This window comes from Shewanella sp. 8A (genome assembly GCF_023475945.1).
In the GTDB taxonomy this organism is placed as follows: domain Bacteria; phylum Pseudomonadota; class Gammaproteobacteria; order Enterobacterales; family Shewanellaceae; genus Shewanella; species Shewanella xiamenensis.
This window is the reverse complement of record NZ_JAMDJP010000024.1, coordinates 1-57671: the sequence shown is the minus strand read 5'-3', so window position 1 is coordinate 57671 and position 57671 is coordinate 1. Positions and strand designations below refer to the sequence as shown.

General features: G+C 46.6%; 49 protein-coding genes, 10 tRNA genes and 1 pseudogene (1 of these 60 running past the window's edge). 33 read left to right on the top strand and 27 right to left on the bottom strand.

The features are described 5' to 3' along the window. From M0413_RS16845 to M0413_RS16825, 5 genes are all read right to left on the bottom strand, one after another. Positions 1-280 carry the 5' portion of a serine protease external chaperone gene (locus tag M0413_RS16845; protein ID WP_203431872.1) on the bottom strand. It extends 185 nt beyond the left edge of the window, so 280 of the gene's 465 nt are visible here — the first part of the coding sequence; the start codon lies at positions 278-280; its stop codon lies off the left edge, out of view. Positions 281-290: 10 nt separating this feature from the next. Continuing rightward, positions 291-2414, bottom strand: coding sequence for a S8 family serine peptidase (locus tag M0413_RS16840; RefSeq protein WP_037425653.1), 2124 nt, complete (start codon positions 2412-2414; stop codon positions 291-293). Positions 2415-2955: 541 nt separating this feature from the next. Continuing rightward, on the bottom strand, positions 2956-4482 hold the full coding sequence (gene gnd, locus M0413_RS16835; RefSeq protein ID WP_249554982.1) for an NADP-dependent phosphogluconate dehydrogenase: 1527 nt from the start codon (positions 4480-4482) through the stop codon (positions 2956-2958). A gap of 227 nt (positions 4483-4709) precedes the next feature. Beyond that, on the bottom strand, positions 4710-5024 hold the full coding sequence (sugE, locus tag M0413_RS16830) for a quaternary ammonium compound efflux SMR transporter SugE (RefSeq protein WP_037425659.1): 315 nt from the start codon (positions 5022-5024) through the stop codon (positions 4710-4712). A 326-nt stretch (positions 5025-5350) separates the two neighbouring features. After that, positions 5351-7258, bottom strand: a complete 1908-nt coding sequence (locus M0413_RS16825; RefSeq protein ID WP_218678503.1) for a propionyl-CoA synthetase — start codon at positions 7256-7258, stop codon at positions 5351-5353. Between the two features lie 195 nt (positions 7259-7453). Here M0413_RS16825 and M0413_RS16820 point away from each other — a divergent pair, with 195 nt between their 5' ends. The 15 genes and pseudogenes from M0413_RS16820 to M0413_RS16750 all read left to right on the top strand — a co-directional run. Further along, a complete protein-coding gene (locus tag M0413_RS16820) occupies positions 7454-9166 on the top strand; it encodes a L,D-transpeptidase family protein (RefSeq protein WP_249554980.1) in 1713 nt (570 codons plus the stop codon). Positions 9167-9426: 260 nt separating this feature from the next. Further along, a complete protein-coding gene (locus M0413_RS16815; protein ID WP_011072005.1) occupies positions 9427-9831 on the top strand; it encodes a MerR family transcriptional regulator in 405 nt (134 codons plus the stop codon). A 144-nt stretch (positions 9832-9975) separates the two neighbouring features. Then, positions 9976-11145 (top strand): isovaleryl-CoA dehydrogenase, encoded by a 1170-nt coding sequence (locus M0413_RS16810; protein WP_240292157.1) that lies wholly within the window; start codon positions 9976-9978, stop codon positions 11143-11145. A 100-nt stretch (positions 11146-11245) separates the two neighbouring features. Next, complete coding sequence (locus M0413_RS16805) at positions 11246-12853, top strand: carboxyl transferase domain-containing protein (RefSeq protein ID WP_144375995.1); 1608 nt, start codon at positions 11246-11248, stop codon at positions 12851-12853. A gap of 59 nt (positions 12854-12912) precedes the next feature. Beyond that, positions 12913-13758 carry an enoyl-CoA hydratase-related protein gene (locus M0413_RS16800; RefSeq protein WP_249554978.1) on the top strand — a complete coding sequence of 282 codons (846 nt, stop codon included), beginning with the start codon at positions 12913-12915 and terminating at the stop codon, positions 13756-13758. Then, the gene (locus M0413_RS16795; RefSeq protein ID WP_249554976.1) at positions 13758-15797 is read left to right on the top strand and encodes an acetyl/propionyl/methylcrotonyl-CoA carboxylase subunit alpha; all 2040 of its coding nucleotides are present in this window, start codon (positions 13758-13760) and stop codon (positions 15795-15797) included. The genes M0413_RS16800 and M0413_RS16795 overlap by 1 nt, the downstream gene beginning before the upstream one ends. Then, positions 15798-16745 (top strand): hydroxymethylglutaryl-CoA lyase, encoded by a 948-nt coding sequence (locus tag M0413_RS16790; protein ID WP_249554974.1) that lies wholly within the window; start codon positions 15798-15800, stop codon positions 16743-16745. A 68-nt stretch (positions 16746-16813) separates the two neighbouring features. Next, a complete protein-coding gene (locus M0413_RS16785; RefSeq protein WP_011623088.1) occupies positions 16814-17518 on the top strand; it encodes a CoA transferase subunit A in 705 nt (234 codons plus the stop codon). A gap of 110 nt (positions 17519-17628) precedes the next feature. Next, positions 17629-18285: a 3-oxoacid CoA-transferase subunit B gene (locus tag M0413_RS16780; RefSeq protein WP_011623089.1), complete on the top strand. Its 657-nt coding sequence runs from the start codon at positions 17629-17631 to the stop codon at positions 18283-18285. Positions 18286-18477: 192 nt separating this feature from the next. After that, a complete protein-coding gene (locus tag M0413_RS16775; RefSeq protein ID WP_037425681.1) occupies positions 18478-18795 on the top strand; it encodes a hypothetical protein in 318 nt (105 codons plus the stop codon). A 408-nt stretch (positions 18796-19203) separates the two neighbouring features. After that, entirely contained in the window at positions 19204-19806 is a 603-nt protein-coding gene (locus M0413_RS16770) for a DJ-1/PfpI family protein (protein WP_249554972.1), read from the top strand. A gap of 35 nt (positions 19807-19841) precedes the next feature. Continuing rightward, positions 19842-20153, top strand: coding sequence for a cytoplasmic protein (locus M0413_RS16765; RefSeq protein WP_088586957.1), 312 nt, complete (start codon positions 19842-19844; stop codon positions 20151-20153). Between the two features lie 224 nt (positions 20154-20377). Continuing rightward, positions 20378-21133, top strand: coding sequence for a sulfite exporter TauE/SafE family protein (locus M0413_RS16760; protein WP_249554970.1), 756 nt, complete (start codon positions 20378-20380; stop codon positions 21131-21133). A 101-nt stretch (positions 21134-21234) separates the two neighbouring features. Continuing rightward, the gene (locus M0413_RS16755; RefSeq protein ID WP_249554968.1) at positions 21235-21462 is read left to right on the top strand and encodes a hypothetical protein; all 228 of its coding nucleotides are present in this window, start codon (positions 21235-21237) and stop codon (positions 21460-21462) included. A gap of 226 nt (positions 21463-21688) precedes the next feature. After that, positions 21689-21940: pseudogene (locus M0413_RS16750) on the top strand (GNAT family N-acetyltransferase); the annotation flags it as partial. 83 nt (positions 21941-22023) lie between these two features. Here the strand turns inward: M0413_RS16750 and M0413_RS16745 are convergent. The 4 genes from M0413_RS16745 to dapA form a co-directional block, all read right to left on the bottom strand. After that, positions 22024-25119, bottom strand: coding sequence for an efflux RND transporter permease subunit (locus tag M0413_RS16745; protein WP_249554966.1), 3096 nt, complete (start codon positions 25117-25119; stop codon positions 22024-22026). Further along, positions 25116-26198 (bottom strand): efflux RND transporter periplasmic adaptor subunit, encoded by a 1083-nt coding sequence (locus M0413_RS16740; protein ID WP_037417563.1) that lies wholly within the window; start codon positions 26196-26198, stop codon positions 25116-25118. The genes M0413_RS16745 and M0413_RS16740 overlap by 4 nt, the downstream gene beginning before the upstream one ends. Before the next feature lie 353 nt (positions 26199-26551). Further along, positions 26552-27649 (bottom strand): NlpB/DapX family lipoprotein, encoded by a 1098-nt coding sequence (bamC, locus tag M0413_RS16735; RefSeq protein WP_037417567.1) that lies wholly within the window; start codon positions 27647-27649, stop codon positions 26552-26554. Positions 27650-27652: 3 nt separating this feature from the next. After that, complete coding sequence (gene dapA, locus M0413_RS16730) at positions 27653-28537, bottom strand: 4-hydroxy-tetrahydrodipicolinate synthase (protein ID WP_249554964.1); 885 nt, start codon at positions 28535-28537, stop codon at positions 27653-27655. Between the two features lie 172 nt (positions 28538-28709). On the opposite strand from dapA, the gene M0413_RS16725 reads away from it, so the two are divergent. Further along, complete coding sequence (locus M0413_RS16725; RefSeq protein WP_037417572.1) at positions 28710-29261, top strand: glycine cleavage system transcriptional repressor; 552 nt, start codon at positions 28710-28712, stop codon at positions 29259-29261. A 3-nt stretch (positions 29262-29264) separates the two neighbouring features. Continuing rightward, positions 29265-29735 carry a thioredoxin-dependent thiol peroxidase gene (bcp, locus tag M0413_RS16720; protein ID WP_047536092.1) on the top strand — a complete coding sequence of 157 codons (471 nt, stop codon included), beginning with the start codon at positions 29265-29267 and terminating at the stop codon, positions 29733-29735. A 230-nt stretch (positions 29736-29965) separates the two neighbouring features. Here bcp and M0413_RS16715 read toward each other — a convergent pair whose 3' ends face one another. Together M0413_RS16715 and speA are read right to left on the bottom strand one after the other, a co-directional pair. Next, complete coding sequence (locus tag M0413_RS16715) at positions 29966-30922, bottom strand: adenosylmethionine decarboxylase (RefSeq protein ID WP_055648216.1); 957 nt, start codon at positions 30920-30922, stop codon at positions 29966-29968. A gap of 337 nt (positions 30923-31259) precedes the next feature. Further along, complete coding sequence (gene speA, locus M0413_RS16710; RefSeq protein ID WP_037417405.1) at positions 31260-33173, bottom strand: biosynthetic arginine decarboxylase; 1914 nt, start codon at positions 33171-33173, stop codon at positions 31260-31262. 129 nt (positions 33174-33302) lie between these two features. On the opposite strand from speA, the gene M0413_RS16705 reads away from it, so the two are divergent. Continuing rightward, complete coding sequence (locus tag M0413_RS16705) at positions 33303-33467, top strand: hypothetical protein (protein ID WP_156143174.1); 165 nt, start codon at positions 33303-33305, stop codon at positions 33465-33467. A 168-nt stretch (positions 33468-33635) separates the two neighbouring features. On the opposite strand, the gene M0413_RS16700 is transcribed toward M0413_RS16705, so the two are convergent. Then, a complete protein-coding gene (locus M0413_RS16700) occupies positions 33636-33788 on the bottom strand; it encodes a hypothetical protein (RefSeq protein ID WP_011071981.1) in 153 nt (50 codons plus the stop codon). Positions 33789-34264: 476 nt separating this feature from the next. Between M0413_RS16700 and M0413_RS16695 the strand changes: the two genes are divergently transcribed. From M0413_RS16695 to M0413_RS16675, 5 genes are all read left to right on the top strand, one after another. Beyond that, positions 34265-35104 (top strand): CvfB family protein, encoded by an 840-nt coding sequence (locus tag M0413_RS16695; protein WP_099458061.1) that lies wholly within the window; start codon positions 34265-34267, stop codon positions 35102-35104. Positions 35105-35270: 166 nt separating this feature from the next. Next, positions 35271-35936: a YceH family protein gene (locus M0413_RS16690; protein ID WP_088585748.1), complete on the top strand. Its 666-nt coding sequence runs from the start codon at positions 35271-35273 to the stop codon at positions 35934-35936. 87 nt (positions 35937-36023) lie between these two features. Then, positions 36024-36854: an ABC transporter permease subunit gene (locus M0413_RS16685; protein ID WP_088585749.1), complete on the top strand. Its 831-nt coding sequence runs from the start codon at positions 36024-36026 to the stop codon at positions 36852-36854. Further along, on the top strand, positions 36851-37759 hold the full coding sequence (locus M0413_RS16680; protein WP_088585750.1) for an ABC transporter ATP-binding protein: 909 nt from the start codon (positions 36851-36853) through the stop codon (positions 37757-37759). Before M0413_RS16685 ends, M0413_RS16680 begins: the two co-directional genes overlap by 4 nt. Positions 37760-38155: 396 nt before the next feature. Continuing rightward, positions 38156-38431, top strand: coding sequence for an HU family DNA-binding protein (locus M0413_RS16675; RefSeq protein ID WP_037425710.1), 276 nt, complete (start codon positions 38156-38158; stop codon positions 38429-38431). Between the two features lie 318 nt (positions 38432-38749). On the opposite strand, the gene M0413_RS16670 is transcribed toward M0413_RS16675, so the two are convergent. The 9 genes from M0413_RS16670 to M0413_RS16630 all read right to left on the bottom strand — a co-directional run bounded on the left by M0413_RS16670 (position 38750) and on the right by M0413_RS16630 (position 43671). Then, positions 38750-38836: transfer RNA gene (locus M0413_RS16670), tRNA-Leu, on the bottom strand. Positions 38837-38965: 129 nt separating this feature from the next. After that, a tRNA-Leu gene (locus tag M0413_RS16665) sits at positions 38966-39052 on the bottom strand. Between the two features lie 48 nt (positions 39053-39100). After that, positions 39101-39174, bottom strand: a tRNA-Cys gene (locus M0413_RS16660). A 20-nt stretch (positions 39175-39194) separates the two neighbouring features. Further along, positions 39195-39270: transfer RNA gene (locus tag M0413_RS16655), tRNA-Gly, on the bottom strand. A gap of 143 nt (positions 39271-39413) precedes the next feature. Then, positions 39414-39962: a CDP-diacylglycerol--glycerol-3-phosphate 3-phosphatidyltransferase gene (pgsA, locus tag M0413_RS16650; protein WP_037417386.1), complete on the bottom strand. Its 549-nt coding sequence runs from the start codon at positions 39960-39962 to the stop codon at positions 39414-39416. A gap of 47 nt (positions 39963-40009) precedes the next feature. Continuing rightward, complete coding sequence (gene uvrC / locus M0413_RS16645) at positions 40010-41839, bottom strand: excinuclease ABC subunit UvrC (protein WP_249554962.1); 1830 nt, start codon at positions 41837-41839, stop codon at positions 40010-40012. A gap of 109 nt (positions 41840-41948) precedes the next feature. Beyond that, positions 41949-42593, bottom strand: a complete 645-nt coding sequence (gene uvrY / locus M0413_RS16640) for a UvrY/SirA/GacA family response regulator transcription factor (RefSeq protein WP_011622328.1) — start codon at positions 42591-42593, stop codon at positions 41949-41951. A 422-nt stretch (positions 42594-43015) separates the two neighbouring features. After that, positions 43016-43106: transfer RNA gene (locus M0413_RS16635), tRNA-Ser, on the bottom strand. Between the two features lie 474 nt (positions 43107-43580). Further along, positions 43581-43671 (bottom strand) — tRNA-Ser (locus M0413_RS16630). Positions 43672-43892: 221 nt separating this feature from the next. On the opposite strand from M0413_RS16630, the gene M0413_RS16625 reads away from it, so the two are divergent. Both M0413_RS16625 and fabA read left to right on the top strand, forming a co-directional pair. After that, a complete protein-coding gene (locus M0413_RS16625) occupies positions 43893-45617 on the top strand; it encodes an AAA family ATPase (RefSeq protein ID WP_249554960.1) in 1725 nt (574 codons plus the stop codon). A 73-nt stretch (positions 45618-45690) separates the two neighbouring features. Then, on the top strand, positions 45691-46206 hold the full coding sequence (fabA, locus tag M0413_RS16620) for a bifunctional 3-hydroxydecanoyl-ACP dehydratase/trans-2-decenoyl-ACP isomerase (RefSeq protein ID WP_011071970.1): 516 nt from the start codon (positions 45691-45693) through the stop codon (positions 46204-46206). A 110-nt stretch (positions 46207-46316) separates the two neighbouring features. On the opposite strand, the gene rmf is transcribed toward fabA, so the two are convergent. From rmf to rlmKL, 5 genes are all read right to left on the bottom strand, one after another. After that, positions 46317-46493, bottom strand: a complete 177-nt coding sequence (rmf, locus tag M0413_RS16615) for a ribosome modulation factor (protein ID WP_006082074.1) — start codon at positions 46491-46493, stop codon at positions 46317-46319. Between the two features lie 187 nt (positions 46494-46680). Next, complete coding sequence (locus tag M0413_RS16610; protein ID WP_249554958.1) at positions 46681-48513, bottom strand: DUF3466 family protein; 1833 nt, start codon at positions 48511-48513, stop codon at positions 46681-46683. 28 nt (positions 48514-48541) lie between these two features. Further along, positions 48542-50464: an ABC transporter ATP-binding protein gene (locus tag M0413_RS16605; RefSeq protein WP_037417369.1), complete on the bottom strand. Its 1923-nt coding sequence runs from the start codon at positions 50462-50464 to the stop codon at positions 48542-48544. A 1-nt stretch (position 50465) separates the two neighbouring features. Continuing rightward, positions 50466-50711, bottom strand: coding sequence for a glutaredoxin family protein (locus tag M0413_RS16600; protein WP_037417366.1), 246 nt, complete (start codon positions 50709-50711; stop codon positions 50466-50468). Beyond that, positions 50698-52833 carry a bifunctional 23S rRNA (guanine(2069)-N(7))-methyltransferase RlmK/23S rRNA (guanine(2445)-N(2))-methyltransferase RlmL gene (rlmKL, locus tag M0413_RS16595; protein WP_249554956.1) on the bottom strand — a complete coding sequence of 712 codons (2136 nt, stop codon included), beginning with the start codon at positions 52831-52833 and terminating at the stop codon, positions 50698-50700. Before rlmKL ends, M0413_RS16600 begins: the two co-directional genes overlap by 14 nt. Before the next feature lie 257 nt (positions 52834-53090). Here rlmKL and M0413_RS16590 point away from each other — a divergent pair. The 8 genes from M0413_RS16590 (at position 53091) to atcC (ending at position 56910) form a co-directional block, all read left to right on the top strand. Further along, positions 53091-53167, top strand: a tRNA-Met gene (locus M0413_RS16590). Positions 53168-53204: 37 nt separating this feature from the next. Then, positions 53205-53281, top strand: a tRNA-Met gene (locus M0413_RS16585). Between the two features lie 146 nt (positions 53282-53427). Continuing rightward, a tRNA-Met gene (locus M0413_RS16580) sits at positions 53428-53504 on the top strand. A 47-nt stretch (positions 53505-53551) separates the two neighbouring features. Beyond that, a tRNA-Met gene (locus tag M0413_RS16575) sits at positions 53552-53628 on the top strand. A gap of 709 nt (positions 53629-54337) precedes the next feature. Next, on the top strand, positions 54338-54622 hold the full coding sequence (atcJ, locus tag M0413_RS16570; protein WP_037417359.1) for a cold adaptation protein ActJcold adaptation protein ActJ: 285 nt from the start codon (positions 54338-54340) through the stop codon (positions 54620-54622). A gap of 92 nt (positions 54623-54714) precedes the next feature. Next, positions 54715-55245, top strand: a complete 531-nt coding sequence (gene atcA, locus M0413_RS16565; RefSeq protein ID WP_144345858.1) for a cold adaptation protein AtcA — start codon at positions 54715-54717, stop codon at positions 55243-55245. Beyond that, the gene (gene atcB, locus M0413_RS16560; protein WP_023265328.1) at positions 55245-56003 is read left to right on the top strand and encodes a cold adaptation protein AtcB; all 759 of its coding nucleotides are present in this window, start codon (positions 55245-55247) and stop codon (positions 56001-56003) included. The genes atcA and atcB overlap by 1 nt, the downstream gene beginning before the upstream one ends. 10 nt (positions 56004-56013) lie before the next feature. Continuing rightward, complete coding sequence (gene atcC, locus M0413_RS16555) at positions 56014-56910, top strand: cold adaptation protein AtcC (RefSeq protein ID WP_249554954.1); 897 nt, start codon at positions 56014-56016, stop codon at positions 56908-56910. 58 nt (positions 56911-56968) lie between these two features. Here atcC and M0413_RS16550 read toward each other — a convergent pair whose 3' ends face one another. Beyond that, positions 56969-57397 carry a DUF6678 family protein gene (locus tag M0413_RS16550; protein ID WP_088585754.1) on the bottom strand — a complete coding sequence of 143 codons (429 nt, stop codon included), beginning with the start codon at positions 57395-57397 and terminating at the stop codon, positions 56969-56971. Positions 57398-57671 lie beyond the last annotated feature (274 nt).

Genomic DNA, 57671 nt, shown 5'->3' with positions numbered 1-57671 from the left:
CACCTGGTTTTAGTTTAACCACTAACTTTCCGGTCATTTCGGCAAAGGGTTTACCCGATTGAGTCACCACTTTCTGCCCTTTAACCAATTGCTTAGCCTGTTTAACCCCAGTCTCAGTTTTAACAAAGTAGGGTGTATCTAAACCTAAAAACTCGGCACGGCTCACTTGAACACCTTTAGACTCAGCTTGAGGTTCAGTGAGTTCGATCTTGTCATGTGCCATTGCTTGAACTGACAGTGAAAGTGCAACAGCTACTAATGATAAATTTAACGCTTTCATTGGTTACTCCTTAAGACGCAGACTTGGCGGCATGGCCATGGAAACGAATTGACCAACCTTTCAGTTTGCCATCGGCTTCGTTAGGGATTGAGATATAGCCTTGATCGTATTTAACAAATCGATAGCTACCGCTATTCACATCAATCAGCTTGATTGTCCATTCACCTTTTGATGATTCGCCATAGAAAGCATTTGATAACATAGGTGTTGCATCATAGCCTTTAACAAGATCATCCGGGTCATTCTTATCCATCACCCCTTGATAAACTAAACCGTTATAAGGTGTCATCAACACACTCTTAGTACCTGCAGGCGAAATCAGCTCTACCGCTAAATCCGGTAGACGCAGGTGATCGGCAGTCAGCTCAATTTGCACGGCTTCAATCACTAAATCGTCAGCGACTACTTGGGTATCCGTCACGCCATTAATATCGGCATCGGGAATCGCTTTGGTGAGCGCTGCGCTTGCTTGCCACTCGGTTACGACATAGTCGCCTAAGTCCTGTGCATAGGATTTGGCGAGCTTAACGGCTTCAGTTAAATTCACTCGACCAAAACCATAGAGGTTATGGAATGAAAAACCCGCCGCGTTTTGTAACCAACTAGGGATAGCCGCATACACTGGCGCACCTTCACCCTCACCAATGGTCACGGTTTTAGGCGCAATATCCGCATCAACTTTAGTAGCGGTCTTAGCCAAAATATAGCGAATATCACGCCAAGTGAGATCTGGATTAGCACTCATAATGACGGCGACAGCTCCCGAAGTGTTAGGTGCCGCAGACGAGGTACCGTTCATTGTCGATGTGTAATCACAATTGGGGTTTAACGGGTTTAAACCACCGTGGAATGGCGTGCTTGGTCTATCTTCTGCGATTGCTGAGCCCTTCACACATCCCATAAAGTCGGTTGTAACAATCGCAGGATCATTATCACCATACTCACCACCAGGTGCTGTGACAAAAATATTCGAGCCCACGGATGAATAGCTAGAAAGTTTACCCTTAGCATTAATTGCACTAACAACTAAGTTATAAACGTTAGCATTGTCAGAGGACATGTTGGAATTATGGAAAGGTAAGCCGTGGTTAGCGGGATTTTCCGTCGTTGCCGTGAAGTAATCTCCCGGTAACCAGAAAGTACGGAAACGATAGTAGTCATACCCATTACCCGCGGACTTAACGAAAATACTGCCTTTGCCATCGAAGCTTTGCGTTGCAATATCTTGATAAACTTCGGTTTCATCCTCATCAAACCCATGAGGGAATGGCACGCTGTAACCATAGCTTTGGTTAAAAACGCGTGCACTATCGCTATAGGCACTGGCACCGTGGGATTTAGCAAAGTTTTCAAATGTTTGTACGTTTGTCACTTTACCCGTTGGATCTTCATCTAAAAAGTTAAAGCCTATTAATTTTGCCTTAGGTGCCACACCGCGACCACCAATACCGTTCCAACCTTCTGCAGCAATAATCCCTCCTACTGCTGTACCATGAGCTGCTGTAGCAGACCCAGAGAAAGGTGTTGGATCAACAGTACCTGTAATTAAATTGTATGAACCACCATTTACAGTGTTATTTGTTAGATCTGGGTGAGCAATTTCTAAGCCGCTATCGACCACCGCGACAATCACGCCTTGTCCCATAGCATTATCTGAAATTGCACCGCTCACATTCATATCTTCACCGGCAACACCGCGGTTAGCCGCAAAAGCATTCTGCCCAGTGTTCTTTAAATGCCATTGGTAGGTAAAGAGTGGATCGCCATGCTTAATATTGATTGTCAGATTGGCTTCAGCCTGTAATTGGCCATCGGAGACTTTGAACCGAACCACCTCTGTCCCTTCATTGGCATCAGATGCATAGGTAAATTCACCCGTGCTTTTATTGACTAGCGTAAAGGTGCCGAGTTTGAGATCGGCAGGGTCCACTAAAGAATAAGTTAAACCACCTTCGGCATCCGTCCCCTCAAGTTTTCCAGTAAAAAGAATCGACTGTGACACATCAACAGTCATATCCGCTGTGGTCGGGGCAGTATTCACTTTTGGCACAGGTGCCGGAGTCTTCTTATCATCGCTCCCACAGCCAGCCAATAAGGCCGCCGTGATGCTTAATGCAACAATGGACATACGCATAATAGACATTCCTTCTTCTCATTACTTATTACAACTTAATTTGGCGTGATAATGTTGATTAACATTATTCCGCATTAAGTTCTGTTATTTTAGTTATACCCTATGAACTCTTATAAAATACAAGCATCAAATGGGAAGCAAAGATTTAACACAAATGAAATAATTATGAAAACAAATATAAACAGAATGAAAGACTGAATAGGTTTATTTGATTATTTTATCAGCAGATTAAATTAAGAACAGATAAAGACTGACAATAAATAAGATATCAAAAAACATTTTAAAAACAAAAAGATGATGATTTTATATATTTTTTGAAATTACAAAACAACAAACTGTTTAAATTACATAAATTTTTACATTTTGAATCTTCAAATTCTTTAAAAATATTAAAACAGCAAAATGAAACCGCCACAAAAATATAGAATGTCAAACGGTTTAATCACCATATTATTAACATTTATAAAACAAGTTTGAGTTATTAAACAGATACGACCAATAAAAAAGCCCCTATTTCTAGGGGCTATTCAAATTATTTTATCTAGAGTTTAATTAAAACTCTGTTTGTGGCACTCCAATCTAAATGGTATTTCTCACCGGCTGGCTTATCTAAACGTTCAAAAGTATGGGCACCAAAAAAGTCCCGTTGTCCTTGGAGCAAATTAGCTGGCAAGGTCTCACTGCGATAACTGTCGTAATAGGCCAGTGCCGAGCTAATGCAAGGCACAGGGATCCCTTGCATAACCGCCGCCGCCACAGCACTGCGCCACGCTGTTTGTTTTTCTGATAAGGTAGTTGCAAAGGTGTCTGCCATTAACAAACAACTTAAGTCAGCATCCGCTTGATAAGCTTGGGTTATCGATTGCAAGAAGGTGGCACGAATAATACAACCCGCACGCCAGATTTTCGCGATCTCAGCAAAATCGAGTTGCCATTTTTGCTCCTGCGCCGTCATCGCCATCAGTTGGAAACCTTGAGCGTAGCAACAGACCTTAGCGCAATAGAGCGCACTCTCTAAGGCATCGATTAAGGTGGCTTTTTGGTTTTCATCCATCGCAGGAGATAAGGGGCCAGCAAGCTTTTTACTGAGCTCAACACGAAGGGATTTTTGGGTGCTCACCGCGCGCGCATAAACCGCTTCGGCAATGGTGGGAGCTGGGCAACCAATTTGCAAACTGCTGACCGCAGTCCAAAGTCCAGTGCCCTTCTGCCCTGCTTTATCGAGGATCATCTCAACTAACGGTTTACCCGTTAGCGGATCCGCCTGTTTGAGCACCTCGGCGCTGATCCCCATCAGATAACTGTTTAAACTGCCCTTATTCCAGCGTTCAAACACCTCACCTACCTGTGCTGAGCTCATGCCTAAGCCATCGTGCATTAACTGATAGGCTTCGCAAATCAGCTGCATATCGGCGTATTCAATGCCGTTATGCACCATTTTCACATAATGCCCAGCACCCGCAGGCCCAATATAGGTCGTGCAAGGTTCGCCTTCGGTCACCGGATTTCCCGGCTCAAAACGCTCAATCGGCAGCCCAGTTTTAGGGTCAACCTTAGCGGCAATAGCCTTCCAAATCGGCGCAACATGTTGCCATGCACCAAGATCGCCACTTGGCATTAATGAAGGCCCAAAACGGGCACCAACCTCACCGCCCGAAACGGCTGAGCTGAAGAAGATAAATTTGCCTTGATAACGCTTTTCGCGTTCAACGGTGTCAGTCCAAAGACTGTTGCCCGTATCGATTACGATGTCATCCGCTTCGATACCAGCAGAAATCAGGGCATGGCATACCCCATCCACAGGCGCACCCGCAGGGACAGATAGCACGAGAATACGGGGATGAGTGAGGCTGGCTAACATTTCTGAAAGATTAGCACAGCCTGTAATACGCAGATCCTGTCCTACACGTTCTTGTTTTTCTTGTTGTAAAACCCCGTTGACTTTAACAGGATCGAGATCGAAGGCACTGACGCGATATTGATTGTCGGCGATGTTTAGCGCAAGGTTTTTACCCATTACGCCAAGGCCTATCACGCCAATATCATTAAGATTGCTGTGGTTTTGCATTATATAATTCCCACGGGTCACAGAGGTTAGAAATAACCAATTTGGAGCAGTAATTATATCGGGCTTTGTAACTTAATTACCAGAGAGAAGAGACGATGCATACGATTGGCAAACTCGATTGCAAATCAAGATGCGTTGTTTTTTCAGGAGAATATTCCCAAATTTCATAAACATCTTTACCAATCGTATACATCTTGGGCAAGCTCTTCCTTGGGGATGTAAATTGATTAATGAGCGAGTTTTAAGCCGAGTACGCCAAGCAAAATGAGGATTAAGCTGGCGATTTTCAGCAAGCTCACTCCCTCGCCTAAGAGAATAATGCCCGCAATTGCCGTGCCCATGGCACCTATGCCAACCCACACCCCATAAGCCGTGCCTATCGGCAATTGCTTAACGGCGAGGCCCAGTAGCAACACACTGAACGCCATGGAGAGCAAAGTAAACACACTCGGCCACAAGCGAGTAAAACCATCGGTGTATTTGAGTCCGATGGCCCAACCAATTTCAAAAAGTCCAGCAAGTATTAACAGTAACCAGCTCATAGAGAACTCCCATACGGGGTCGTCCCCAAATTGATATCGGCGTATTTAGGGTCGTCCCTAAGCCGTTGTGAAATGTTAATGGGTCAAAAGCAATAAGGATAATGAATGTCCGCAGTACCGCTTAAGATCCGGCGCCTTAATAGTGCACTGTCGATGCAAAGCTCTATTAAGAATGCTGGCTAGACTACCAAAATGTGACGAATAAGGGCAAGTGCTCTAAGCATTTGTCTAAATCTAAATAAGAAAGCGATAATCTAAAAAGACTATCGCTTGCTCTTTTGTTTGACGATCTTAACTTTTTAAGTCGTTAACTTGAGCCGCTCACTCTAGCCCACTAAAGCATCGGCATAGCCCATGCGGGTTAAGGTCGTACGGACTAAATCGAGGGTCTGCGGATCTTCAATGGTCGCTGGCGCCGTATATTGCTGATTATCAGCAATTTTACGCATAGTGCCGCGCAGGATTTTACCCGAGCGGGTTTTCGGCAGCTTTTGAATCGCGCTCACCAACCTAAAGGACGCAACGGGACCAATTTCTTGGCGAACGAGGGCAATTAACTGCTTATGCAGCTCCTCATCCGTAATAGTCACGCCCTTTTTAAGTACCACTAAGCCTAATGGCACTTGGCCCTTTAATTTGTCATCAACACCAATCACTGCGGCTTCGGCGACATCGGGATGCTGGCACAACACCTCTTCAAACCGCCCAGTAGAGAGACGATGACCCGCAACGTTAATGATGTCATCGATGCGGCTCATGATATACAGATAGCCATCCTCATCCATATAACCCGCATCCCCTGTAAGGTAATAACCTGGGTACATAGATAAGTAACTGTCTTGATAACGTTTGTTGTTTTGCCAGAGCGTTGTGAGCGTGCCCGGTGGCAAGGGTAATTTTATCACCACATTGCCAGAGACATTCGGCGCCACTTTAACCCCTAGCTCATCGACGACATCAACTTCGTATCCAGGCACGGGTCGCCCCGGTGAGCCGGCTTTAACGGCAATCGGCGCCACCCCCATTAGATTTGCGGCTACTGGCCAACCTGTTTCAGTTTGCCACCAATGATCGATAACCGGTTTATGTAACTTGTCTTCAGCCCAATGCAGGGTGTCGGGATCGCAGCGCTCCCCAGCTAAAAAGACATTCTTCAAGCAGCTTAAATCAACACCTTGAATGAATTCGCCGTCGGGATCTTCACGCTTAATAGCGCGAATCGCCGTGGGCGCGGTGAAAAAGCTTTTGACTTGATACTTGGCAATCGTACGCCAAAAGGCGCCGGGGTCGGGTGTACCAACGGGTTTGCCTTCATATAACAGCGTGGTCGCCCCCACGAGTAACGGACCATAAACAATATAGGAATGACCAACAACCCAACCCACATCCGATGCCGCCCAAAACACATCGCCTTGATGAATATCATAAATATTGGCCATCGACCAAGCTAATGCGACCGCATGACCGCCATTGTCACGCACCACCCCTTTAGGTTGGCCTGTAGTGCCAGAGGTATAGAGCACATATAAAGGATCGGTGGCATTTACCGTGACGCAGTCAACGCTTTCGCATCCTTTAAGCGCGGTCTGCCAATCGGCGTCTCGACCAGTTTGCATCTGCGCTTCATATTGAGGGCGGTTTAAAATCAAGCAATGCTCAACCTTGTGCACCGCTTCATTTAATGCTTTATCTAGTAAGGGCTTATAGGGCACCACCCCTGAAGGTTCAATCCCGCAGGAGGCAGACATTACCAGCTTAGGTTTGGCATCATTGATACGGGTGGCAAGTTCATTGGCCGCAAAGCCACCAAATACCACCGAATGAATGGCGCCAATGCGCGCGCAGGCAAGCATGGCATAGGCCGTTTCGGGTACCATCGGCATGTAAATAACCACCCGATCACCCTTTGTCACCCCCATAGTACGCAAATACCCTGCAAGCCTTGCTACCTGAGCCTGCAGTTCGTGATAGGTAATACTGTATTCGGTTTCGGTTACTGGGCTAACGTAATGAATCGCAATCTGCTCACCACGTCCCGCTAACACATGTCGGTCTATCGCGTTATAACACGTGTTTAACTCACCATCGCTAAACCAATGGTAAAATGGTGCCTCGCTTTCATCTAATATTTGTTTGCTTGGCGTAACCCAATCTAAGGCCTTGGCGGCTTGTTGCCAAAATGCCTGTTTATTCGCAATAGATGTCTGATGTAATTGTTGTCCAACATCTGTCATAAGGCCTCCCATCATGACACTCATCCGTGTCAACACAGATGAAACTCTCCCCTTCCTTCCGAGGTTGATTATGACCTGCCACGCATTATTCCCCCATTAGACTAAGGGATATACTGGGGTTAAAAAATAAATCCGAAGAGATAGACCATCTAACACTTGCCGTGTAGAAGACTTCCACATAATCTTATGTCTTTAATGGATTTTTCACGGAAAGAAATACTCATTATGCGCCGCTTCAGCCAAGTCAAACTCGGTCTACTCCTATTCATCAATCTCGTCAGTACGGCTTGTTTTGCTTCGACACCACAACTTGAAGCATTACTCGAACCCCTGTCTATCGGTGAGCGGGCTAACGTAGATAACACTCAGATAATCAGCGCTAAGTTACTCTCACGGGTCTATCAAGTGCGCCAATATCAAGCGCTCTGGGAGGATAAAGACTATGCGGGCACGCTACTCGATGTAATTAAAAGTGCCGATGAAGAGGGTCTTGCGAAGGAAGATTACCACTATCCCAAGTTGGTCGAACTTTACCAACAACTGAGTGCATCGAATTGGCAAGATGAATATCGCAGTAGTGTATTTGAAGTGCTACTAACCGATGGAATTATTACCTATGCTATTCATTTACTTAATGGCAAAGTCAATCCCAGTATGCTCGGCAAAACCTGGAACTATGATGAAGCTCATCTGGATTTTGATACCACATTAAAACAGCTTGAAGAACACATTAAAGCGCACACTGTGGCCGAGGCGATTACAGGCTTAGCGCCTAAGATTGCGCCATATCACCAGCTTAAACAGTATCTTGCCCAGTACAAAGACTTGGCCGCTCGCTATCCCTTTACCACGATTCCTTATACGGAAGTCATTAAACCCGGCAGCACTTCCCCCTCGGTACAAAGCATTGCCACACGGCTAAAAGAGTTAGGTTACTTAGCAGCAAGCTCGCCAGCGGAGAATAGCGCCGCCGTAAACGAGCCCTTAACTTATGACAGCACGCTTGAAGCTGCGGTACGTCAATTTCAAACTGACCACAGCCTTAAGGCCGATGGGGTGATAGGCGCAGGCACAATGGCGGCGTTAAATGTTCCCTATACACAAAGGGTCGAGCAGATCCGCATTAACCTCGAGCGTGCCCGCTGGCTATCAGCCAACTTGCCGGCAAACTATCTGCTGGTTAATTTGGCTGGCTACGAATTATTACTATTTAAAGACAATAACTTAAACTGGCGTACTGACATTATCATCGGCAAAATCGACGCAAAGACGCCATTGTTTAAATCCAAATTAAAATATGTGGTTGTGAATCCCACTTGGACCGTGCCCCGCAGTATCTCCACGGAGATCATCAACCACTTACGTAAAGATCCCGATTATCTGCAAAAAAAGCACTTTAAAGTCGTTGAAGCCTCGGGCACGCCCGTCGATGCTCGCGGCATCGATTGGCACAGTATGACCCGCAAAAACTTTCCCTACTGGTTTGTGCAGGGGCCAGGGGAAGATAACTCCCTTGGTTTAGTTAAATTTATCTTCCCAAACCAATATTCAATTTATCTGCATGATACGCCATCGAAAAATCTATTCGAGCAAACCAATAGAGCCTTCAGTCACGGTTGTATTCGAGTAAAAGATCCTCTCGTGCTCGCCGATAAACTGCTGAGCGCCAATGCGAATTGGTCCAGTGAAACGCTCAATCGCAAACTTGCAGAGGGAAAAACAGAAAACCTGTTTTTAGATCAGCCCTTAGATATTTTGATTATGTATTGGACCGTGACCATCAAAAACGGAAAAATTAAATTTTACAATGATATATACACACGTGACCCGGTACTTATCGAAGCATTAAATCGCCCAACCTATGAGGGTGTGTTAGCCGATGATGGCTTGCTCAATACGTTGGAATAACGGCTTACACGCCTGCCTTAACGCCACCACTTAATAAGTTCTCTTCCCCCGTGGAGCCTTAAGGCAATATGGGTGGGCTCACCTAAAAAAACACTTGTTTGAGTTCAAGCTAACGTAATATTTATCAACATATTAAACAACATAGCTTGAGCCAAGTGGCAACAAGAATTGACAAAAAAAATCGACTAACCACACCACAATCTTTACCTTTACGTAAACTTCATATATCTTGCATAAAAATGATTAACTAAGGTGCCTGAATGAGCGCAACTAACACGCCACAAACGACTTATTCGATCAGTGATCTCTCTAAAGAGTTTGATATCACGACCCGAAGCATTCGTTTTTACGAAGACCAAGGTTTACTAAAACCTAAACGTCGCGGTCAAACCCGCATTTACAGCCTAAAAGACAGGGTGCGACTCAAACTTATCCTGCGCGGCAAGCGCCTTGGATTCTCTCTGGCAGAAACCCGTCGCCTATTCGAACTTTACGATGCCGACAAGAGCAGCACCACTCAGCTCAATACTATGCTTGCCCTAGTGGAAGAAAAGAAATCTGCCCTACAGCAGCAAATGGACGACATTAAAGTGGTCCTGATGGAGCTAAATTCAGCCGAGCAGCAATGCCGCCTCGCCCTAGAAGAAAGCAAAGTCAAAGCGTAAGACAGGCGAGCATAACATTAACGAGCACCTCAGTTGGTACGACCGCGTGACAGGGACATATCACGCACTGTAATACGGTTTTAAAGACTCAAGCACCTAATAATCATAAAAATATAAATTAGAACCTAAGATAGGACACAAGCAATGAACTCACTCTACACCAGTCTCAATTTTGGCCTAGGCGAAGAAGTCGATATGCTGCGCGATGCGGTGCAAGATTTCGCTAAACACGAAATCGCCCCTATTGCCGCCAAAGTCGACCATGACAACGCCTTCCCTAACGAAATTTGGCCCGTGCTCGGTGGGATGGGGCTTTTAGGTGTGACTGTGCCTGAGGAATACGGCGGCGCAAACATGGGCTACCTCGCCCACGTGGTCGCCATGGAAGAAATTTCCCGCGCTTCAGCCTCTATCGGGTTAAGTTATGGCGCCCACTCTAACCTGTGTGTGAACCAAATTAACCGTAACGGTAATGCTGCACAAAAAGCCAAATACTTACCAAAGCTGGTGAGCGGTGAGCATATCGGCGCACTGGCAATGAGTGAGCCCAATGCAGGGTCAGATGTGGTTTCGATGAAGCTGCACGCCCGTAAAGAAGGCGACCGCTATATCCTCAACGGCAACAAAATGTGGATCACCAACGGTCCCGATGCCAATACCTATGTAATTTATGCCAAAACCGACTTAACCAAAGGCGCACACGGTATCACGGCCTTTATCGTTGAGCGTGGTTTTAAAGGTTTCAGCCAAGCGCAAAAACTCGACAAACTGGGGATGCGCGGTTCAAACACCTGTGAACTGGTGTTTGAAGATGTCGAAGTGCCAGAGGAAAACATTCTCGGCGGCCTCAACAATGGCGTCAAAGTGCTGATGAGCGGCTTAGATTACGAGCGCGTCGTGCTCTCAGGCGGCCCGCTTGGGATCATGAACGCCTGTATGGACATCGTCGTGCCTTATATCCACGAGCGTGAGCAATTTGGTAAATCCATCGGTGAATTCCAATTAGTACAAGGCAAATTAGCCGATATGTACACCGGCATGAACGCCGCTAAAGCCTATGTCTACAGCGTGGCGAAATCCTGCGATCGCGGTGAAACCACCCGTAAAGACGCCGCGGGCGCTATTCTTTACAGCGCGGAGCTGGCCACCAAAATGGCACTGGATGCCATCCAATTACTCGGCGGTAACGGTTACGTCAATGAGTACGCGACTGGCCGCTTACTGCGCGACGCCAAACTCTATGAGATTGGCGCTGGCACCTCAGAAATTCGCCGTATGCTGATTGGCCGCGAGCTCTTTAACGAATCGAAATAAGCAGCCAAGGGCGAATGGCGCATGACGAGCTTTAGCCTTTCATGCCCCTCGCCCACCGAGCCAACTGATACTGAGTTACCGCTTTATAAGGACAATCAACGTGACGCAATTAAGCAGTCGTATCAACGCCCGTAGCGATGAATTTAAAGCCAAATCCGACGATATGGCCGCCCTAGTGGCCGATCTTAAAACCAAGCTCGCCAAAATTGAACTCGGTGGCGGCCCCGTTGCCCTAGAGCGCCATTTGGCCCGCGGTAAACTCCTTCCTCGTCAACGGGTTGAGAAACTCCTCGACGCAGGTTCGCCCTTTTTAGAATTGTCGCAATTTGCGGCATTTGAAGTCTATGACGAAGAAGTGCCCGCCGCAGGCATCATTGCAGGCATTGGCCGCGTGAGCGGCGTAGAGTGCATGATTATCGCCAACGATGCCACGGTCAAAGGCGGCACTTACTACCCTATCACGGTCAAAAAACACTTAAGGGCACAAGAGATTGCCAGTCGCTGTCATCTGCCCTGTATCTATTTAGTCGATTCGGGCGGCGCTAACTTGCCCCGTCAGGATGAAGTCTTCCCCGATCGCGACCATTTCGGCCGAATTTTCTACAATCAAGCGCAAATGTCCGCCAAGGGAATTCCACAAATTGCGGTGGTGATGGGTCTGTGTACCGCGGGCGGCGCCTATGTTCCTGCCATGGCCGATGAATCGATTATCGTAAAAGATCAAGGCACTATCTTCCTAGCTGGGCCGCCGTTAGTGAAAGCCGCGACCGGTGAAGAAGTCAGCGCCGAAGAACTCGGCGGCGCCGACGTACACACTAAAATTTCAGGTGTGGCGGATCACTTAGCCCAAAACGATGAGCATGCATTAGAGCTTGCCCGCCGCGCAGTGCTGCGTCTGAATCATCAAAAACAAATCAACAGTCTACTTAGCCCAGTTAAGCCACCTAAGTTTGATATCAACGAGCTCTATGGCATCGTCGGCACCGACTTGAAAAAGCCCTTCGATGTGAAAGAAGTGATCGCTCGCATCGTCGACGACTCGGATTTCGATGAGTTTAAGGCCAACTATGGTGCGACTTTGGTCTGTGGTTTTGCCCGCATTCACGGCTATCCCGTGGGGATTGTGGCCAACAACGGCATTTTATTCTCAGAATCGGCGCAAAAAGGCGCGCACTTTATCGAACTGTGCTGCCAGCGCAAGATCCCGCTGCTGTTCCTGCAAAATATCACCGGCTTTATGGTGGGTAAAAAGTACGAACACGAAGGTATCGCTAAGCATGGCGCCAAGATGGTGACCGCAGTCTCCTGCGCCAATGTGCCTAAATTCACTGTGATTATCGGTGGCAGCTACGGCGCAGGTAACTACGGTATGTGCGGCCGCGCCTTCGAACCGACCATGATGTGGATGTGGCCCAATGCGCGCATCTCTGTGATGGGTGGCGAGCAAGCCGCTGGCGTATTAGCCACAGTGCGCCGCGACGGCTTAGCCCGTAAAGGCGAAGAATGGTCTGCTGAGGACGAAAAAGCCTTTAAAGCACCGATTATTGCCCAGTACGATAAAGAGGGTCATCCCTACCATGCCAGCGCCCGTCTGTGGGATGACGGCATTATCGACCCGGCGCAAACCCGTGATGTGGTGGGCCTTGCCCTGTCAGCCGCATTAAATGCCCCTATCGAAGACACCCGCTTCGGCGTCTTCCGTATGTAACGCATCTTGCGATGCCTTACGTATCACTCATAGAGGGGATAAATATGACGGGAATAATAATGACTGACACACAACACCAGAACACTAGCACTCAATCCTTAGGCAATTTGCAGCACGTCAGCTATGCGCTCAATAACGGCGTGGGCGAGTTAACTCTTAACCGAGCAGAAGTGCACAACGCCTTCGATGAGGTGATGATCAGCGAAATGATCGCCGTCCTCGGTTATTTTGCCGAGCACAAAGACTGCAAACTGTTGCTATTAAAAGCCAATGGCAAAAACTTCAGCGCAGGCGCCGACTTAAACTGGATGCGCAAACAAGCCAAGATGGATTTTGATCAAAACCTGAATGACGCCAAGGCGCTGGCCAAGCTGATGCAGGATCTAGATACCTTTCCAAAACCCACTATCGCCTTAGTCCAAGGTGCGGCCTTTGGCGGCGCGCTTGGGTTAATTTGCGCTAGTGATATTGCCATCGCCACCGAGCGTGCAAGCTTCTGCTTAAGCGAAGTCAAACTAGGGCTCATCCCTGCGGTGATTAGCCCCTACGTTGCCCGCGCTATGGGCAATCGCGCCTCACGCCGCTATATGCTGACCGCGGAGCGTTTTGATGCGCAAACGGCACTTAAACTCAATGTTATCCATGAGATAAACGACGATTTAGCGACCGCAGCGCAGCCGATTATCACCGCGATGCTCGCCAACAGTCCGCAGGGAATGGCGTGGGTGAAGACCCTACTCGCCCGCCTCGAAGACGGCGTGATAGACCAAGATACGATTGATTACACCAGCGAGCGCATCGCCCGCATTCGGGTATCTGATGAAGGCCAAGAAGGTTTAAACGCCTTCTTCGAAAAACGTCAGCCGAACTGGCACACGCCAACAGATACTCAAGGAGTTCTTTGATGTTGACTAACAGCATGTTCACTAAGCTTTTAATTGCTAACCGTGGTGAAATTGCCTGCCGCATTATCAAAACCGCGCAGGCCATGGGCGTTCGCACCGTAGCCTTATATTCCGATGCCGATAAAAACGCCCGCCATGTTGCCATGGCCGACGAATCGTTTTACTTAGGTGGCAGCGCCCCGGCGGATTCTTACCTGAAGGGCGACTTGATTATCGAAATCGCCAAAAAGGCCCAGGCACAAGCCATCCACCCTGGTTATGGTTTTTTATCGGAAAACGCCGACTTTGCCCGCAAGTGTGAGGCAGCAGGAATCGTGTTTGTTGGCCCTGGCAGCGATGCCATCGATGCCATGGGCAGCAAGAGTGCGGCCAAAGCCATTATGACGGCGGCGCAAGTGCCTTTAGTGCCGGGTTACCATGGCGACGATCAAACCGATGCCACCCTCAAGGCCGAAGCCTTAAAAATCGGCTTCCCGATGCTGATTAAAGCCGCCTACGGTGGCGGTGGTAAAGGTATGCGTATCGTTGAGCATGAAGGCGAAATCATGGACGCCATCAACTCGGCGCGCCGTGAAGCGGCCTCCTCCTTCGGTAACGATAAGTTATTGATGGAGCGTTATTTACGCCAGCCTCGCCATGTCGAAGTCCAAGTGTTTGCCGATACCTTTGGCAATGCGATTTACTTATCGGATCGCGACTGTTCGATTCAGCGCCGCCATCAAAAAGTGGTCGAAGAAGCACCAGCACCCGGTTTAAGCGATGAACTGCGCGCCCAAATGGGTGAAGCCGCCGTCGCTGCCGCCAAGGCCATCGATTATGTTGGCGCGGGAACCGTTGAATTCCTGTTAGATACCGACAATAGCTTCTACTTTATGGAGATGAATACTCGTCTGCAGGTAGAGCATCCGGTGACCGAAATGGTGACGGGCCAAGACTTAGTCAAATGGCAGTTAATGGTCGCCAGTGGTCAGCCTTTACCGCTCAAACAGGACGAAGTGCGTATCCATGGACACGCCTTTGAGGTGCGTATTTACGCTGAAGATCCGCAAAATGAGTTTTTACCCGCCAGCGGTAAGCTCAATTTCCTGCGCGAGCCCGAGCAAAGCAAATACGTGCGTATTGATTCCGGCATTCGTGAAAACGATGTGATCAGTAACTTCTACGATCCTATGATAGCCAAGCTCATCGTGTGGGATGAGTCGCGTCCGCGTGCGCTACAGCGCCTAGTGCACGCCCTCGAGTCCTACCAAATCAGCGGGCTTAAGCACAATATTGAATTTTTGGCGAATATTGCCGAGCATCCCGCCTTCGCTAAGGCGGATTTTAGCACCGACTTTATCAACCGTTACGGCGACGCGTTGATTGGCAGTGCTTCGAGCGAAACCGATACGGCTATCGCCTTTGCCGCGCTGTATCAAGTACTTGCCCGTAAAGAAGCCGCCAAGGCACAGGCAATTAACAGCGCCGATCCTTACTCGCCTTGGGGCCAAGTCAGTGGCTTTAGACTCAACAGCGTTAGCCAGCATACTATTGCCCTACTCGACGATGCCCACGAGTTGCAACAATTGGTGTTATTAGACTTTGGCGATCACTACCAATTATCCCAACCCGCAGCAGAGGGCCAAGTGAGCAAGTCGCTGAGTGGTGAGCTTAAGCAGGATTTACTGTTAGCCGAAATCAACGACCATAAGAGTAAAGTGCCTGTCAGCGCTCAGGGCGATGATTTTACGCTGTTTTTACCCTCAGGCAGTTATCACTTCAGGGCGGTTAAAACCCAAGTGGTTGAGGCCGAATCCAGCAATGAAGATAAGCTCAAGGCCCCGATGAACGGCACAGTTGTGACCCACTTAGTGGAAGTTGGTGCAGAGGTGAAGGCGGGACAAGGGCTACTGGTGATGGAAGCGATGAAGATGGAATACACCATCGAAGCGCCCTTCGACGGTATTGTTACCGAGTTCTACTTCAAGGCGGGCGAGTTAGTGAGCGATGGCGCTGTGCTGCTCCATGTTGAGCCCAAAGCCCAGAGCGAGGAAGCCTAAATGTCTGCGCTGGATCTTACGAACTTAAGCTCGACCTCGATAAGCGCCAGCTCGGATAGGGTTAGCCTGTTCGAGATGGGGCCCCGTGACGGCTTGCAGAATGAAGCCGCCGTCCCGACACAGGCCAAAGTCGCCTTGATTGAATCCCTCGCCGATGCGGGCGTGAAGCGAATTGAAGCTGGCAGCTTTGTGTCACCCAAATGGGTGCCACAAATGGCCGATAGTGGCGAAGTATTGCGCCAAATTCGCCGTCAAGCGGGCGTGGTTTACAGCGCCCTCACCCCCAATGTCAAAGGCTTAGAGCTGGCGCTGGATGCAAAAGCTTCCGAAGTCGCTATCTTTGGTGCGGCGTCACAAAGCTTTAGCCAACGCAATATCAACTGTTCGATTGAAGAGTCGATAGAACGCTTTATCCCGTTGATGGACATGGCAAAAGCCGCCAATATCCCAGTGCGTGGCTATGTGTCCTGCGTTTTAGGTTGCCCCTATGAAGGGGAAATCGCGGCGAGCGAAGTGGCGAGAGTGTCTGAAATCCTTTACAAAATGGGCTGTTACGAAATTTCGCTCGGCGACACTATCGGTGTAGGCACGCCGTTAAAAGCCCGTAAAATGCTGCAAGCCGTGATGGAGCGAGTGCCGGTCGAAAAGCTCGCCCTGCACTTCCACGACACCTATGGCCAAGCATTAGCCAATATTACCGCTTGCCTCGACTTAGGTGTGCGCAGCTTTGACGCCTCAGTGGCGGGCCTAGGTGGTTGCCCGTATGCAAAAGGCGCATCGGGCAATCTGGCGAGTGAAGACTTGGTCTATATGCTCCACGGGCTCGGTTTGAAGACGGGTATCGATTTAGAAAAACTGGCATTAGCGGGTTTTGGGATCAGCAAACAATTAAATCGTCTTAATGGCTCTAAAGTCGCCAATGCAATCTTGCAGGGCGCTAAAGCCTAGACTCAAGCGTCGAGGCGCTAAACATACCTAGCGCCTTGGGGACTGAATAACAGTAAAAGGACATCAAAATGGCAGGACTCAATAAAGTCGTCAGCAGCTATGAAGAAGCGTTAGCAGGTTTATCCGATGATATGACCATTATGGTTGGCGGTTTTGGCCTGTGCGGTATTCCTGAAGGCTTAATCAATCAAATGGTTAAGATGGGCGTTAAGGGCTTAACCGCCATTTCAAACAACGCTGGTGTGGATGATTTCGGTCTGGGCTTATTGTTAAAACACCGCCAGATTTCGACCATGATCGCCTCCTACGTAGGTGAGAACGCCACCTTCGAACAGCAAATGCTCTCGGGCGAACTGAATGTGATTTTAACGCCGCAGGGCACGCTGGCGGAAAAAATCCGCGCGGGCGGCGCAGGCATTCCGGCATTTTTCACCGCCACTGGCTACGGTACCCCCGTGGCGGAAGGTAAAGAAACCCGTGAAATCAAAGGCCGTCATTACGTGTTAGAAGAGTCTCTGACTGCCGATTTTGCTCTCGTTCGCGCCTGGAAGGCCGATACTATGGGTAACTTAGTGTTCCGTAAAACCGCCGCTAACTTTAACCCTATGATGGCGACTGCGGGCAAAATCACGGTTGTGGAAGCCGAGTTTATTGTGGAGCCAGGCGAGCTCGATCCAGATCATATCCATACTCCCGGCATTTATGTTGATCGCGTCATCCAAGGCAAGTTCGAGAAACGTATCGAGCAGCGCACGGTAAAAGCGGCGAAATAAGCAACGCAGAACGATTAACAACGCAAGCTAAAGCGACAGAGTCTAAGCCCGAAATAAAGACCGAAAAATTGAGGCCTATAGCGACTCTAGGTAAAGGAAGGATAAAGATCATGGCATTATCAAGAGAACAACTGGCACAGCGCGTTGCCAAAGAATTACAAGACGGCTACTACGTCAACCTCGGTATTGGCATTCCCACGCTCGTGGCTAACTATATTCCCGCAGGTATGGAAGTGATGCTGCAATCGGAAAACGGCCTGCTCGGCATGGGTGAATTTCCGACAGAAGAAACTATCGATCCAGATTTAATCAACGCCGGCAAACAAACCGTCACCGCGGTAAAAGGTGCCTCGTTTTTCTCCTCCGCCGAAAGCTTTGCCATGATCCGTGGCGGCCATGTAGACTTAACCGTACTCGGCGCCTTTGAAGTCGATGTGAATGGTTCTATCGCCTCATGGATGATCCCAGGCAAGCTTATCAAGGGCATGGGCGGCGCAATGGATTTAGTCGCAGGGGCGGAAAATATTATAGTGACTATGATGCACGCCGATAAGTACGGCAACTCTAAGCTGTTACCCGTGTGCGAATTACCCCTCACAGGTTACGGCTGCATCAAACGTGTTGTCACCGATTTAGCCTTTATCGAAATTAAAGACGGCGCCTTCCATCTGTTAGAGCGCGCCCCCGGTGTCAGCGTTGAAGAAATTGTTAGCAAAACCGCTGGCAAATTAATCGTGCCAGACCATGTACCAGAGATGGTGTTTTAAGCGTTCTTTAACACGGTAAGTTAATAAACTCACACAATACACATCAGCTAAATGCTAGGCTTAGACTTCTATATAAGCCTAGCTATCTAGTGAATTACCCAACTAAATTATTCATCGCTAATAATTATCAAAAGCTAAGCAGCTATCACATTGTAAACATTGATGACTTAGCTAAAGAAGGGAGAGTGCTAAGTGACATTTCCTATTAAATTCACTTATGACGAAAGCGTTGTACTTTCACTTGGCGCAATACTGTGGGTTGAAGCAATCATAGGTTTATATGGTATTGGCAGCTATTTAATTGATACCTCGCCAAATGCCCACGAAGGCATAATATTAGCGGCTGGCATGTGGTTTTATTCGCTCTTTTTTCAGATTCCCTACGCGTTTTTTTTATATAAGTATTGGTACAACACTCGCCCCCTAGTGAAACAGCTAACCGTCATATCCATCCCAATATTATGGTTTCTTTATTTTTATCCAACTTATCAAGGGCTAAATGTTGTTTAAGGCCCATCATTTTAAAACCTATTAACTGAAAGCGATCGATTTACTCACCTACAGGTGCTGAATCATTGTTACAAAAAGACGTTTTACCCCTTTAGCACCAAAATTAGCCATCTTAAGCACAGTTACGATAAACTCGCCGCAGCCAAAATAGTAAGGATGCTCAAGTTGTTAGCTAAATTTCTTAATAAGTGCTGAGCTAGGTTAATGCCCGATAGTCACAATGATGTCTAATCAGAATGTCGGCGCTTTGTAGTCTCGGAGTTTGCCTTATGACAGCAGACTAACTGGATAACTAATATTTCATTTAAAATCAAAAAGATAATAACCATTTCCATATTAATACCCCAAGGCTTAAGGCTGAGCCTATTCAAGCCTTAAGTCATCCCAATGCAAACGAGAGGACAAAGGATGTACCAAATTGCGATTGTGATATTTGATGAATTTACCGATATCGATTTCTTTTTAATGCGCGATATTCTCGGCCGCACAACAACAGATTGGACAGTCAAAGTGCTCGGGACCAAACCTAGCCACAGGTCGAGTTTGGGAATGACGGTAGAAACCCATGGTCATGTCGTGCAAGTCGCCGATGCTGACGTGGTGTTATTCAGCAGCGGCTACAAAGGCGTACCTGCCGCACTTGCGGATCCTGAGTTTATGTCGGCCCTTAAATTAGATCCCTCACGGCAATTACTTGGCAGTATCTGTGCGGGGTCATTCTTCTTTGCCAAGTTAGGCTTACTCGACAATATCTCGGCAACGACGCATCCCGATGCCAAAGCCGCATTAGTGGCCATTGGTGTGGAGGTGGAAGACTGCGCTCTGGTGATCAATGGTAATATTGCCACCGCGGGAGGCTGCCTGTCCTCGCTCTATTTAACGGGTTGGGTAGCGGAGCGTTTATTTGACAGTACAAAGCGCCGCGAAATTCATCGGCAACTGATCCCCGCAGGCCAAGCCGATGTGTTTGACGCCTTAATCGAATCCTCGATTGCCTCAGCGATTCGCTAATATGGTGTGCAATCCTCTGGATGAAGGGCGCAATTATGACACTCAAAGCACTACTTAATCAGTTAAAAACCGAGCACAAGATCACCGGCGTAGTCGAACTTGCGGCGCTATTGGCGCAAGATAAGGCGCTACTTCAGCAGATCAAACAAGCGGATGCACAGTATTGGGTCAACTTTAGCAAGCAGACGTTTGATGGTTGGTACTGCGTCGCTACGCCATCGAATGCCAGCTACCATGTGTACTATCAAGAGCGTGGGCAACATTGCTGGGGAGAAGAGGTATTTAGCGATCAACATTTAGCCATCGCTACGGTGATTTTTGAGTCAGGGCTGTTTCACGCTGAATAAAGGCATCACTGCAAAGTGTTAATCACTTTTGATAAGTTAGGCTGAGCCCTTAATGCCAAGGCTTTTTACCTAACCCCGATTCGGCACGCCCATAACAAAGCCATTAATCTGCCGCCACTTACAATATTGATGGCTTTTCATCTGAATGACTTACTGTTAAGGTGATGTTTTTATAAGCAATTGACATTCAGATTGAGTTAGACAATGGCAGCGGAGCATTCACTATGGATTGGTTACTGATCGCCCTCGCAGGCTTACTCGGCGGCATGTTAAATGCGGTGGCGGGCGGCGGCAGCTTTATCACCTTATTTGCCCTTGTGTTTGTGGGCGTGCCGCCACTGATGGCCAACGCGACGGGCACTGCTGCTCTGCTCCCCGGCTACCTTGCCAGTGCCTGGCGTTTTCGAAAAGAGATTGAATATCCTGCAAATCTTAACCTAAAAACCCTGTGCTGGATTGCGATAGCTGGCGGATGTCTAGGCGCGGCGATTTTGCTGAGCACCAGCGAGCAAGTCTTTGCTTATCTTGTCCCTTGGTTGATTTTGCTGGCAACCCTCGCCTTTATCGCTGGACCTTGGTTACTGAAAAAACGTTTAGCCCATGCCAGCATCACCCGTGTGAATACCGTCAAGCCACTGACTGCAATGATGATTCTCTTCATCGTTTGTATTTACGGCGGCTATTTTAATGGGGGATTAGGGATTATTTTACTCGCCACCTTTGGGTTACTCGGCCAAACCCAATTACATGGGATGAACGGGCTTAAAAATTTACTCTCCGCCCTACTCACCACCATTGCCGTGGTGATTTACGCCCTAGGTAATCTGATTGATGGACAATATCTGTTACTGCTTGCCATTATGGCGATTATTGGCGGCTATCTTGGCGCCGCGCTGGCTTATCGCATTCCCCAATCCCTGCTGCGGGGTTTTATTGTGCTTGTCGGTTTCGCCATGAGTGTGGGATTTTTTATGCGTTAACCCCTTTGCGTTAGCCTAAAATATGCAAACCTCAAGCGTCATGTATTGGCAAACTACCTGCTTAATAGAAATCTAGATACTGGATAAAACAAGGAAGCGTGATGGGCGCCATTTCAATTAGACAAGCACAGATAGCCGACCATAACGCCATGTCGGCCTTACTGTTGCAGCTGGGTTATAGTGCCACCGAGGCGCAGTTACATCAGTATCTCGATGATCCTAAAAGATCGGATGAAATCTATCTCGCCGAGTCTGAGGGAGTCGTGGTTGGGTTGATAAGTATAGGGCGTGTTGGCGTTTCAGGGTTATTTTTGCAGCTATTTGGCTGACGTTTATGCAAGGCAAAGTCCGTGCAGTGTAGTTATTCTACATAAACGGACGATAACGCAGCAGAAACGCCAGCCAAATGCTGCCCGAAGGGTTCGTCTGGCAAGCCCTTGCTCTTTGTCACTCGTCATTTGAGTAGAATAACTACACATCATTCCTCGTTTCGCGAGCACGTGCTTGCCAGAACGAACAAAATTTAATCTCGAAACGTCAACACGCCCTAATCTTTTTGATTATTTTCCCTCGCAGCAACACATCTGCCGCATTACTGCTTTAGTGGTGACTGAGGCCAGTCGAGGTTTAGGTGTGGGGACGCAACTAATTGATTTTGCAAAATCGAGGGCAAGTGAACGAGGTTGTCGCCAGCTTGAGGTCACCACCTCTATGCGCCGCGAGCAGACCCAAGCCTACTATGAGTCCATTGGCTTTGAGAAAACCTCCTTTCGCTATATTCAAGCCGTTGACGTTAACCCAAAGTGATTTAGCCCAAAGTGATTTAGCCCAAATAAAATAGGCGCTTAAGTGAACTTAAGCGCCTATTTTGGCTAAGCGTTAGCGAGGGATTAATCCTGCGCTAATTCCTTATCTAATTGCTGAGCAATCGCTTCTGGCGAGCCGCTATTACGGGCAAAAAGACCGTAGGCAGTTGGGATCACATAAATGGTAAACAGCGTCGCCAGCATAATACCCGCAAGCACCACTACGCCAATCACAAAGCGGGTTTCAGCACCTGCGCCCGTTGCCAAAACCAGAGGGACGGCGCCCGCAGCTGTAGTAATCCCCGTCATCAGGATAGGCCGTAAACGCTGGCATGAGGCTTGGATAATGGCGCGGTCAAAATCGACGCCCTTATCCCGCAACTGATTGGCAAATTCGACGATCAGAATACCGTTTTTTGCCGCAAGGCCCACCAGCATAATAATCCCAATCTGGCTGTAGATATTAAGGCTCTGCCCCGTAAACCACAGCCCTATCAAGGCGCCAACCGTGGCAAGCGGTACCGTCAGCATAATCACTATAGGGTGAATATAGCTTTCAAACTGCGCCGCTAATACCAGGAACACAATCCCAAGCGCCAGCAAGAACACAAAGTACATTGAGCTGCCAGACTCTTGATAATCCAGCGATTGTCCCTTGTAGCTGATGACAGCCTCCGCAGGCAAGTAAGCTCGCGCCACTTGATTGAGGTAATCCAGCGCTTCGCCTAGGCTATAACCATCCGCCAAGCTGGCCTCAATGGTAATCGCCCGCATACGGTTGTAGCGGTTAAGGGAGCTGGCATCGGCAAACTCTTCTACCGTAACTAAGTTGGATAATGGGATCAGCTCCTTCGTCCGTTCAGAGCGAACATAGATATTTTGCAGATCGGCCGCGGTATTTTGGTTACTGCGCTCCCCTTCCACAATCACATCATACTCTTCGCCATCACGCATAAAGGTGGTGACAAGGCGCGAACCTAACATAGATTCTAAGGTACGACCGATATTAGAAATCGATACCCCAAGGCTTGCCGCCCTGTCTCTGTCGATCACCACTCTAAGCTGCGGTTTGGTCTCTTTATAATCGTGGTCAAGGCCAAGCAGTTTAGGATTTTCCGCCACCTTTTCCATCATAATATCCCGCCAAGCAGCGAGTTCCTCATAGCTTGGACCACCAATAACAAATTGCACCGGTTTGCCCACGCCACGACCAAAAGCTTGGCGCATCACAGGGAAGGCCTGCACACCGGCTAAATCGGCGAGGCGCTTGTTAATATCGCCAATCACTTCTTTCATAGGACGACGTTGCCCCCAATCCTCGAGCACAATAATCGCCATACCGTTAGAGAAGTCTGCCGCGCGGCCAAAGCCACGGGGCGCACGAATCAGCAAACGCTTGATATCCCCCGAATCCACCAATGGCATTAGGCGGCTTTCCACCTCAGTCATATAGGATTCGATATACTCGTAACTCGCCCCCTGAGGCCCGTTAATCATTAAAAATAATGAGCCTCGATCCTCCTGCGGTGCAAATTCCTGCGGTACTTTTTGGGCAAGAAACACACTACTACCGAGCGCAATCAACACGATAACTGACATCAGCACTGGTTTTGCCATCGCGCTCTCTAGCGAGCTTTGATAGCGACGGGAAATGCCCGTCATAATGCTATCAACCTTACGCACTAGCCATGAGTCCTGCGACGCGGGTTTAAGCAGCTTAGAGCACATCATCGGGCTTAGGGTTAACGCCACGATACTGGAGAAAATCACCGCCGCACTCATGGCCACCGCAAACTCCTTAAAGAGCTTGCCTAAGTCTCCTTCGAGGAACGTGATCGGCATAAATACCGCCACCAGCACCAAGGTAGTGGCAATGACCGCAAAAGCGACTTCACGGGCACCCAAAAACGCCGCTTTTAAGGGTGAATCTCCTTCTTCGATACGGCGGTGAATGTTTTCCAACATCACAATCGCATCGTCCACCACCATACCGATGGCGAGGATCATCGCGAGCAGCGTCAACAGGTTGATTGTATATCCCAAGGCATAGAGCACGATAAACGTGCCGAGCAAAGAAACAGGCACCGTAATCGCAGGGATTAACATGGCACGCACGCTGCCAAGGAATAGATAAATCACAATAATCACTAAGATCATTGCGGTAAACAGCGTTTGATAAACCTCTTTAATCGAAGCTTCGATAAACACTGAGCTATCGTAGCTACGCTTAATCGACATGCCTGCGGGCAAGGTAGGATTGATTTTATCGACTAACGCATTAACAGCGCGGGCCACTTCTAAGGTGTTGGCGGTCGACTGTTTTGACACCCCAAGGCCAATCATGGCCTCCTTGTTGCCGCGGAACATAATGCGCTCTTCTTCGGAGCCAATGTCCACCTTAGCTACGTCACCAAGCTTGACTAAATAACCATCTTCTCCTTGAGCAATCACCAGATTGGCAAAATCCTCAGCGCTGCGATAACTTCGCTCTAAACGCACGGTAAAGTGGCGCTCCTTGGACTCAAGCGAACCTGCGGGCAACTCGACGTTTTCAGCCCTAAGTGCGGCTTCAACATCGGCCACCGTGAGGCTTCTGGATGCAAGGGCTTGTCTGTCAAGCCAGATGCGCATGGCGTAAACCTTGCCACCACCGATACGGATCATCGACACCCCGTCAACCACCGATAGACGGTCGGATAAATAGCGACGGGTATAATCGGTTAGCTCTAATGTGGTCATTTGATCCGACACTAAGTTGAGCCACATAATCACTTCATCGCCACCGTTGGCTTTTTGCACCTCTGGGGGATCGGCTTCTTCGGGCAAGTTATCTAATAGACCCGAAATTCTATCGCGTACATCATTGGCAGCATCCTCAATATTACGACTAATATCAAACTCTAAGGTCACCTGTGAGCGACCATCGCTGCTCGATGAACTCACATGGCGAATACCTTCGACGCCGCTGATCCTGTCTTCTATCAGCTGAGTAATGCGACTCTCAACTACCGCAGCACTGGCACCGCGATAGTTAGTTTCAATCGAGACAATCGGCGGGTCGATATTGGGGTATTCCCGCAGCGGTAATTTATCAAATGCGACTAAACCAAAGGCCACCAGCAATAGGCTAATGACCGAGGCAAATACCGGCCGTTTAACGGAAAGATCGGTCAGGATCATACGCTTGGCTCCGTATTAGCATCGGAAAGATAGCTAAATTTTTCAGCCAGTTGGGTCTTTACCACATCACCAGGATGCACCTTAAGCAGGCCGCGGATCACCACATTTTCACCAATTGCTAAGCCCTCAGTAATTTCTACCCAGCCACGGGTACGAACTCCAATGGTGACTTGCTTACGCTCGATGACATTGTCTTTATTCACACTGTAAACAAAGTGTTCTTTCTGGATTGGGATAATCGCCGACTCAGGCAACATTAGCGCCTCGCGGCTGCGTTTGATGAGTTTAACCTTCATCAGCATCCCAGGCAGTAAGCGTAAATCTGGATTTGGGATTTCGGCGCGTACAATCACGGCACGGGTGGTTGGGTTAACACGGCTATCGATGGAAATCACTTTGCCTTTAAAGATTTCATCAGGGAAAGCCACGGCTTTTGCTTCAACAAGCTTGCCAGGCTGCAAGTCTTGAATAAAACGCTCTGGCACTGAGAAATCTAATTTAATCTTAGAGATATCATCGAGCGTGGTGATCTCAGTACCCGGTGTCACTAAACTACCCACGCTCACTTGGCGCAGGCCTAAACGGCCATTAAAGGGGGCGATAATACTGCGATCATTGAGGGAAGATTGTGCCTGCTCTAACTCGGCGCGGGCCGTATCGATTAAGGTTTGCAGGCGGTCACGCTCTAATTCTGCCACTGTTCGACTGGTGACAAGCGAACTAATCCGCGCCAATTCACGCTGATTGTCACTCACTTTCACCTGCGCCACTTTCACTTTGGCTATCTGCTCGGCATTTTGCAGTTGCACCAATAAATCGCCCTTTTTGACAATATCGCCATCATCAAACTTTAATGAGGTCACCACATCAGTGACTTTGGGCGTAATGGTGACGGACTCAAATGCCTTATTTGTGCCGATAGCTTCCACTTCGTCTCGAACTTGTGCCATAGAAGCGGTGGCGATAACCACATTAGGGGTGAGCTTAACTTTTGCTTGCTGCTGCTCTTGAGGTTGCATAGCTTGATATCCAAACCACGCCGCTGCCAAAATAGCGATGATAATTATGATTTTTTTCATCTGGCTTCCAAATGATTACTCGCATTAGTGACGGCTAGTTTACCCACTCGCATCATTGCATCAATACGTTTTACTTTTTCTTACAAATTACGCTGAGCGCGCAAAATTTGTAATAACGCTGCGGACAAGTCGAAAAACACCACAGAGGTGAAGAATGCAATACGATAAATGGCAATTTAAGCGGATTGTTTCAAAATAACTCACAAATTAAGCGGTTTAATCTAAAACCATAATATAAATATTGATATTACCTAGAAATATTCTGATACATCATGCTGTATCGTCCTAGAGCAATAGGCTGAATTGCAGACACAAAAAAGGGCGATAAATCGCCCTTTTTGACTGAGGTGGAATTAACGCAGTTTGCGCTCTTCTTTCATCAGATTCGACAATGATTCATACACCTTGGCGACAACGTCATTCGATAACGGCTGATCTTCAGCGTCACGAAGCAAAATCTTAGTCTCATCAGGGGTATCACCGTCTTGTAAGAGTAAACGGTAGCTACCTTCTTTTAAGGACAATTGATTGTCGTTCCACAATGAACTCCAGAAACCTGAGTTATCGGTAAACTTAATAAAGTACAGGCCTTTAGCACTGTCCATATCTGAAATTTCAAAGCCCATTTCTGGCAATACTATACGCAGACGATCCCACACTTGCTTATAGGAAGCCTTAGCAGACCAATATGCAGCACCCTCTTCTGGCGTGACCAAATCAACATTGATCCCTAAGGTCTGCTTTAAGCGGTTTGCTTGAATGGTTTGCTCACGCTTAACGCTCATATAAGCAATGGCACTGTTAAGCATATCGATGGTGTAACGCTGCTTATCCTCACCACTGAGCATTACATCCTGCTCTTTACCATCGTAAAACTCTTCGTGTTCTACTAAGTGAATAACGATATTAGCGGTACGGCCGTGTGGACGGGTTTCGATATCGAAGCGATAACGCTGACGCAGCAGATATTCTTTATCTGAGCCCCATAAACTTGACTCCAACACCTCTCGGCTTTCAATCCAATCGGTTTCAATGTTGCCTTTATCATAGTCGCGACTACGAACAGGGATCGCTTGCTTCGCTAAGAATCCATCTAAGTTAGCGAAAATCTCTTGCTTAAGATCGACACTGTTATCAATCGATTCAACCACAATCTTAATGTTATCGCTGCCCTCTTCGACATGCGTACCTTCTGCCATTGGCAAAACTTGCAGTGGTGGGCGGATATCAAGGTTTTTACCAACAAGCGCAGGGTTTGCTTTAGCGCCGATTGCCGGAACCTCGTATTCTTTATTGTAAGGCGGCGTTTTCAATCCCTCAGGGATCTTTAGCATTGGCGCTTGCTCAGCCTGAACATAGTCTTCAGCACCGTTGGCTTGGCGACGCTCTAATGGCGAACTACAAGCTGCAACAGCAGCAACTAAGAACAGTGGAGTGACTTTCTTTAACATTAATTATTTAACCTCTATCTGGGCACGAGTCATTGCATCTAACAACAGACCATGACATTGCTCAGAAAGTTCAGTCAAAGGTAAACGAATATGGCCACACTGAATCAACCCCATACGATGGGCTGCCCATTTCACTGGGATAGGATTTGCTTCGCAAAACAGTGTGCTATATAAACCACGTAGTGGCTCGTCGATACTTGCGGCTAATTCGGCGTTGCCCGCCAATGCGGCGTCGCACATAGCTTTAAAGGCTTTTGGCACTATGTTGTTGGCAACCGAAATCACCCCGTTACCCCCAAGGAGCAAAAACTCTCTCGCTGTCGCATCATCACCGCTGTACAGCATAAAGTCATTGCCGCAAAGTTCACGTAGTCGTTTAACCCGTGATACATCACCCGTGGCTTCTTTTACACCAATAATATTGCTCACGCTCACTAACTCGGCCACGGTTTCAGGCTTCATATCAACCGCGGTGCGCCCAGGAACGTTATAGAGAATTTGGGGAATATCTGTGCTGGCCGCCACGGCTTTATAGTGGGCCACTAAGCCCTTTGGCGTCGGTTTATTGTAGTAAGGTGTTACGCCTAACATGGCGTCAACCCCGACTTTAGATAAGGACTTGGTGAGTTCGATAGCTTCTGCTGTCGCATTCGCACCATTGCCACCAATCACAGGGATACGACCTGCGACAAACTTAACGATTTGAGCGACCACGGCAACGTGCTCATTCATTGGCAGAGTCGCTGACTCACCGGTAGTACCCACGGCAACGATGGCGTCTGTGCCTTGGTCAATATGGAATTCGACTAACCTTTCAAGACTTGCAAAATCTACTGAGCCATCACTGTTCATTGGCGTGATTAAGGCTACGATGCTTCCGTTTATCATCTGACTTCCCCAAAATTTCAGGATTCGCTATGGTACTGATGCCAACCATTAATGACAAGCACTAACGGGGGTCTCAAATTGATTTAGTTATGGTAGCATTACATCCCGCACAAAAACTCGGCGCTCGGTCTCGAGTTTTCGCTCTATGATATCGAAAAAGTGAGGACAATTCATGACCAATTTCCTGGTCGTAACTGCAATGGGCGTAGACCGTCCTGGACTCGTAAGTAAACTAGCTCGGCTTGCCAGTGACTGTGACTGCGATATCGTCGACAGCCGTATGGCATTATTTGGTAACGAATTTACCTTAATCATGATGTTGTCAGGTTCGTGGGCATCCATAACGAAAATTGAAAGCTTGCTCCCGAGTCTCAGTGTTGAATTAGAACTGATGACGGTGATGAAGCGTACCTCTAAGCACACGCCGCAAAATTACCTTTCGCGCCTTGAAGTGCGCTTTACTGGTAAAGATCAGCGCGGCACGATGAAATCCATCACCCAGTTTCTTGCCGACCGCTCCTTAGACTTGGCGGCAGTACGCTCCTTCTCTGAAGAGCTTGAAAATGGCGAGCAAACGCAAACTATTTCATTAACCATCAATATTCCTGAAAAAGTTGAACTAGAAAAGCTCGAAAAGAGTATCTATCAACTCTCCGAGGAGATGGCACTGGATTGCACCATTAGACGCATGGAAGGCACGACCTCAAGAAACGACAGAGGATAATAGATGAATACCTTAACCGCTGGTGCCAAAGCGCCACTTTTTACCTTACAAAATCAACAGGGTAACGCTGTTTCACTACAAGAATGCTTAACGCGTGGTCCCGTTTTAGTCTATTTTTACCCTAAAGCGTCAACCCCTGGCTGCACAGTACAAGCCTGCGGTTTACGTGATAGCAAAGCTGAACTCGACAGCCACAAAGTAACCGTCCTCGGCATTAGCCCAGATCCTGTGGCTAAATTAGCTAAGTTTGCTGAAAAACAATCACTTAACTTTACCCTACTCAGCGATGAAGACCACAGCGTTGCTGATGCCTTTGGCGTGTGGGGCGAAAAGAAATTTATGGGTAAAGTCTATGATGGAATCCATAGGTTAAGTTTCCTCATCAACACCGATGGCACTATTGCCCATGTGTTCGATAAGTTTAAAACCAGCGACCATCATCAAGTGGTGCTGGCAGAGATTGCAGCGCAGTAATAGCCGCTAAATGGTATAGCAAGGGATTTTCTGACTAATTGCCAACGGCTCGGTTTAGAAATTTCAGTTTTAATTGCCCAAAAAAAACCGCAAGCAAACATAAAATGGCCCGAAATCAGGGCCATTTTTGATGAAAAATTTTCAGCTTGTGGCGAATAAATCCTCTAATCACACCGCAACTTTAGCAGTCGCTTATTCCATTGAATCACCAACTCAATTCTGGGAAACGATTATAGGAATACAGGCAGTAACTCTTCAGTTTGAAGCTGTTGATAGTGATTAAAATCAATCTGACAGCCTTGCTCAGTTACGATTGAACCATGCGCTAAACATACATGCTCAGGAAATCCAGCAGTCATAAGCGACTGGTTAAAACGGATGAGATCCCAGCTTGAGGGCATAAATAGCTTAATCATTTGTGCAACAAGGGGATAGGGATAAACAGCTAAATCCAGATTAGTCTCAAAGCTGACGTAGGAGTTATCTCCCGGCCCTATCGATGGCGTGATATGCAAGGTAACATAGTCAGCCCCACGTATCCCATTTAACGAAAATCCCGCGGGCTGAAAACAGTGCATATCAAATTGAAAATCAGGGAAAATTCGCTGCAATCCTAAGCGTTGATAAATCCCCTGCTCGGTTTGTGTGGGCGACTTGAGGTAATCAGCCAACTCGCCACGGATGTGGTACATCATCAGTTCAAGGCAGGTATCATACGTTGACGACATAGGTTGGCCGTCAGTGCAAAACAAATTGTCAGTACAAAACAAATAGTGATGATGTGAATCTAAGTGACCAACTCGAAAGGCTTTTCCGGGGATCAAGGTCCGCAATTTCGCAATATCGTCAGCAAAGTGTGTGCTTTGTAGCTGGGCTTGGTATTCATTCTTACGCTGATAACAGAGCGCGGCAATGTGCTCAACCCCTAAGGCGTTAATAAAGTAGCAGGCCGCCTCAATCAGGGTGCTATTACCGCAGGTGAGCAGCAGAATCTTATCATCCCAGACGAACAGGCTCGATTCACTCAGTAGATAGGCATCGCAGGCAGGATTACGGATTATTGACAGGATTTCCGCATTGGCACAGGCGACCAAGGTTGACCAAAAGCCGTACTCTCGTTGGCGCAGTGATGCCATATTGGAAGTGAGTCTGATCTCAAGCTTTTTTTCCGCGCCTTCAAAAAACATCAAGCCGTTCGCCTCATCTTATCCCTGTGTTTGGGCATCTAATCTATTGGTATATCAGTCATTCATGGTTCGCTGGCAACGCTGACTTAAATGTATGCACGCATTTTAAGACTGATAACCCATCAAATTTGCGCGGCTATTTTTACACGACTAGCGCCGCAATAAAACCACCGCGCTTGCTTTTACAAGATGATAGCCTTGCAACGCACTCACCTTTACAACTCGCTAGCAAAAAGCAACACAGTCACCTTGGTAACTCGCTAGCAAAAATAATAGGCTATAAAAAACAAAAGTCAGCCTAAGTGTCCCTAGGCTGACTTTTTTAACACACTCAATATTAAGAAAAATCTTCTAAATAAGTGTAACCTTTTAGGCCCACTTGTAATTCTTCTAAAATTTGTGCGCGTTCATCCTCAACAATATGCTGGTTGACTAACTCTTCGTAAGTCCGCATAAAGTCAACGGCATCTAAGTTAACATAGCGTAATACGTCAGCGACTGTGTCACCGGCAAGTACCGATTCAATATTGGTCATACCGTTTTCTTCAATGCTGACAACGGCCGAGTTAGTGTCGCCAAACAAGTTGTGCATATCCCCTAAAATCTCTTGATATGCCCCCACCATAAAGAAGCCGATTAAATACGGGCTTTCAGCACTCCACGCTGGTACTGGTAGCGTAGTTTCAATCCCTTGGCCGTCTACATATTGATCCACAATACCGTCGGAGTCACAGGTGATGTCCAGCATCACAGCGCGGCGCTCTGGCGCTTTGTCTAAACCAGACAATGGCAGCACAGGGAACACCTGATCGATACCCCAAGCATCCGGTAAGGATTGGAATAATGAGAAGTTAACGAAGAACTTATCGGCTAACTTTTCGTTTAACTCATCAATAATCGGTCTGTGGTAACGGTTTTTGGTGCTTAACAAACCTTGAACTTCATGGCATACGCGTAGGTTAGCCTGCTCAGCCCACGCACGTTCTGCCAAGCTTAATTGACCCAAGGCAAACAGCGATTGCGCTTCTTGCAGGTCACTTTGGCTATCATGATAAATCTCAATCAAGGCACGTTGATCGGCACGGCCACTCAGCTCAGTCCAAGATTGCCACATATTGTGCAGCAGCTGCGGCGATTCTTCCGCTGGCGGCTGGATATCTTCAACCTGATAAGCTTCTGTGCCAATCACATCGGTGATCAGTACCGCATGGTGCGCCGTTAAGTGACGGCCAGATTCTGAAATAATACGTGGCATAGGTTGCTCGTATTCATTACAGATATCGGTAAGCACGTTTACGATGTTGTTCGCGTATTCGCTTAAACCATAGTTCATTGAGTTATTACTTTGGCTACGAGTGCCGTCGTAATCTACCGCTAAACCACCGCCGACGTCGAAGCAGTTAATGCTGGCCCCTAACTCACGTAATTCACAGTAGAAACGCGCCGCTTCGCTCACACCTTGACGAATATCGCGGATATTGGCGATTTGCGAACCTAAGTGAAAGTGCAGTAATTGCAGCGAATCCAACATATCGCTTTGTTTTAACTGGTCAACTACAGTCAAAATCTGCGCCGCAGATAAACCAAACTTAGACTTTTCGCCACCGCTGGCTTGCCACTTGCCTTTTCCTTGGAATGCAAGGCGAGCACGTAACCCTAAGCGAGGTTTCACCCCTAAACGCTCAGACTCAGCTAGTACCATCTTAAGCTCAGACAGTTTTTCTAAAACGATATAGACCTTATGGCCTAACTTTTCACCAATTAAGGCTAAACGAATGTATTCGTTATCTTTGTAACCGTTACATACGATCACTGAACTGGCTTTTTGCGCCATGGCAAGTACGGCCATTAATTCAGGCTTACTGCCGGCTTCTAGGCCTAATTGTGGAACTTCTTTTGATGCTTGGCTCGCAAGGATCTCTTCTACCACAGTTTTTTGTTGGTTTACTTTAATGGGGTAAACCAGCAAATAGTCCGCCTGATACTCATATTTTTGTATCGCTTGGTCGAATGCTTGGCACAAACTGTTCACTCTGTGGTGCAGAATTTGCGGGAAACGAACTAATACAGGTAAAGCGACCCCTGCTTTAACCATGTCTTTTGCTAGCTCATTTAAGCCAATCTTGTGATCAGGATTCTTAGGATCCGGCGACACTGTCACCTCACCTTGGTCGCTGATCCCATAAAACCCTTGGCTCCAGTGGGTAACGTTGTACCCAGCACGAGCAGCATCAATAGACCAATCATTCATTTTTATTTAGCCCGTCTATAAAAAAATGGGTTAAACGGTCAGTGCAACATTGCAAGACCGCCCGTTCGACAAACCCAGGTAAACCATATAGTTACCTGACATACAGTTAGGATGAATTCACCCTAATTTGTGCAGCAAAATCAACCCAGCTTAGGCGACATTGATGCGATTTCCCTTAACGCAACCGGGATTAACCCGATACTCTTTTACCTTGGCGATAACAAGATGGTGTTTATATCCCCCTTTATCGCCATAGGTCTTTCACCCAATGGCATTAACCATAACGCGCTTTGAGGTTAAAAAACACTCAAAACCTTAAGCTAAAGCGTTGCGTCTCCGCTCAATATGACTCTCTCTAAAAACGAGGTGCCGATTAAGTGGATAAACAATAGGTAACACTAAGGATAAACATTAGGTATTAAGCGGCAAGGCATCACCAAGCACACCTAACACTAGGTGAGATTATTGTAACAGGGGACTGTTGGCTTCTTCGCGGCCAGAGTTGATACGGATTAACGTGAGATGTTTAAGGCTAGTATCGTCATAGGGAACAACGATTGAGCGCTGGCATTGAGATGCTTTTAGGCAAAGAGCAAAAAATGGATGCTTGTGCATTAGCTAAACAATTCCTCTTAACCCCATGTAACCATTATAAATTGTACGTTACACGGTGAATGACCTGTGAACCATAAAATCATTACAACTCACGTAATATTTGTCATGTCTGTAACGAGCGAAGTCGTTAAACGGCGCAATTAAACCGCGCAATGTCACAGAATGCAAGCAAGAATCTCATTTAATATTTTTCATTAAAATATAATAAACACCACATTAACAGAATGGTTGGTAACAAGTAGATTTATCTATTTTAAATTAATAGGTTAATCATCAACCTTACTCTACGTGCGTTCAATATTTTTTAATAGCCAATCAAGATAAATTGATAACATTTGCTCACATCAGCAATATTGTTTTATCTCAGCGCGGCTGTTCATTTTCGACTATCGACGCAAAAGCCGATCTGGAAGCTGCTGTTTACGGATAAAGCGGTTATAATCACCGCCGAATGACATCCTTAGATAGAGAGCTCCATGGTACAGATAGGAAAAACCTGCAAACTTGAGGTAGTAAAACAAGTCAGTTTTGGTGTGTATTTAAATGCCCACGAATTTGGCCAAGTGTTACTGCCCAACAAAGCCACCCCAAAAGACTGCCAAGTCGGTGACTGGCTAGAGGTATTTTTATATCTGGACTCCGAAGATATCGTTATTGCCACTACCCGCAAGCCTTTAGCGCAAGTAGGAGAATTTGCCTACTTAAAAGCCGTGGCCACTGGGCCTTTTGGCGCATTTTTAGATTGGGGATTGGATAAAGATCTATTGCTGCCCTTTGGCGAACAACACAAGCCGATTGAAGAAGGTCGCTCGTACCTTGTATATGTGCACGTTAATCGTGCTGATGAGCGTATTGTTGCGTCATCAAAAATCGATAAGTTCCTCGATAAAACTCCCGCCCAGTATGAAGTAGGTCAACAAGTTGACTTATTTATCGGTGGCACCACAGATTTAGGCTACAAAGCCATTATTAACCATGCCCATTGGGGTGTGATTTACCAAAACGAAGTGTTCCAAAAACTGCGTTTTGGTCAAAGGCTAAAAGGCTTTATCAAACAAGTCCGCCGCGATGGCAAAATTGATTTGGTATTGCAGCAAGGCAGTAAGCAAGAGCTTGATAAAAATGCGCACATTATCTTAGTAAAACTCAAGCAAGCGGGCGGATTCTTACCCCTAACGGATAAAACCGATGCCGAAGTGATTTACGAACAACTCGGTATGAGTAAAAAAGCCTTCAAAAAGAGCATCGGTGGCCTGTTTAAAGCGGGCAAGTTAAGTATCGACGATGATGGTTTACGCCTAACTGAAGCTGACTGATTGGGCTGAATAGTCAACCTCATACGGGACTTAGGACTCTCTTGTACTAAGGTTCGTGGTTTATTTGTCCAAATAGTCTGCCCAAACACTCAGTTTACCGACAAGCGCTAGGATCTTAAGCATGGCTCTGTTATAACAAAGTCATGCTTTTTTCTTTGGAGCTTATATGGAACTCACGTTACACGAAGCCAGAGTTATCGGATGCCTACTTGAAAAAGAAGTCACCACCCCAGAGCAATACCCTCTTTCACTCAATGCCCTGACCCTCGCCTGTAATCAAAAAACCAGCCGCGAACCTGTATTAGAACTCACTGAAGCGCAAGTACAAGCCGCCCTTGATTCATTGAACAAAAAGCGCTTAATCAGCGAGCAATCCGGCTTTGGTAGCCGAGTCGTCAAATATAAGCACAGATTCTGCAACACCGAATTTAGCGAGTTACAACTTTCCAGCGCGGCGGTAGCCATTGTTTGTTTACTGCTGCTTCGCGGCCCACAAACGCCCGGAGAGTTACGCACCCGTAGCAACAGACTGCATGATTTTAAAGACGTGCTCGAAGTGGAAGCCTGCATTAAGCAACTGATGGAGCGGGATAAACCCGTACTGGCTCAACTGCCGCGGGAGCCGGGTAAGCGTGAATGCCGTTATACTGAGCTATTCTCCCAAGGTGCTGAGCAAATTAGCGCAGCGTCATTCACCAATGCCACAAATGCAGATGCCCACCCGCTAAACGAGCAGGATAGACAACAACTGGAAGCGAGAGTCACACAGCTTGAAGAGCAAGTGGCAGAACTTAAAGATAAGTTAGAATCGCTTATCGCTTCTTTATCCTAACCGCGCCGCGGACGACTTTCGCAAGTAGTCACTCTTAATGATGACTAAGGTGAGAGTTTGTCCGCTCACTCACTGACGAGACAGCGAATGACACCAAATGCTCCCAGTACATTCAATAACATGCTTTTGATCGCTGGCTTTGAATGTCGCAAATTTCTATTTAACCTTCGCGGGATTATCGCCCTGTTCGCCTTTGCATTAGTGTGGGGCATGCTATTGCTCTACCCCATCCAAGGCGCTTCGACCCTATTAATGCAGCCCAATATTAAAGATCTGATCGACGGTCTCTTAGGCAGCCAAGCTCTCAACATGCTGTTTGACTGGCCCGTGGCGGAAATGGCTATCTTCTGGTGCTTTGCGCTGTATCTGTTTCCCATGTTCAGTATTTTGATTGCCGCCGATCAGTTCTCCTCAGACAAAACCCGCGGCACATTGCGCTTCTATACCCTAAGAACCAGCAAAGACAGCCTACTCTTCGGCCGCTTTTTGGGGCAAATCTTGATCCAAGGTCTACTGATCTTATTGACCATCCTTGCCACCATAGCGCTGGCACTTACTCGCGATATCGGCTTGTTATTACCCGCATTAACGTCGGGAGCCTTGGTCGGCATCAACTTGGTTATCGTGATTTTACCCTTTACCGCGGTCATGACTTTATTGTCCCTCTATGCCAACACGGCAAGGCAAGCCATGGTTCTGGCCACTATTTTGTGGACCGTCGTCTCTATAGCACTGCTGATATTGGGTAATGAATCGCGCTTATTTGAAGGTTTACAATGGATATTGCCGGGCGCTCAACTGTCGAACATGGTCAACACCAATGGACTCAATAGCTTTGCCTACGCACCAATTCCCCTACTACAAACCGCATTCGCCCTTTTCCTTGGCCGCGTTTATATCCAAAGGAGTCAACTATGATCCTCGTTCAATGCCAAGGACTGTCCAAACACTATGGCAGTAAAAAAGCGCTCAATAACGTTAACTTAACCCTCGAATCGGGAGCGCCCATCGCATTAGTTGGCCCTAACGGTGCAGGTAAAACTACACTGTTTAGCCTGCTCTGTGGCTACCTCACCCCAAGCGCAGGCTCGGTTCGTATTCTGGGAGAAGCACCCAATAGTCCAGCATTATTAGGGCAAATTACCGCCCTGCCACAGGATGCGACGCTCGATCCCAATTTAACTATTATCAGCCAGTTAAGCTTCTTTGCGCGTCTTCAAGGGATGGATAGCAAGCAGGCAAATCAAGAAGCACAGCGAGTGCTGAATTTAGTGGACTTAGCCGAGGTGGCGCAGCAAAAGCCACCGAGTCTAAGCCATGGAATGAGTAAACGTGTGGCGATTGCCCAAGCCTTAATCGGCTCGCCTAAGCTGGTGTTGTTAGATGAACCTACCGCAGGACTCGACCCTGCCAATGCGAAGAAAATCCGTGAACTCGTCAGAACGCTGTCGCCCACAACCACTTTTGTGATCAGCTCACACAACTTGGACGAACTCGAGAAGCTCTGTGACCAAGTGCTGTATCTAGATAAAGGTGAATTGGGCCAGTCGATTTCGATGCGCTCATCCAATAGCGGCAGTGATTATCTCACCCTCACCATGGAAAGCTGCGACAGTGAAGCGCTGATCCAAGCCGTAGGTCAAATAGCTGGTGTGGTGAATATCACCTCAAAACAAGCCCATGTATTTGTTATCCAATTGGATGACACGGCAAATCGTCATTATGAGTTTGAAACCGCCCTGCTCGCCCTATTTAAGGACCAGCATTGGCAATATAAGATGCTGCTGAAAGGACGCACATTGGAAGAAACGTTATTTTCTTAACTCCGCGACAAGTCCCTTATTATTCCTACGTTTAACTCCACCTCTAACAGCGCCCGCAAGGGCGCTTTGTGGCTAATGTTTTGTTTATACACTGCTGAAGCAATGGCATTTATTACACCATGTCAAACATCAAACAGTCGTAAATATCAGTGTTAAAAGGCTTTATCCTTTAACTTCTACTTTAGTTCTAAACGCTACAGGCCAACTTAGCCCCTAATGCTGCTTACCTAGTGCTGCTTATATGAGGCGTATTTACGTTTCAAAATAAAGGGTGAGTAATCACCGCTAACCAATAAAGCAGCAGTTAAGCCGCTTTGGTAAACCTAGACTTTCAATCTAATCTCGAGCTTGTTATAACTCCCCTTTCCTGCTCTTTCACTGAATTCAGAGGTTTCAATGAACAAAGCACAACTGATCCAACGTATCGCCACTTCGCTTGAACAGTCCCAGGCCAGCACTAAACCTGTTGTCGAACAGATCCTACAACAGATCCATATCGCCTTAAGCGAAGGTGAGAAAGTCTTCCTGCCGCAATTCGGTACCTTCGAGTTACGTTATCATTTACCTAAATCGGGTCGAAACCCGCAAACTGGCGAGACGATGGAGATTGCAGGCTTTAACCAGCCAAGCTTTAAGGCGGCGACAGCGCTAAAACAAGCGATAAATGAGTAGTATTGTGGATGTGTAAAATTGCCTCGTGAAAACCACGGGGCTTTTTTATGGGCAAGGTTAACGATATTACTTTGGCAATGAGCTTTAGAGATAAAACGAAGCCGCCATAGCTGAGTTTAACGTTATTAAGCTCAGTGTGGAGAAATAAGTAGACTATAAGATAGGACTAACGTCTGTAACAAAAGTGGCAAGCGCGAAGCCGTGGCTCTAGAGAATAAGATAGAAACGGCCCTTTAAACCAAATCCAAATAATCAAAGCTGTAGATGCAAAAAAGCCCCGACTAATGTCGAGGCTTATTTACTATTCACTGAGAATAATGGTACCCGAGGCCAGACTTGAACTGGCACGCTGTTACCAGCGAGGGATTTTAAATCCCTTGTGTCTACCGATTCCACCACTCGGGCAAACTCTGAATATCGTAAGCACTGCTATTGATATTGTTAACTCTTTGCTTCGCTCTTCTACTTATATTTCAATGTATAGGTAACGAAGTTTAACGCTTCAGCTCGTTTGAGCTGTCACCATTATAATAATGGTACCCGAGGCCAGACTTGAACTGGCACGCTGTTACCAGCGAGGGATTTTAAATCCCTTGTGTCTACCGATTCCACCACTCGGGCAAACTCTTTATATTAACGACGGGAATCATGTCATTAATATCTTAATTATGGAGGCGCGACCCGGAGTCGAACCGAGATCGACGGATTTGCAATCCGCAGCATAGCCATTCTGCCATCGCGCCATCTTTCCAATCATTTAGGTTGGAGCGACATATCGGGTTCGAACCGATGACCTATACCTTGGCAAGGTATCGCTCTACCAACTGAGCTAATGTCGCATCACGCAGAGTTAAGATTTTGTTTTCACTTCGTCTCTCGTCTACGGGGAGGCATTCTACCTATTTACGATGCAGTGTCAACCGCTGTTTTATCGATAACTTACTGCTTGCGCACTAAATAATCTCTTTGATCTTTTATTGTGCTATTCAGCCGTTAAATCTTTCCAGGCGGCTAAAATGTAACTCATCATTGACCAGAACGTTAATACGGCAGCGATATATAACAGCACAAATGCCGCGGTGATCATGAGTGGATTGTATTGCCAGATCAGGCCAATAATCGCCACCATCTGCGCCGCCGTTTTATATTTGCCGATCCAAGAAACCGCAACCGTGCCGCGTTTACCTAATTCAGCCATCCACTCCCGCAGGGCTGAAATCACAATTTCACGGCCAATCATAAACAGTGCTGGCAGTGTGAGCCAAATATCAGCGTATTGGTCAACTAATAATACGAGCGCGGTGATCACCATCAGTTTATCAGCGACGGGATCGAGGAAGGCGCCAAAACGGGTGAGTTGCTTGAGTTTACGCGCCGCATAACCGTCTAATGCATCCGTTAACGCCGCCAACCAAAACACAAATGCGGCAACAAAAGGCGTCCAGCTGTAAGGTAAATAAAACAACACCACAAAAATGGGCAGTAAAAAAAGCCTAAAAAGAGTTAATGCTATGGGTAAGTTAAACGGCATGATCAAACCAGTTAGTCAAAAGCAGCGCCAATCTTGCCTTAATTTTATCACCCTCGCAATGCATCATGAATGGTTTGTGCCATTTCTATGCTGATCCCAGGCACTTTCGCTAACTCGGCCACGCTCGCCCCCTTCACTTCTTGTAAACCGCCCAAATGTTGGAGTAACGCTTTACGGCGTTTAGGGCCTATGCCCGGAATGGTTTCAAGCGTTGAGGTGTTACGGGTTTTCTGACGGCGATTACGATGCCCAGTGATGGCAAAGCGGTGGGATTCATCGCGAATATGTTGAATAAGGTGCAATGCGGGTGAGTCATCCTCAAGGGAAAAGCTCGTTTCAGTGTCGCCAAAGATTAAGGTTTCAAGCCCAGGTTTACGGCTCTCTCCCTTTGCCACGCCAATAAGTTGCGGCGCTTTATCTAAATTAACGAACTTCTCATCGACAATTTGCTGCGCAATACGCAGCTGCCCTAGACCACCGTCGATAAATAAAATGTCAGGGATTTTGCCGCTGGCATCAATTTTATCAAATCGACGACTAATGGCTTGTTTCATCGCGGCATAATCATCGCCTGGCGTAATACCTTCAATATTATAACGACGATATTCGGCTTTATGCGGCCCTTCACGATTAAACACCACGCAGGAGGCGACAGTGCTCTCGCCCATAGTATGGCTGATATCGAAACACTCCATTCGCTGAATCGGCGCACTAAGTTCGAGGATTTCTTCCAACAAGACAAAACGCTGTTCAACAGTGTTTTTATGGGACAGGCGCGTCATCACCGCATTGGTGGCATTGGTCAGCGCAAGGCGCAAAAAACTCGCCCTGTCGGCGCGCACATTGGTTTTAATGCTGAATTTTTTATTCAACGCCTCAGAGACGGCCGCCTCTAACTCATGCAATTCTTCAAAGTGATGGCTTATCACCACCTCCTTAGGAATAGTGCGTTGAATATCGGCATTTAAATAAAACTGTAGCAGGAAGGAGCGTAAGACTTCTTCGATATCCGTTTGCGCGGGCACCGTTGGATAATAGCTGCGGCTACCAAAAATTTTACCTTCGCGGATAAATAGCAAGTGAAAACAGGCAATGCCCGAGGCATAGTGTACGCCGATAACATCCATATCGCCGGTATTACCCGAGACTTCTTGCTGCTCAGCTACCCGGCGCAGCGCCATAATTTGATCGCGAAAGCGCGCGGCTTGCTCATAGGCTTGCTGCTCAGCGGCCTCTTCCATCTTAGCCACGAGTTCACTGATAACTTGTTTATCTTTTCCCTTTAGGAACAAACTGGCAAGTTTAACCTGCTCATCATACTCCGCATTACTGACCTTGCCGACGCAAGGCGCACTACAACGGGATAACTGGTATTGCAGGCAGGGCCGAGTGCGGGATTTATAATAGAGATCATCACATTGGCGGATAGGAAACAGCTTTTGCATCAAGTGCAAACTTTCGCGCACCGCTCCGCCATTCGGATAAGGCCCAAAATAATGGCCCTTCTCCCGCTGCGGCCCGCGATGGTATGCGAGGCGTGGATGCTCGTGTTGGCTCAAGAAAATATAAGGGTATGACTTATCGTCCCGCAGTAACACATTGTATTTGGGCATGTACTGCTTGATATAGTCATTCTCAAGCAGCAGCGCATCTGTCTCGCTGTGGGTCAGCGTCACATCGATATGATGGATATGGGACACCAGCGCCTGAGTTTTCACATTGCCAAGTTTTTTACGGAAATAGGAAGATAAGCGCTTTTTAAGATCTTTGGCCTTCCCCACATAAATGACGTCACCTTTGACGTCATACATGCGATAAACCCCAGCAGAGGATGAGACCGTGCGTAAAAAACTCTGGGCGTTAAAACCTGTCGACATCGTTACACACCCACTCTTTTACTTACCATCTTCAAAACTGCTTGATAAATCGTTTTCAAACTCACAGCTAACACTTAATTAATGCTAGAACCATTGACATAAGCGGCCATTAGAAATGGCCAGCATCTAACATTTTATAGCGGATCGCTAAACGAGTCAGCTCCACATCACCACTGATCCCAAGCTTCGCAAACAAGCGGTAACGGTAACTGTTAACGGTTTTGGGGCTTAAGTTGAGCTGCTCAGAAATATCATTGACCTTTTCACCATTGGTGATCATCAACATAATTTGCAGCTCACGCTCAGACAAGGCTTTAAACGGATTCTCATCGGCCGGATTGAATTGGCTCAATGCCATTTGTTGGGCAATTTCAGGAGATAAATAGCGCTGCCCACGGGAAACCTGACGTATCGCTTGCAATACTTCAGGTGGCGTCGCACCTTTGGTTAAATAACCAGACGCGCCCGCCTGCATCACTTTACTGGGGAACGGATCTTCGGTGTGCACTGTTAGCACAATAATCTTAGCATGAGGTTGATAACGTAAAATCTTACGCGTCGCTTCGAGTCCGCCCATACCTGGCATATTCATGTCCATTAAGATGACGTCGGCTTCATTTTGTCTCGCCCACTGTACCGCGGTCTCACCATCGGGCGCTTCACCCACAACTTTGATCCCCCGCTCATCTTCTAAGATACGGCGGATCCCAGTTCTCACCAGCTCATGATCGTCAACTAAATATATCGATATCAACTTTATCCACCTTTAACCAATGCTGACTAAGAGAGTTTAGCCAAATCAGAATACCGCAACCGGAATATAGGTTATCAGGGTAATTTAGCCCAACAATGGCATTTCGCAAAGCATAAAATGAATATTGTTAACTAGATGATATTTAAAGAAACAACTTACTAATTAATGCAGTTTGAAATTAAGAGCTTGGTATAATGAAAGTATGAGTGGAGCTCAGGATTGGGCTAATTGATAAGCTGACGCAAAATATAGCAGGTTTAAAACGCTCATCGAAAATGAAGTCGTGTAAATGCAAAAAGCCGCTAATTGCTTAGCGGCTTTTTAGCCGACTATTGTGCTGGAGCAGCGCTTAGCATGAAGAGCCCGGGTGCAAATTGCATAAACAAAAAAGCCATCATTGCTGATGGCTTTTCCGTGAAATATGGCGGAGGAGCAGGGATTTGAACCCTGGGTGGGCTATAAACCCACGCCGGTTTTCAAGACCGGTGCATTAAACCACTCTGCCACCCCTCCGAACGAGCGAGATAATATACATCTCGCCCAAAGCTGTAAACTTAAATTTATTATTATTTGAATTGATTGGCGATTTGATATCCAGCTGGCGATGAAATCATCGCTTTCAGGGCGATTTTTGATCTGTTGCTATTTCTGCTCACTAAAAACCGGCATGACAACAACATTACCTAAGTCACTTTTGAATAGATTAAAGAATCGCGAGCACTTTTTTAAGGTTGCAGCTTCCTATGAAAAAGATGAAGTATAAATAGGGAGCGTAGGAGAAGGTTAATCCAAACCTTAAAAATCAACTTCTTCATATCAGAACATAATGATTATCAAGACAATCGCAGATACGCCTTTTGGCAATGTAATCAAACATCTCATACCATGGAACCAGATGCAAAAAGGCCGCTAATTGTTTAGCGGCCTTTTTGACTGACATGACATAAACAAAAAGGCCATCATTGCTGATGGCCTTTCCGTGAAATATGGCGGAGGAGCAGGGATTTGAACCCTGGGTGGGCTATAAACCCACGCCGGTTTTCAAGACCGGTGCATTAAACCACTCTGCCACCCCTCCGAACGCCGCAAATAATATAAGCATCATCGGTGCTTGTAAACAGCAATTTTTGAATATTGTGTCAAATGCTCATCTTATGTTCAGACGGATGAATTTTCAGGCGAATAGCCAACATATTTTCAGCAATATCTGGGTAAAGCAGCATAAAAACACCTATACAGTAAGAGACTTGCCCTCTCGGTATGGTAAAATCGCGGTAACTTTTCACGGTAAATGCTTATATGAATTCACTCTTGATACCTTCATCCTCACTCGCCCCTGAATTTAATCTTCCCGTCCTGTCGCAATTGCCAACAGGATATAAAGCGTTGCTTTTAGGTCAAGAGCGCGTATTGGATGCCTTTAAGTTACATAACGCCATTGCCGATCAACAACTGTATCTCGCAGATTTTCCTGGCATCGACAGACTATTAATGATCAAAGCATTAATGGAAACGCTTGAGCCATTGCCGGCAGCTTATCTGGTGGCAAAGCGCCCCGAAGACAAAACCATTCAATTCCATTGGCAATATGAAACGCCGCAAGGCTCAATTGCTGAAAAGCATGTCAGTTATCGCTATCTGAGTGGCAATATCCGCCGTTCAGACCTACTTGGCCGTATGGTGCAATCAGGTAATAGCAGTAAATATCAAGCGGGTGCATTGGCCGAATGCCATTATATATTTATCTGCGCTGAATCCCTGTGGAAACGAGAAGGCTTATGGGATTTGCTGCTGCAAATCCTGACACAGAAAGAGTATCAAATCAGTCACAACCTAAGCCCAATCCCATTAAATTGTAAAATTATTTTAATTGGCGCGGGTTTAATCTATAGCCAAATTAGGTCTGAAGATTGGCAATTTCAACGCCACTTTAACCTGTTGGCAGAACTGGCGGGTGAACTGGATTTGACCCGTTTTAAAGAAGCGCAATATGCCAGTTGGCTACAAACGGTGGCACAAAGTGTCGATGTCACATTAGAACAATCCAGTCTTGCGCCACTGTTTAGACACAGTGCTAGATTAACCGAGCATCAACGTCGCTTAAGTCTCTCAATGCTAGATTTGGCGCAGTTAATGGCGCAGGCAAAAGTCTATCGCGGTAAATCAACAATTAATGCAGCCAGCATTGAACGTGCGCTATCGCAAGCCAATTATCGCCATAACAGCTCTGAAGAATTTTCAAGCCAAAGTTTTGATGACAATTTCATAAATCTGCCAACTACGGGCGCTATGGTAGGACAAATTAATGGTCTTACGGTTATCGATGCGATTGATCACTGCTATGGTGAACCAGCACGGATCACCGCTACGGTACACTATGGTGACGGTGAAGTTGCAGATATTGAAAGAAAGTCAGAGCTGGGCGGTAATATCCATGCAAAGGGTATGATGATCCTTTCAGCCTGTTTATATCGTATCTTTGGTCGCGATGCGCCATTGCACCTAAATGCCAATATTGTATTTGAGCAATCCTATCAGGAGATCGATGGCGATAGCGCCTCGCTTGCAGAATATTGCTGCTTGATGTCAGCCATTGCAGAACAACCGATTATTCAGTCGCTGGCGATTACAGGCGCATTGGATCAATTTGGTAATGTGCAAGCTATCGGTGGTATTAATGAAAAAATTGAAGGCTTTTTTAATCTTTGTGAACGCCGAGGCTTAACCGGTGAGCAAGGTGTAATTATGCCCAAGTCAAATATATTACAGCTTAATCTACACCCCAAAGTGATTACAGCTGTAGGCAAAGGCTTGTTCCATATTTATGCCATTGAACATATGGATGAAGCGGTCGAGCTATTGATGCAGATGCCCGCTGGCGTTGCCGATGAAGATAATGACTTCCCAGCAGAATCCTTATATGGTCTAGTGCAACAACGATTAGACAAGCTAGCTGGTAACGGTGAAGAAGAAATAGGCTTAATGACGAGATTACTCGCAAAACTAGGATTTTTTCGACATTAATTAGCTGATCGGAGTTGTTTAGCTTACACGTGTTCGCTAATCTTGGCGCTCTTATTGCTGGAGTAGTAAAACAATGAATAAAGCAAACAGTTTCAACAAAGAAGAACTTATCGCCTGTGGCCATGGGAAATTATTTGGTCCAAACTCCCCTCGCCTCCCCGTAGACAACATGCTGATGATCGACAGGATCATCACCATCAATGACAACGGTGGTGAGTTTGGAAAAGGTGAAATTGTTGCCGAACTCGACATTAAGCCAGAATTATGGTTTTTTGACTGCCACTTTATCACTGACCCAGTTATGCCGGGTTGCTTAGGCTTAGATGCCATGTGGCAACTGGTTGGTTTTTACCTAGGCTGGGAAGGTGCAGAAGGCAAAGGTCGCGCTTTAGGTGTGGGTGAAGTGAAGTTTACAGGTCAAGTATTACCCGGCGCGAAAAAGGTCACTTATAAGCTCAATATCAAACGTACCATCCACCGTAAATTAGTAATGGGTATTGCAGATGCCATCCTTGAAGTAGATGGACGTCAAATTTACAGTGCAACCGACCTTAAAGTCGGTGTATTTAGCGATACTTCGACCTTCTAACCTGCTTTACCCGGCAATATTCAATAGAGACAAAAATGCCCTCATCTGAGGGCAATTATGCTGCATTACTCTGTTTGTTCTGGGCTATTTAATTAATGAGCAAAACGCCATTATTTATTAAATAGCCCATTAACTCGGCCATCCACACCTTCACGCCAACCACCTAACCACTGTGACCGCGAATCAAGATTTGCATAAGGACAGAGCTCCTTAGAGCGTCCACCAACACCAGCTTGGAATCCTTTTGAAAAAGCTCTGTCTAAACGATCTCGTTTTTGTCTTTTCATGCAAGCGTCCTCTGTTCTACGTGAAATAGAAGCAACAGCTTCACCCATAGGAATAGTGCTTTTCAGCGCCGAGATCAATCAAAAAATCGTTCATTTTATCGACTATTTATTAAACTATTGAGATCATGATTAAAAAAAATCGAGGCATTTTGCCTCGATTTTTTTAGTCTGAATTCAAGCTTAAAAACTAGCGAACCCGACGACGTAACCAAACTAAGGGTAAGGCTAATAACCACGCGAAAGATGCTGCACCTTTACGTTCATAATTCCCCGTATCAGTACTTTCATCTACGGTACATGCTTCACCGTTAGTGGTAGGTTTAAGCACAACCATACGTGGAATATACGCTGTCACAGGGTCACCATTACCGCTGAGTTCAAACAGAGGTAGGCCATTTTCACCAACAATAATGTTGCCATCTTTATCGAGTTGGTATGAAGGCTTGCGAATGAATGCAGTACCAACAATAGTACCCTCTTCATTTATACTGGCAGCTTCGACAATGAGAATATCACTGTTATAGCTTAATACCTTGCCTGTTCCATCCTTAACTTCAACCTTATGGCGAGCCCAATTACCATCAGCCCCCTTTTCAAAACCTTTAGATTCACAGGTCAGCAAATTATTGAGGTTATTGAATTCACCCGTTGATTTCTCATACAGGAAGCCTGCCTTAGGGCGTGGCTTTTCTTTATCATAGGTGGTCTCAATATAACCAACGACTTGATCTTTGTTATTGATATCTTTAGCTTTGCTAGATAGATCTGTGGTTGTCGCAGCAAAATCATTAGGCGTCACATAAGGTACATCTGGGGTATTAATATCAAAATAGAAGAATTTATCGCGTTGGTAGCCTTGGATATAACTACGATAGCTCCCCACAACAATTCCATTGTCGTTTGCATCGTAGGCAATAGAGCTCAAAATTGAGTCTCCCATTGGGATCCAATGGTATTGATATTTACCCTCTGCATCTTTGGTCCAATAGGCCGCATCTTGACGTAATCTATCGGTATTACCGTTACGGTAAACATGTGAGCGACCAGCCACCACTCCGTCGTTATTCACGCCTAATGCCTGTGCAGTAAATGTCAATGTATTGTCACTGGCGGGAGTTAATCCTAGCGGTAACTCAGTGCCAGTAGCAGTGCCATTATCTAATTGCCAAACATAAGCACGGGTTTGGTACTGGATGTTACGCGTGCCTTGAGCATTAGGATATTGCTCACGCTGAATACACACATCTAATGGCAAAGTGTTATCAGTACCTAAACAGTAAGCAACCCGATCACCACCATACTTGCTGATATTAGTGCTGGCATAACCCACCACTAAGTTATTATTGTTAACTGCCGTTGCCGCAGACCAACCACCGAGCTCTACAGTCTTATCATCCTTAACATATTGAGTATAAGGAGGTGGTAATGGGATCTCGATGTCACCCACTTTGGCAACACCACGGTACTCATAATCGCGATAATACCAATAGTCGGTTGCATTATCTGTGGTTGCAGTATTTTCTGTCTTCTTTTCAGGGGCAGTCATGCTGCCAACTTTCACACCCGCATCATTGATGCCGTAGTAAAAAGTATCAACTGAATTCACAACCGAAGAATCACTTGGTGGCGTGGTACCATTGATGCTGTCAAAGGTTGGCTTCCACGCACCAGTGGCACCATTTTGCGCAGCGATAAAGGCAAAGTTATTCGCAATAATGGCCGCTGTAATTGAATAGGTGATAGTTTCCTCTGAGGCAATACCATCTTCAACATCAATCACACCACCTTCAACATCGGATGTACTGAGTTTTTTCTTGCCTTTGGCGATACCGACCAGTTCATCGTTGCCATTAACACCTAAAGCGTAGCCATTACGCGTACCTTGGAGGGTGTCTGCAAGTGGTAGATCATAATTATCAATGTTAACAATTTCATAGACTGGTGCAGCATGGGCACTGTGCAATACGCCAAGGACACCTAAGGCAACCAAGGACAGGGCTTTATCCAACTTTAACTTCATTAATTCAATTCCCATTTTTATTATTGGTTTACTTCAGTGACTCAAGCTCTTCCCATCGCTCGAAGCAAACTTCCAATTGCTTTTCTTTATCCGCTAACAAGCTCAATACCTGATTGATTTTATCCTGCGTCTGACTATAAAAATCTGGGCTTGCCACTGTGGTTTGTAAATCGAGGATTTCGGCCTCTAATTTCTCCATCAACTCTGGCATTGCCTCTAACTCACGCTGTAATTTATAGGACAGTTTTTTTGCGGCTTTGGCAGGCTCAGCCACTTTAACCTCAGCGTTTTTTGCCGTCGCAGGAGCTTCGACCGTGTTTGCTTGACTAGGTTCCTCAGAATAAAACTTTGCACCTTGATCGATAGCATCCTGGTAACCGCCAACATACTCAGTCCAGTGACCATTACCAGCATACCACCAACTGCTTGTCACGGTATTATCGATAAACGCCCGGTCATGGCTGACCAGCAATAACGTGCCTTCATATTCAGTCAGCAGCGACTCTAGCAATTCTAGGGTCTCAATATCAAGATCGTTTGTTGGTTCGTCCAGAATGATAAGGTTTGCGGGACGAATGAGTAACTTCGCCAGTAATAAACGGTTTTTCTCTCCGCCTGATAGCGCCTTTACCGGCGTTCTGGCACGCATTGGTGAGAACAAGAAATCCTGCAAATAACTTAAAATATGGCGATCTTGACCATTGATAGTAATGGTCTTTTTACCCTCACCCACGTTATCTTCAACAGTTTGCTCAGGATCCAGTGCTTCACGGTATTGGTCAAAGTAGGCGATTTCGAGCTTAGTACCGACTTTCACTTCACCCGATTGAGGTTGTAACTTCTCAATCAATAATTTAATTAAGGTCGATTTACCACAGCCGTTGGGGCCGATAAGCGCAATACGATCACCACGCATCACTGTGGTATTGAAGTTTTTGACCAGATTTTTATCAGGTAAATTATAGTTTAAGTCCTTCACATCAAAGACCAATTTACCAGAACGCTCAGTATCGGCCACCGCCATTTTGGCATTACCCTGACGATTCAAGCGCTCACTGCGTTCTTGACGCAAGGCTTTTAACGCACGCACACGGCCTTCGTTACGGGTGCGACGCGCCTTAACACCTTGGCGGATCCAGACTTCTTCTTCGGCTAAGCGCTTATCAAATAATGCGTTTTTCTCAGCCTCGACCCGCAGCCATTCTTGTTTACCATCAAGATAGGCTTGATAATTACCGGGCCATGAAGTCACGACACCGCGATCTAAATCCACAATCCGCGTGGCCATGCGAGCAATAAAGCCCCTGTCGTGGCTGATAAACACGATGGCGCCTTGGAAATCCAGCAGGAATTTTTCGAGCCACTCAATAGTATCAATATCGAGGTGGTTGGTTGGCTCATCGAGTAGCAATAAATCTGGCGCGCTGACTAACGCACGGGCAAGTGCCACTTTACGTTGCCAACCCCCAGATAATTCACTTAAAGATTTATCGGGATCTAACCCCAAAAGCTCACAATTTTGATTGATCCGCGAGTCAAGTTGCCAACCATTATGGTGGTCTAACGTCTCCTGCAACTTTTGCATTTGATTGAGCATGCGCTCCATTTGCTCAGGCTCAGCAAAAGCGACATCGTGGGATAATTGATGGTATTGCTCTAGAGCTTCACCTACTTCTTTTAAACCTGCAGCAATGTAAGCGTAAACCGTACCCTGCTCAGCTTTAGGTGGATCTTGCTGTAACCGACTGACCGTGACGCTACCATCGATGTTAAATTCACCTTCATCGAGCAGCACATCGCCGGATAAAATCTTTAATAGACTCGACTTGCCTGCACCGTTACGGCCAACAATACAGACCCGCTCGCCGCGCTCAATAGTAAAATCAGCATGCTGTAATAGCGGGGTGTAACCATAGGCTAACGAGCCATTATTGATACGAACCAGACTCAAACTAAGCTCCTAAAAATTCTTGTAATTGCGTGGCATCAAAGGGCCAACTTAAATAACGCTCGTCCAGGGCTTTAACCACAGGAATCGACACGCCATAACGCTCTGCTAGGGTTTCATCATCGCAAATATCGATGGCCGTAAAAGGCACCTCGGCGGCATTTAATAATGCCGCCGCCAGTTCGCATAAATGGCAACCTTCGGTGTGATACAACACATAGCTTGCCTGCAATGCATTATTTATCTGCATGGGTAATTAACCAGGTGTTATGGATATGAGGATTACGTTTGTAATCCAGCGGCAACGTCATGTCGTCGATGTTTTGCACCTTAATTTTCATTTTGGTTAAAGTTTCAGTGTCCATCTTAAACTTGCGCTTATTGTTGGAGAACACCAATTCACCGTTTGGACTTAACAGCTTGATTAGCATACCGAGTAAATTCACATGATCACGTTGCACATCGAAAGAATCTTCCATGCGCTTGGAGTTGGAGAAGGTAGGCGGATCGATAAAAATTAAATCGTATTGTTCGTTACAATCGCGGATCCACTGCAAACAGTCAGCCTGAACAAATTCATATTGCTTGCCAGACAAATTATTAAGGGCAAAGTTCTCTTTCGCCCAAGCAAGGTATGTGTTTGACATATCAACCGTCGTGACCGACTTTGCGCCGCCTAATGCAGCATGCACTGAGGCAGAACCTGTGTAAGAGAACAAATTCAGTACCCGGCGGCCCTTAGATTTTTGCCCCACTAAACGGCGAGTTAATCGATGATCGAGGAACAGCCCAGTATCTAAATAACCCGTCAGGTTTAGCTTAAATTTAGCGCCATATTCAGTCGTGGTAAGCTCTAACTTACGTTCATCCAACTTTTGATATTGGTTAGTACCCTTTTGACGCTCGCGGGTCTTCATAATGATTTTGTGTGGATTAACGCCAATGGCCGCAGGCAAAGCCAGCAGCACATCACTTAAACGACGTTTAGTGACGGCCTCAGGAATACTGGCTGGTGCCATGTATTCTTGTACCACAACATAATCAAGATACTTATCGACTGCGACATTATATTCAGGAATGTCAGCATCATAGAGGCGATAACTATCAATCCCCTCTTTTTGGGCCCACTTCTCAAATTGCTTAGCGTTTTTCTTTATACGGTTAGCAAAAGCAGGCGCGATATCGGCAATATCGACACCCTCTGGCAACACTGGCGTATCGCGGCGAGTACTCTGTGCGTGAAGCGTGTATAAGTTAAAAGCGCACTCTAACGCACCGTTAAACATTTTCATCTGTTTATCGGCTTTGAGTTTCAATGCCGAGATAAGCTCGATATCGCTACACAGCATGGCCACTTTCCAGCCACCAAATTCTTTTTTGAATTTATCGCCTAATTGATAGTACAGCTGCAACAGCTCAGACACACTGCCTAAACGCTCCCCGTAAGGAGGGTTAGTGATGAGGTAACCTTCAGCGGCTGGCGGCTCAACATTCAGCGCATTCGCTACGTTAAACTCAATCAGTTCAAGTACGCCTGCATTTTGCGCGTTGCGTTTTGCTAACGCCACTAAGCGTGAGTCGATATCCGAGCCATAGAACTTCACTTCGCAGCGCTTTACTCCTAACGATGCACGCGCTTTAGCTTCTTCGACAATTTCGTGCCAAGTGGCCTTATCGTGACGACGCCAATGTTCGAAACCAAAACGGCTGCGTTGTAAACCTGGAGCAATATCGGCGGCCATCAAAGCCGCTTCAATCAACACTGTACCACTGCCGCAGAAGGGATCGAGTAAGGTAGTCGGCGCGGCTTTCCAGCCACTGCGAACTAGCATATTCGCCGCGAGATTTTCTTTTAAAGGCGCTTCACCCGTGGTTGAACGGTAACCACGTTGGTGCAGTGATGGGCCAGAAAAATTCATCGCAATGGTAATGACCCCATTGCGAAAATGGGCATCAACTTTAATGTCGGCATCGATACGGGCGACGTTTGGACGGGCATCACCGTCATCACGGAAACGGTCAACAATCGCATCTTTAATCTTTAGCGCACCAAACTGGGTATTGTTAATAAAACCACCCGTGCCATGGAAATCGATACTAAAGGTGTTTCGATTAGAGAAATGTGCTGACCAATCAATGCAGTAGGCTGCATTATATAATTGCTCCGCCGACTCACAGGGGCCCTTATAGATTACCAGTACAATACGGCTGGCTAAACGCGTCCACAGGGTAATGCGATAGGCTAAAGCCAGAGGCGCGGTAAAATAGACACCGGCTACACTTTCTTTAATCTCGGTCGCACCAAATTCTGTCAGTTCTTGGGCTAAGCTATATTCAAAGCCCTTAGGGGCGGCAGCAAAAAAATTAAGCATGGGATAATCAATACGCAGTCAAAATCAAACCGACATTATACCTGCGAAGCCACATAAAAGATAAACAGTTATTAGCCAAAACTCGATTTAGTCAGGTAGTTAATCCACATTTAACCCATTAAAATCCGATATCAAGGTCAATACTGGGTAAATTCCCCGCACTACGCTTTATATTTAAGCATTCGTCCGCTTTTTTAGAATTCCTCCTTGCAATGCCACAGCGCTGCCGTTATAGTCTGCCCCGCTTTGAAGACGGACGCGGGATGGAGCAGCATGGTAGCTCGTCGGGCTCATAACCCGAAGGTCGTTGGTTCAAATCCAGCTCCCGCAACCATTTAAAGCAAATATAAGTAATACAGATAGATATCGGACGCGGGATGGAGCAGCATGGTAGCTCGTCGGGCTCATAACCCGAAGGTCGTCGGTTCAAATCCGGCTCCCGCAACCAATTTAGATGTATACGTTTATAAAAAGAAACAGCTCGTCGGGCTCAACTCTTTATAAACAACGGCGAAGGTCGTCGGTTCAAATCCGGCTCCCGCAACAAATTCTAAGATGACAGAATTAAAACAGTTATCAGCAGCGTTACTCGGACGCGGGATGGAGCAGCATGGTAGCTCGTCGGGCTCATAACCCGAAGGTCGTCGGTTCAAATCCGGCTCCCGCAACCAATTCTAAGATGACAGAATTAAAACAGTGATCAACAGCGTTAATCGGACGCGGGATGGAGCAGCATGGTAGCTCGTCGGGCTCATAACCCGAAGGTCGTTGGTTCAAATCCAGCTCCCGCAACCAATTTAACAATGATAACGACCAGACCAGCATCAGCTGGTTTTTTGTGTACGAAATTTATCGTACTGAGTTTCACCATGCTAGCTCGTCGGGCTCAGCCCCTTATAAACAACAGGCGAAGGTCGTTGGTTCAAATCCGGCTCCCGCAACCAATTTAACAATGATAACGACCAGACCAGCATCAGCTGGTTTTTTTGTGTCCGAAATTTATCGTACTGAGTTTCACCATGCTAGCTTGTCGGGCTCAACCCTTTATAAACAACAGGCGAAGATCGTCGGTTCAAATCCAGCTCCCGCAACCAATTTAACAATGATAACGACCAGACCAGCATCAGCTGGTTTTTTTATGTCCGAAATTTATCGTACTGAGTTTGGCTTGATTTACTCGAATCGTTTATCGAATTAGTTTAGTTACATCCTGAAATGACTGATAAAAACGGAGGCATTAACTCGTAGAAAAATTGCAGTGTTAGCTGATATTTGTACCAACTTCGTCTTAGCCACTTATTGCCGATTGCCTTTGCGGTTGCCGATCTTCACAAACCCCAGTTTAGTATTCATTTTTCGCTCTAAATGCAGCCATAGTCGTTTGCCGCCCAACACGCATTTCTGCTATGATCCGTCGCTGACTAATCATAATTCCACAAATTGGCAGATAATCAGCACTCAAGCTTTATCTTGCGATACCAATCCATCGCCTGCAGGTACAAATATGATTAACCACTTTAGTGTGCTTGGTATCAAACCTAGCGCCAAAGAAGACGACATTAAAAAAGCCTATCGTCGGCTCTCAAACAAGTATCATCCTGATAAGTTGTTAGGTGCCTCTGATGACGAAAAAGAGCAAGCGTCACAGCAACTTGAACGCGTCAAAAAAGCGTATGAAGTCTTGTCCGATCCGAAGCTTAGAAATGCGTTTATCCGAGATTTCAACAATGTGATAGTGACCGACCCCAATGGCGCAATGCGTGAATTATGGGATCAGTTCTACCCTTAATATTTTATTTTTAGCGCCGAATTAACGAGCGGTTAAATCCGCACTTTCTACGCCGAATAAATTATTTCCGCGCTTTATTTCGAGACAAGCCCATGGCCAAAAAACTGAATATCTCACGCATTAATGAGCTTAAGACCAATGCCTACGACAATATCGAGTCCTATGATGACCCGGATACCCCCAAGGCACTGGAACAATTTACCAGTCAAATCAAAAAAGTATTACAAGCCGATCCTAAAATGCTCGAGTCGGTACCCGAGTATTTGCCGGTTGCACTGTATGGCCGAGTCAAATTTCCAAGTGATGCCAAGCTCAAATGGGCCCATTGGATCAATACGGCAACGCAACCTGAGTGGGATGAGTTTAAGGTCACAATCGGCTTTAACAATGCCGATTTGCCATTAGTGCTAGCGGTGCGTGCTTACTCAGAGGATTTACTGATTGAAAGCTGCGCAGTACTGTACTTATTGGAAAACCAAGGCAAAAGTACGCCAGCCCCTAAACGCAGCGCTGATGATTTTGAAGACGAAGACAGTGATTACGCCGACTATTCCGATGACGACGATGATGACGGCGAAGAGGAAGATGGCTACTACGATCAGTACGATGATGAGGACCGCTAATGAACACCAGTCTCATTGAGATAACCGTTGCCGAGATTAAAGAGCTCGCCGATGTCGAGCCAAAACAGGCCAGTAAACGTTTCGAACTCATCGCCACCACAATGAACGATGAGCAATTAGTCGAAGTCATTGAAAAAATGGATATTGTGACACTGACGCAAATCAACAGTCACCACGATATCTCCTGCCCGTCAATTATGTCGGAGCTGATGACACCTGAGCAAATTCGCGACATCGTCTGTCAGCAACCTTTGTATTGGGAAGAAAAAATCAAAAACAATGCCGAAGAACTCATTCAGCATACCTTTGATTTTTTAACTTATTTAATTCGTATTCAAGATAGCGAAGAAAAGCAAACCGCTATTTTAGAGTGCATTGCCGAAGATCCCGCCGGCCTCTTCTATCTGTCTATCCCTTTTATCGAGATGATGCTGGGCGAACGCCACGACGATGAAGACCACTTCAACGATTATTATGACGATGAAGAAGATACTGATACCGTCGGCTATGACAGCCGCGTCGCCAGCGAAGAAGCCCATAGCTTAAGCCTAGATGACCCACGTAGTCTGATGGCATTAATCCATGAGCTGGCACCCGATGTAGAAAAAGCCATTAAAAACCTGCTGCGTAACGAAAGCTCTGGCTGGGAAATGATCATTAACAAATTCGTTAATGAATTAGTTATCCAAGCCAAAGAGAAAAACCAAGTCACGGATGAATACGCAGAAGTGGATGATATGTTTAGCTTTTTAGATTAAGGATCCCTAGATGCAACTGGTACTGCGTGATTTAGACCAAGGCCCATACCTGAGTAAGGTGTTGGCCAAAGGCCAAGCAGACAACACCCTTAGCGGTGAGCAGCTCGCACAAATCAAATCTAAAGCCATTTTGATGAGCCTCAAATTGGCAGATAAGTTCTACAACAAGTACAAGATGCACTTACTGGAACAAGCGGCGCACGATGTGATTGGCGTCGTTAGTCTCGGGTTAATGGAACTATCGAATAAAGATCAACAACAGGCATTGCGTTTATTGCTCACCGCAGATGGTGTGGTCAAATGCTTCCAAAAGGGCTGGAGCATGCTTAGCGTGGTGAGCAAACATAAGCTGGTCAATGGCAAATCACTCTATGGTGATGTAGATAAATTTCTACTGGAACAAGTCTCTACGCCACCAGACGCCGAAGAGTGGCTTGGATATGAGGCCTATCAGGATGCATTAGTCGAGCACCAACGTCAGCAATCGATTGCGGCGCTCATAGCCCAATTTTATGCCCAAACCAGCTACGATCCTTTGGATTTCTTAAATCTAGAGAGCGTATTGGCCGAAGCCGTGCTGTATCGGATGTTGTTTGATAATGCCAAAGTCAGACAAGATTTGAAAAAGCGCATTGCCAAAATCAGCTTGCAGGACGAATGGTTTAGCCTTGAGTATATCGAGCAGCAAACCCAAAAAGCCTTGGCGGAACTCCCCGCGGAGCTGGCCGAGACTATCGGTAAAGATTTGGGGAAAAACTTTGCGCCAGCATTGCTGCGAACACTGCATTTTGCAAAAAGCTACCGTGAGCTGCTGCTCAATGACGCCTCACCTGAGCGTTTAGAAAGATTCGAGCATAAAGAAGGACTCGTCGGTCTACTCGGCTGGCCACTTTATATCGTGCTGTAATCCTTAGCGGGGCGCTAATCAATTAGCGCCCCGTTTTTTATCTGTCGTCTGAATTTGCTTACGCTTCCTTTATCGTCTCGCCACCAGCCGCAATAACAAATACAGGCATAGTTGCATCGGGGCGTAGATAGCCCCAAATCCTGATCCCTTGAGCTTCTTTACTGTAGGGAAGCCGATACTTATGCAGTTGCGCCTCAATATAATCTGTAAAATCCGTGGTCTTTTCCGGCAGCAATCTGCCGCGGTGCTCTCTGTTCAGCGGATCAATTTCAAGCCACTCAATCCTCTCGCAAATAGCGAGTAACTCGTCCCACCACACTGGCGTAAAACCTGGGGTTGGCCCTTCATCCTCCAGCAGCTTATAACGCACATGGGGCACAAACTCTGGTGCCTCATGGAGTGCCTGCTCAAGCTTACGCCATTTAGTAAGGTTCATCACTGAGGTTAATTGATACTGATTGAGGTACGCCAAGGTGTCTGCATTCATTGCGATGAGTGTGCTCCCTGTGAGTAAAAATCCATAAGTGGCGTCATCTTAGCTTAAGCGAGGATGTACTTACAGCGACTTAGCTTGAATTTCAAGCACGCTATAGTCCGTTAATATAGCCAGTTAATATAGTCAATTAAGTAAGTGATGAATTAAGTAAGTGTGTCCCGTCCTAAGATAGGTTGACAGTTTTTAGGCCAGCTCCAGTAGCTGGCCTTTTCTATTGTGCACCTGATTGGGCGTTGCCATATTTAAACTCAGATGCGGTCTCATA

Excerpts from the sequence above, each read along its gene's own strand:
- dapA (WP_249554964.1), bottom strand. The coding sequence starts at position 28,537 with ATGATAAACGGAAGCATCGTAGCCTTAATCACGCCAATGAACAGTGAT.
- M0413_RS16685 (WP_088585749.1), top strand. The coding sequence starts at position 36,024 with ATGACACCAAATGCTCCCAGTACATTCAATAACATGCTTTTGATCGCT.
- M0413_RS16840 (WP_037425653.1), bottom strand. The coding sequence starts at position 2,414 with ATGCGTATGTCCATTGTTGCATTAAGCATCACGGCGGCCTTATTGGCT.
- speA (WP_037417405.1), bottom strand. The coding sequence starts at position 33,173 with ATGAATGATTGGTCTATTGATGCTGCTCGTGCTGGGTACAACGTTACC.
- M0413_RS16725 (WP_037417572.1), top strand. The coding sequence starts at position 28,710 with ATGACCAATTTCCTGGTCGTAACTGCAATGGGCGTAGACCGTCCTGGA.
- M0413_RS16695 (WP_099458061.1), top strand. The coding sequence starts at position 34,265 with ATGGTACAGATAGGAAAAACCTGCAAACTTGAGGTAGTAAAACAAGTC.
- M0413_RS16825 (WP_218678503.1), bottom strand. The coding sequence starts at position 7,258 with ATGACAGATGTTGGACAACAATTACATCAGACATCTATTGCGAATAAA.
- bamC (WP_037417567.1), bottom strand. The coding sequence starts at position 27,649 with ATGTTAAAGAAAGTCACTCCACTGTTCTTAGTTGCTGCTGTTGCAGCT.
- bcp (WP_047536092.1), top strand. The coding sequence starts at position 29,265 with ATGAATACCTTAACCGCTGGTGCCAAAGCGCCACTTTTTACCTTACAA.
- rmf (WP_006082074.1), bottom strand. The coding sequence starts at position 46,493 with ATGAAAAGACAAAAACGAGATCGTTTAGACAGAGCTTTTTCAAAAGGA.
- rlmKL (WP_249554956.1), bottom strand. The coding sequence starts at position 52,833 with ATGCTTAATTTTTTTGCTGCCGCCCCTAAGGGCTTTGAATATAGCTTA.
- M0413_RS16800 (WP_249554978.1), top strand. The coding sequence starts at position 12,913 with ATGACTGACACACAACACCAGAACACTAGCACTCAATCCTTAGGCAAT.
- sugE (WP_037425659.1), bottom strand. The coding sequence starts at position 5,024 with ATGAGCTGGTTACTGTTAATACTTGCTGGACTTTTTGAAATTGGTTGG.
- M0413_RS16820 (WP_249554980.1), top strand. The coding sequence starts at position 7,454 with ATGGATTTTTCACGGAAAGAAATACTCATTATGCGCCGCTTCAGCCAA.
- M0413_RS16810 (WP_240292157.1), top strand. The coding sequence starts at position 9,976 with ATGAACTCACTCTACACCAGTCTCAATTTTGGCCTAGGCGAAGAAGTC.
- M0413_RS16790 (WP_249554974.1), top strand. The coding sequence starts at position 15,798 with ATGTCTGCGCTGGATCTTACGAACTTAAGCTCGACCTCGATAAGCGCC.
- M0413_RS16795 (WP_249554976.1), top strand. The coding sequence starts at position 13,758 with ATGTTGACTAACAGCATGTTCACTAAGCTTTTAATTGCTAACCGTGGT.
- fabA (WP_011071970.1), top strand. The coding sequence starts at position 45,691 with ATGAATAAAGCAAACAGTTTCAACAAAGAAGAACTTATCGCCTGTGGC.
- pgsA (WP_037417386.1), bottom strand. The coding sequence starts at position 39,962 with ATGCCGTTTAACTTACCCATAGCATTAACTCTTTTTAGGCTTTTTTTA.
- M0413_RS16680 (WP_088585750.1), top strand. The coding sequence starts at position 36,851 with ATGATCCTCGTTCAATGCCAAGGACTGTCCAAACACTATGGCAGTAAA.
- M0413_RS16780 (WP_011623089.1), top strand. The coding sequence starts at position 17,629 with ATGGCATTATCAAGAGAACAACTGGCACAGCGCGTTGCCAAAGAATTA.
- M0413_RS16765 (WP_088586957.1), top strand. The coding sequence starts at position 19,842 with ATGACACTCAAAGCACTACTTAATCAGTTAAAAACCGAGCACAAGATC.
- M0413_RS16700 (WP_011071981.1), bottom strand. The coding sequence starts at position 33,788 with ATGCACAAGCATCCATTTTTTGCTCTTTGCCTAAAAGCATCTCAATGC.
- M0413_RS16675 (WP_037425710.1), top strand. The coding sequence starts at position 38,156 with ATGAACAAAGCACAACTGATCCAACGTATCGCCACTTCGCTTGAACAG.
- M0413_RS16550 (WP_088585754.1), bottom strand. The coding sequence starts at position 57,397 with ATGAATGCAGACACCTTGGCGTACCTCAATCAGTATCAATTAACCTCA.
- M0413_RS16625 (WP_249554960.1), top strand. The coding sequence starts at position 43,893 with ATGAATTCACTCTTGATACCTTCATCCTCACTCGCCCCTGAATTTAAT.
- atcA (WP_144345858.1), top strand. The coding sequence starts at position 54,715 with ATGGCCAAAAAACTGAATATCTCACGCATTAATGAGCTTAAGACCAAT.
- M0413_RS16600 (WP_037417366.1), bottom strand. The coding sequence starts at position 50,711 with ATGCAGATAAATAATGCATTGCAGGCAAGCTATGTGTTGTATCACACC.
- M0413_RS16785 (WP_011623088.1), top strand. The coding sequence starts at position 16,814 with ATGGCAGGACTCAATAAAGTCGTCAGCAGCTATGAAGAAGCGTTAGCA.
- M0413_RS16740 (WP_037417563.1), bottom strand. The coding sequence starts at position 26,198 with ATGAAAAAAATCATAATTATCATCGCTATTTTGGCAGCGGCGTGGTTT.
- M0413_RS16690 (WP_088585748.1), top strand. The coding sequence starts at position 35,271 with ATGGAACTCACGTTACACGAAGCCAGAGTTATCGGATGCCTACTTGAA.
- atcJ (WP_037417359.1), top strand. The coding sequence starts at position 54,338 with ATGATTAACCACTTTAGTGTGCTTGGTATCAAACCTAGCGCCAAAGAA.
- atcB (WP_023265328.1), top strand. The coding sequence starts at position 55,245 with ATGAACACCAGTCTCATTGAGATAACCGTTGCCGAGATTAAAGAGCTC.
- M0413_RS16715 (WP_055648216.1), bottom strand. The coding sequence starts at position 30,922 with ATGTTTTTTGAAGGCGCGGAAAAAAAGCTTGAGATCAGACTCACTTCC.
- gnd (WP_249554982.1), bottom strand. The coding sequence starts at position 4,482 with ATGCAAAACCACAGCAATCTTAATGATATTGGCGTGATAGGCCTTGGC.
- M0413_RS16770 (WP_249554972.1), top strand. The coding sequence starts at position 19,204 with ATGTACCAAATTGCGATTGTGATATTTGATGAATTTACCGATATCGAT.
- M0413_RS16755 (WP_249554968.1), top strand. The coding sequence starts at position 21,235 with ATGGGCGCCATTTCAATTAGACAAGCACAGATAGCCGACCATAACGCC.
- M0413_RS16815 (WP_011072005.1), top strand. The coding sequence starts at position 9,427 with ATGAGCGCAACTAACACGCCACAAACGACTTATTCGATCAGTGATCTC.
- atcC (WP_249554954.1), top strand. The coding sequence starts at position 56,014 with ATGCAACTGGTACTGCGTGATTTAGACCAAGGCCCATACCTGAGTAAG.
- M0413_RS16745 (WP_249554966.1), bottom strand. The coding sequence starts at position 25,119 with ATGATCCTGACCGATCTTTCCGTTAAACGGCCGGTATTTGCCTCGGTC.
- M0413_RS16610 (WP_249554958.1), bottom strand. The coding sequence starts at position 48,513 with ATGAAGTTAAAGTTGGATAAAGCCCTGTCCTTGGTTGCCTTAGGTGTC.
- M0413_RS16760 (WP_249554970.1), top strand. The coding sequence starts at position 20,378 with ATGGATTGGTTACTGATCGCCCTCGCAGGCTTACTCGGCGGCATGTTA.
- uvrC (WP_249554962.1), bottom strand. The coding sequence starts at position 41,839 with ATGTCGACAGGTTTTAACGCCCAGAGTTTTTTACGCACGGTCTCATCC.